The 56,473-nt window shown below is 46.3% G+C and carries 50 protein-coding genes; 24 read left to right on the plus strand and 26 right to left on the minus strand.

Features of this window, described 5'->3' with window-relative positions; all coding sequences use genetic code 11:
* Nucleotides 1–384: Fic/DOC family protein (locus G517_RS0110170; RefSeq protein WP_028304327.1), on the plus strand; the 384-nt coding region annotated here is incomplete at its 5' end.
* 293 nt (nt 385–677) lie between these two features.
* The gene (locus G517_RS0110175) at nt 678–1,244 is read left to right on the plus strand and encodes a hypothetical protein (RefSeq protein ID WP_028304328.1); all 567 of its coding nucleotides are present in this window, start codon (nt 678–680) and stop codon (nt 1,242–1,244) included.
* 144 nt (nt 1,245–1,388) lie between these two features.
* On the opposite strand, the gene G517_RS0110180 is transcribed toward G517_RS0110175, so the two are convergent.
* Together G517_RS0110180 and G517_RS0110185 are read right to left on the minus strand one after the other, a co-directional pair.
* Nucleotides 1,389–1,766 (minus strand): hypothetical protein, encoded by a 378-nt coding sequence (locus G517_RS0110180; RefSeq protein ID WP_028304329.1) that lies wholly within the window; start codon nt 1,764–1,766, stop codon nt 1,389–1,391.
* A 501-nt stretch (nt 1,767–2,267) separates the two neighbouring features.
* Nucleotides 2,268–3,167: a LysR family transcriptional regulator gene (locus G517_RS0110185; RefSeq protein ID WP_028304330.1), complete on the minus strand. Its 900-nt coding sequence runs from the start codon at nt 3,165–3,167 to the stop codon at nt 2,268–2,270.
* Between the two features lie 193 nt (nt 3,168–3,360).
* Between G517_RS0110185 and G517_RS0110190 the strand changes: the two genes are divergently transcribed.
* On the plus strand, nt 3,361–3,756 hold the full coding sequence (locus G517_RS0110190; protein WP_028304331.1) for a YybH family protein: 396 nt from the start codon (nt 3,361–3,363) through the stop codon (nt 3,754–3,756).
* Nucleotides 3,757–3,848: 92 nt separating this feature from the next.
* On the opposite strand, the gene G517_RS0110195 is transcribed toward G517_RS0110190, so the two are convergent.
* Nucleotides 3,849–5,780 (minus strand): PhoX family protein, encoded by a 1,932-nt coding sequence (locus G517_RS0110195; protein ID WP_036591160.1) that lies wholly within the window; start codon nt 5,778–5,780, stop codon nt 3,849–3,851.
* Between the two features lie 558 nt (nt 5,781–6,338).
* Between G517_RS0110195 and G517_RS0110200 the strand changes: the two genes are divergently transcribed.
* The 4 genes from G517_RS0110200 (at nt 6,339) to G517_RS0110215 (ending at nt 12,211) form a co-directional block, all read left to right on the plus strand.
* Complete coding sequence (locus G517_RS0110200) at nt 6,339–8,279, plus strand: sensor histidine kinase (RefSeq protein WP_028304333.1); 1,941 nt, start codon at nt 6,339–6,341, stop codon at nt 8,277–8,279.
* 69 nt (nt 8,280–8,348) lie between these two features.
* Nucleotides 8,349–8,969 carry a response regulator transcription factor gene (locus G517_RS0110205; RefSeq protein ID WP_028304334.1) on the plus strand — a complete coding sequence of 207 codons (621 nt, stop codon included), beginning with the start codon at nt 8,349–8,351 and terminating at the stop codon, nt 8,967–8,969.
* A gap of 4 nt (nt 8,970–8,973) precedes the next feature.
* Complete coding sequence (locus G517_RS0110210) at nt 8,974–10,164, plus strand: ABC transporter substrate-binding protein (RefSeq protein WP_084632158.1); 1,191 nt, start codon at nt 8,974–8,976, stop codon at nt 10,162–10,164.
* Between the two features lie 106 nt (nt 10,165–10,270).
* Nucleotides 10,271–12,211: a hypothetical protein gene (locus G517_RS0110215; RefSeq protein ID WP_028304336.1), complete on the plus strand. Its 1,941-nt coding sequence runs from the start codon at nt 10,271–10,273 to the stop codon at nt 12,209–12,211.
* A gap of 33 nt (nt 12,212–12,244) precedes the next feature.
* On the opposite strand, the gene moaA is transcribed toward G517_RS0110215, so the two are convergent.
* The 9 genes from moaA to G517_RS0110260 all read right to left on the minus strand — a co-directional run bounded on the left by moaA (nt 12,245) and on the right by G517_RS0110260 (nt 20,160).
* Entirely contained in the window at nt 12,245–13,318 is a 1,074-nt protein-coding gene (moaA, locus tag G517_RS0110220) for a GTP 3',8-cyclase MoaA (protein WP_036591163.1), read from the minus strand.
* Between the two features lie 5 nt (nt 13,319–13,323).
* Nucleotides 13,324–13,791 (minus strand): molybdopterin synthase catalytic subunit MoaE, encoded by a 468-nt coding sequence (moaE, locus tag G517_RS0110225; RefSeq protein WP_028304338.1) that lies wholly within the window; start codon nt 13,789–13,791, stop codon nt 13,324–13,326.
* A gap of 4 nt (nt 13,792–13,795) precedes the next feature.
* Nucleotides 13,796–14,650, minus strand: coding sequence for a cyclic pyranopterin monophosphate synthase MoaC (gene moaC / locus G517_RS21300; protein WP_084632159.1), 855 nt, complete (start codon nt 14,648–14,650; stop codon nt 13,796–13,798).
* Nucleotides 14,651–14,690: 40 nt separating this feature from the next.
* Nucleotides 14,691–16,103, minus strand: coding sequence for a molybdopterin molybdotransferase MoeA (gene moeA, locus G517_RS18650; RefSeq protein ID WP_051206283.1), 1,413 nt, complete (start codon nt 16,101–16,103; stop codon nt 14,691–14,693).
* A gap of 42 nt (nt 16,104–16,145) precedes the next feature.
* Complete coding sequence (mobB, locus tag G517_RS0110240) at nt 16,146–16,772, minus strand: molybdopterin-guanine dinucleotide biosynthesis protein B (protein WP_028304340.1); 627 nt, start codon at nt 16,770–16,772, stop codon at nt 16,146–16,148.
* 255 nt (nt 16,773–17,027) lie between these two features.
* On the minus strand, nt 17,028–17,645 hold the full coding sequence (gene mobA / locus G517_RS0110245; RefSeq protein ID WP_028304341.1) for a molybdenum cofactor guanylyltransferase MobA: 618 nt from the start codon (nt 17,643–17,645) through the stop codon (nt 17,028–17,030).
* Nucleotides 17,642–18,409, minus strand: a complete 768-nt coding sequence (locus G517_RS18655) for an ATP-binding cassette domain-containing protein (protein WP_051206284.1) — start codon at nt 18,407–18,409, stop codon at nt 17,642–17,644. Before G517_RS18655 ends, mobA begins: the two co-directional genes overlap by 4 nt.
* A 76-nt stretch (nt 18,410–18,485) precedes the next feature.
* Nucleotides 18,486–19,190: an ABC transporter permease gene (locus tag G517_RS0110255; protein ID WP_028304342.1), complete on the minus strand. Its 705-nt coding sequence runs from the start codon at nt 19,188–19,190 to the stop codon at nt 18,486–18,488.
* A gap of 145 nt (nt 19,191–19,335) precedes the next feature.
* Complete coding sequence (locus G517_RS0110260) at nt 19,336–20,160, minus strand: ABC transporter substrate-binding protein (protein ID WP_028304343.1); 825 nt, start codon at nt 20,158–20,160, stop codon at nt 19,336–19,338.
* 339 nt (nt 20,161–20,499) lie between these two features.
* Here G517_RS0110260 and G517_RS0110265 point away from each other — a divergent pair, with 339 nt between their 5' ends.
* The 4 genes from G517_RS0110265 (at nt 20,500) to G517_RS0110280 (ending at nt 25,194) form a co-directional block, all read left to right on the plus strand.
* Nucleotides 20,500–21,924: a sigma-54-dependent transcriptional regulator gene (locus G517_RS0110265; RefSeq protein WP_028304344.1), complete on the plus strand. Its 1,425-nt coding sequence runs from the start codon at nt 20,500–20,502 to the stop codon at nt 21,922–21,924.
* A gap of 38 nt (nt 21,925–21,962) precedes the next feature.
* Complete coding sequence (locus G517_RS0110270; RefSeq protein WP_169447909.1) at nt 21,963–24,047, plus strand: sensor histidine kinase; 2,085 nt, start codon at nt 21,963–21,965, stop codon at nt 24,045–24,047.
* Nucleotides 24,048–24,187: 140 nt separating this feature from the next.
* On the plus strand, nt 24,188–24,907 hold the full coding sequence (locus G517_RS0110275; RefSeq protein ID WP_028304346.1) for an AzlC family ABC transporter permease: 720 nt from the start codon (nt 24,188–24,190) through the stop codon (nt 24,905–24,907).
* Entirely contained in the window at nt 24,868–25,194 is a 327-nt protein-coding gene (locus tag G517_RS0110280; protein WP_028304347.1) for a branched-chain amino acid transporter permease, read from the plus strand. Before G517_RS0110275 ends, G517_RS0110280 begins: the two co-directional genes overlap by 40 nt.
* A 500-nt stretch (nt 25,195–25,694) precedes the next feature.
* Here G517_RS0110280 and G517_RS0110285 read toward each other — a convergent pair whose 3' ends face one another.
* From G517_RS0110285 to G517_RS0110310, 6 genes are all read right to left on the minus strand, one after another.
* Nucleotides 25,695–28,763 carry a DEAD/DEAH box helicase gene (locus G517_RS0110285; protein WP_028304348.1) on the minus strand — a complete coding sequence of 1,023 codons (3,069 nt, stop codon included), beginning with the start codon at nt 28,761–28,763 and terminating at the stop codon, nt 25,695–25,697.
* A 482-nt stretch (nt 28,764–29,245) separates the two neighbouring features.
* Complete coding sequence (locus G517_RS0110290) at nt 29,246–29,578, minus strand: YnfA family protein (protein WP_028304349.1); 333 nt, start codon at nt 29,576–29,578, stop codon at nt 29,246–29,248.
* Nucleotides 29,579–29,729: 151 nt separating this feature from the next.
* Complete coding sequence (locus G517_RS0110295) at nt 29,730–30,983, minus strand: YeeE/YedE family protein (protein ID WP_028304350.1); 1,254 nt, start codon at nt 30,981–30,983, stop codon at nt 29,730–29,732.
* A 184-nt stretch (nt 30,984–31,167) separates the two neighbouring features.
* On the minus strand, nt 31,168–32,076 hold the full coding sequence (locus G517_RS0110300; RefSeq protein ID WP_245543229.1) for a helix-turn-helix transcriptional regulator: 909 nt from the start codon (nt 32,074–32,076) through the stop codon (nt 31,168–31,170).
* 80 nt (nt 32,077–32,156) lie between these two features.
* Complete coding sequence (locus G517_RS0110305; protein WP_084632160.1) at nt 32,157–33,125, minus strand: formate dehydrogenase accessory sulfurtransferase FdhD; 969 nt, start codon at nt 33,123–33,125, stop codon at nt 32,157–32,159.
* 456 nt (nt 33,126–33,581) lie between these two features.
* Entirely contained in the window at nt 33,582–34,115 is a 534-nt protein-coding gene (locus G517_RS0110310) for a peroxiredoxin-like family protein (RefSeq protein ID WP_028304353.1), read from the minus strand.
* 179 nt (nt 34,116–34,294) lie between these two features.
* On the opposite strand from G517_RS0110310, the gene G517_RS20150 reads away from it, so the two are divergent.
* The gene (locus tag G517_RS20150) at nt 34,295–35,200 is read left to right on the plus strand and encodes an AraC family transcriptional regulator (RefSeq protein ID WP_051206286.1); all 906 of its coding nucleotides are present in this window, start codon (nt 34,295–34,297) and stop codon (nt 35,198–35,200) included.
* Nucleotides 35,201–35,282: 82 nt separating this feature from the next.
* Here the strand turns inward: G517_RS20150 and G517_RS0110320 are convergent, their stop codons facing one another.
* The gene (locus G517_RS0110320) at nt 35,283–36,218 is read right to left on the minus strand and encodes a LysR family transcriptional regulator (RefSeq protein WP_028304354.1); all 936 of its coding nucleotides are present in this window, start codon (nt 36,216–36,218) and stop codon (nt 35,283–35,285) included.
* An 890-nt stretch (nt 36,219–37,108) separates the two neighbouring features.
* On the opposite strand from G517_RS0110320, the gene G517_RS18665 reads away from it, so the two are divergent.
* The 9 genes from G517_RS18665 to G517_RS0110380 all read left to right on the plus strand — a co-directional run bounded on the left by G517_RS18665 (nt 37,109) and on the right by G517_RS0110380 (nt 48,438).
* On the plus strand, nt 37,109–37,606 hold the full coding sequence (locus tag G517_RS18665; protein WP_051206287.1) for a DUF3305 domain-containing protein: 498 nt from the start codon (nt 37,109–37,111) through the stop codon (nt 37,604–37,606).
* The gene (locus tag G517_RS20155) at nt 37,603–38,364 is read left to right on the plus strand and encodes a DUF3306 domain-containing protein (protein WP_051206288.1); all 762 of its coding nucleotides are present in this window, start codon (nt 37,603–37,605) and stop codon (nt 38,362–38,364) included. Before G517_RS18665 ends, G517_RS20155 begins: the two co-directional genes overlap by 4 nt.
* A 509-nt stretch (nt 38,365–38,873) precedes the next feature.
* Nucleotides 38,874–40,748 (plus strand): 4Fe-4S binding protein, encoded by a 1,875-nt coding sequence (locus G517_RS0110345; protein ID WP_028304355.1) that lies wholly within the window; start codon nt 38,874–38,876, stop codon nt 40,746–40,748.
* Nucleotides 40,749–40,761: 13 nt separating this feature from the next.
* Nucleotides 40,762–41,412, plus strand: coding sequence for a TorD/DmsD family molecular chaperone (locus G517_RS18675; protein WP_051206289.1), 651 nt, complete (start codon nt 40,762–40,764; stop codon nt 41,410–41,412).
* A gap of 231 nt (nt 41,413–41,643) precedes the next feature.
* A complete protein-coding gene (locus G517_RS18680) occupies nt 41,644–41,898 on the plus strand; it encodes a twin-arginine translocation signal domain-containing protein (protein WP_084632161.1) in 255 nt (84 codons plus the stop codon).
* Nucleotides 41,899–41,918: 20 nt separating this feature from the next.
* On the plus strand, nt 41,919–44,780 hold the full coding sequence (locus tag G517_RS0110360) for a formate dehydrogenase subunit alpha (RefSeq protein WP_028304356.1): 2,862 nt from the start codon (nt 41,919–41,921) through the stop codon (nt 44,778–44,780).
* A 146-nt stretch (nt 44,781–44,926) separates the two neighbouring features.
* A complete protein-coding gene (gene fdh3B, locus G517_RS0110365) occupies nt 44,927–45,580 on the plus strand; it encodes a formate dehydrogenase FDH3 subunit beta (protein WP_028304357.1) in 654 nt (217 codons plus the stop codon).
* A gap of 83 nt (nt 45,581–45,663) precedes the next feature.
* Entirely contained in the window at nt 45,664–46,707 is a 1,044-nt protein-coding gene (locus G517_RS0110370) for a formate dehydrogenase subunit gamma (RefSeq protein WP_084632162.1), read from the plus strand.
* A 456-nt stretch (nt 46,708–47,163) separates the two neighbouring features.
* Nucleotides 47,164–48,438, plus strand: a complete 1,275-nt coding sequence (locus G517_RS0110380) for a cyclic di-GMP phosphodiesterase (protein ID WP_028304359.1) — start codon at nt 47,164–47,166, stop codon at nt 48,436–48,438.
* 169 nt (nt 48,439–48,607) lie between these two features.
* Here the strand turns inward: G517_RS0110380 and G517_RS0110385 are convergent, their stop codons facing one another.
* Nucleotides 48,608–48,859, minus strand: a complete 252-nt coding sequence (locus G517_RS0110385; protein WP_028304360.1) for a TIGR03643 family protein — start codon at nt 48,857–48,859, stop codon at nt 48,608–48,610.
* A gap of 85 nt (nt 48,860–48,944) precedes the next feature.
* Nucleotides 48,945–49,403, minus strand: coding sequence for a hypothetical protein (locus G517_RS0110390; RefSeq protein WP_157833181.1), 459 nt, complete (start codon nt 49,401–49,403; stop codon nt 48,945–48,947).
* 436 nt (nt 49,404–49,839) lie between these two features.
* On the opposite strand from G517_RS0110390, the gene G517_RS18685 reads away from it, so the two are divergent.
* The gene (locus G517_RS18685; RefSeq protein WP_051206291.1) at nt 49,840–51,147 is read left to right on the plus strand and encodes a DEAD/DEAH box helicase; all 1,308 of its coding nucleotides are present in this window, start codon (nt 49,840–49,842) and stop codon (nt 51,145–51,147) included.
* A 59-nt stretch (nt 51,148–51,206) separates the two neighbouring features.
* Nucleotides 51,207–54,020 carry a DUF2339 domain-containing protein gene (locus G517_RS0110400; RefSeq protein ID WP_028304362.1) on the plus strand — a complete coding sequence of 938 codons (2,814 nt, stop codon included), beginning with the start codon at nt 51,207–51,209 and terminating at the stop codon, nt 54,018–54,020.
* Between the two features lie 111 nt (nt 54,021–54,131).
* Here the strand turns inward: G517_RS0110400 and G517_RS0110405 are convergent, their stop codons facing one another.
* From G517_RS0110405 to G517_RS0110425, 5 genes are all read right to left on the minus strand, one after another.
* The gene (locus G517_RS0110405; RefSeq protein ID WP_028304363.1) at nt 54,132–54,665 is read right to left on the minus strand and encodes a GNAT family N-acetyltransferase; all 534 of its coding nucleotides are present in this window, start codon (nt 54,663–54,665) and stop codon (nt 54,132–54,134) included.
* Complete coding sequence (locus tag G517_RS0110410) at nt 54,662–54,931, minus strand: type II toxin-antitoxin system TacA family antitoxin (protein WP_028304364.1); 270 nt, start codon at nt 54,929–54,931, stop codon at nt 54,662–54,664. Before G517_RS0110410 ends, G517_RS0110405 begins: the two co-directional genes overlap by 4 nt.
* A gap of 283 nt (nt 54,932–55,214) precedes the next feature.
* Nucleotides 55,215–55,616: a type II toxin-antitoxin system HicB family antitoxin gene (locus G517_RS0110415; protein ID WP_028304365.1), complete on the minus strand. Its 402-nt coding sequence runs from the start codon at nt 55,614–55,616 to the stop codon at nt 55,215–55,217.
* 1 nt (nt 55,617) lies between these two features.
* A complete protein-coding gene (locus tag G517_RS0110420) occupies nt 55,618–55,806 on the minus strand; it encodes a type II toxin-antitoxin system HicA family toxin (RefSeq protein WP_028304366.1) in 189 nt (62 codons plus the stop codon).
* A gap of 185 nt (nt 55,807–55,991) precedes the next feature.
* The gene (locus G517_RS0110425; RefSeq protein ID WP_028304367.1) at nt 55,992–56,186 is read right to left on the minus strand and encodes a hypothetical protein; all 195 of its coding nucleotides are present in this window, start codon (nt 56,184–56,186) and stop codon (nt 55,992–55,994) included.
* A gap of 35 nt (nt 56,187–56,221) precedes the next feature.
* Between G517_RS0110425 and G517_RS0110430 the strand changes: the two genes are divergently transcribed.
* Nucleotides 56,222–56,473 (plus strand): transposase (locus G517_RS0110430; protein ID WP_028304368.1); only part of this gene is annotated, 252 nt, incomplete at its 3' end.

Here is a 56,473-nt window from a genome sequence, read left to right on the forward strand (position 1 = left end):
TCAGATTTATACGAGTGGTCAGGAAAACTCAGAGAAGTTGATATTACGAAAGGGCATACTAGATTTTGTAATGTTTCATTTATCGAAAATGAAGCTTATAAGTTATTAAATAAGTTGTCACAAGATAACTATTTGGTGGGTCTAGAATACAGCGAGTTTATTACAAAGCTATCAGAATATTATTGTGATCTAAATATGATTCACCCTTTTAGGGAAGGTAATGGTCGTGCTCAGCGTATTTTTTTTGAGCACTTAGTTATTAATGCTGGATTTGAAATATCTTTCGATGCTGTAAGTGTTGACGATTGGATTGAGGCAAATATATTAGGTGTCCATTGTGATTTTTCAAAAATGAAAGCTGTTCTTAATATCTGTGTATCCTAGAAAGCTAACAAAGTCGTCAACGCGGACAAAAAACTTGTTGGCTGTTACGCTTCGCTACACATTTTAACCCGCTGTTTTAGTCCGATTAGTGCGGCTTCAGGCTGTAGAAAAACCTAACAGGTTCTGGTTGTTGAGAATTTATCACGCGCCTACGTTGATTTAAGATTATTTGGCGATGAAAACTGCCCTAGAATTCACGTAGAAGCGTCATTTTTAGTACAAAAAATGATCAATTTTTGAGTCTGAGGTTTTTCTACAGCCTCGTTAGGCACAAGCATTATTCGGGAGATAAGGTGGAAGCTAAACTTGAAGCGGTGAATGAGAGGGCAGTTGAACTGATTGCACTTGCTCAAGATTTGTTTGGTCCAATGTCCTCGGAGTGGACGTACGATGGTGTTGCATTCTACGACCATCAGCCGCACCTAAATTACTCGCCAGACACGGGAACAGTACAAATCTGGCTAAGTCTTCGAGCCCTTGATGATGAGTTTCAGCGTGATTTCCAGCTAGCTCATGAAGTCTGCCACCTTCTTTATCCATCAGTAGCGTTGGATCATCCGGTAGAACCAAAGGCAAATGTCGTTAACGAGGGTATTTCCACGTACTTTTCGGTTATTGCAGTTAACTTATACCATGGGGAGGACGCAGCAGAAGTTGCTCTACAAAGTCTTCAGTCGTTCTATCCACGATACTATTTTGCTTTTCTTCAAGTTTCGTCTCTTCTCAAAAAGGATCGTGACGCGGTGAAGAAGATAAGAAGTGTTCAGCCAATGGTTAATGATCTCACCTTTGATGATTTACGTGCTTGTGGTTTGTCGCTGACCGATAAGGAAATTGAGTCACTGATCGAACCTTTTTGAGAGGGTTGTTTGTTATTCTCAAGTTACTTCGCATGGGCTGGTAATGAAATGCGGGACACCCATAATTTAGCCAAACCAAAACTGGCTTGTCTCATCTCATGGGATTGTTCACCGAAATAATTAATGGGTGTTCCCGATACGTAATTAGGTTCTTTCAAGAACGAGTTCGCCCTCGACTTCTGTGCCATCTGGCAAGGTCACTTTACCTTTTGCCTTTATGCGGTAGTTTTTATATATCGCCCAGATCAATACAACACCAAGGCCTAAGGCGATAATTGCTAGAGCGAGACTTCCTCCTGTAAGAGCTGTAATAGCAGCGGCTCCCCAGCCCAGTGGGTTCCAGCTATTTGTCAAAGCAAGCGCCGATCCCCCGAGAACAGCTGTTAGCGCTGCTTTTGATGCTGTATTAACGGTTTGTACATGATCAGCAAGCTCCTGATTTTTAATCACTATATAGTCTGCTTCATTATCAAGAGCTCTTTCGAGCTGCTTTTTTGTTCTTACTATTTCTACATTTGCCATATAAATTCCCTCTTTTTTGATCTTTATATTTTAGCCTACTTTGTGTGTGGCTAATTTTAGGATGCGAGCTGTTAGCTGATCCAAGATAAGGCGGACACTTGAACTTGGACTGATGGGTGGCGTTCAAGTCCAAAGGAAAGCTGGGACACCCATAATTTAACCCTTCCAAAATCATCGAGTCTAAGCGAGATGTTTTGGCGGGCGATGGATAGCGCAACTTACAAAGCAAGTTTTCTTATCCTATTCTTATTGGGCTTCAAGATTGCTTGAGTCATTAGACTGTTTGGAGTATGAAAACCACACACAATAGACACATTATATCCTCCGTTTCTTGTCTGAGCTTATGGCTACGCGTTGTAAGCAATCCTAACCGTAAGACGGGAAAAACGAATCAGTTAGCCGCCCGTTTTGGCTAGGGCGACTAATGCCGTCGGGCATGGCCGCCTAGTCGTAGGAACCTCCCACTAGAGTCAGCTTATCTGATTTAGTGGAGGGAGGATGTCAACTAAGCCGCTTAGCTATAGCCTCTATCGCCATTTTTACGCCAATAGGTACCGCAGCTTGATAAGAGTGCAATGCATAGACATTGACCTTATCGAGTTGATGATCAGGAAATAGCTCCGCTAACGTCTGGCTATGCTTGGCAAAGATAAAGTCTGGAATTATACCAACACCAAACCCTTGCTCTAACATACTCAAACAGGTGGATAGGGTATTAGCCTTATGATGGTTTTTAAAATTAAGCTCAAAGGCTGGCGTGCCATTTTTATCACTGTGACTGTCTTTACGGCTAAAGCTGTGATGAATCGACTTTTCTTGCCAGTGATTAGCGACGTATCTGGTATTACCTACTTTTAATGCTTCAATATCACTCTGGCAGGCTTTAGCTGTTTGCAGTGAGCCACAAAGCACATCTCTAAAATCACCAATACGCTTTTGTTTCAGATTACTTATTTTTGATTCGCCAACCCGTATCGCAATATCAATACCTTCTTGCATCAAGTCTAATTGCCCATCATGACTAATCAGCTCTAATTCGACCTCGGGATAGGCATAAAACACATCGTGCAGAGCGGGTAATACCAGGTGCTCCATTAATGCATGCGGAGCGGTTATCTTGATTAGCCCTTTAGGCGTAAGTTGTAATTGCTGGGCGTCTTGCCAAGCTTGTTCTGCGAGTTCATGCAGGGTGCAACACTGTTGATAGAAATGTTCACCTGCAGGTGTCAGGCTTTGTTTACGTGTGGTGCGTTTAAGCAAAGTGACCGCAAGCTCTGTTTCCAGTTGCTTAAGATGCTGACTGATAACCGACTTCGAGACGTCGAGTTTTTCCGCTGCACGGGTTATCGAACCGAGTTTAACGACGTACATAAATACCGTCATTTGTTTAAGTTTACTCATTATTTATGCTTACCTGGTATCGTCTCGCGTAGATTGCTGCTGGTCGTCGGTTATGACTATTGTTCTGTTTATCTTAACAGTGTTTTCTGATTGGTCTGTTTTTGTTTGTTAGTGATGGCGCTAAAGTGCAGCCATACACCTAGACAGCCGTCACAGCGTTATAAATTAGCCAGACACTTATCGGAGAAAGACAATGACACAAGAACAAACTCTATTAGCCTGTAAAGCCGGTATCGCAGCATGGCAGGCGGCCTTTAACAATCAAGATGCAGCCGGTTGCGCAGCGCAATATGAAGAAGATAGCGTCATGCACGCCCGTCCATTTGGCACATTCATTGGTCGTGAAGCGATCCAAACATTTTGGCAAGGTATCATTGATCAAGGTTTTAGCGATGTCGATTACACCGATATTGAATGGGTAACAATGAACGATGATAGCTGTGTATTAACCGATGATAGCTGTGTATTAACTGCTAAATGGACAATGAACAAAGCCTTCGGCGTCGTTCATCATGAACAATGGCGTATTCAAGCAGACGGCAGTGCACTGTTAGCTGCAGATGATTTTGAAGTGAAAGGCGAACGCTAAATTTATGGATGTCCCAAATAATCTATCCGTTTGAACTGAAATGAGCCTCAGTGTTGAGGCTCAATGGTTTTTATGGCGTTGAAAATATAAGCCTAGCTGCCCACTATGCCGCCGTCTTTTTTCGTAATCACCATGAGTGACGGTCTTGGGGGCATATCCGGTTTGAAATCAGGCCAGCGGGTAACGGGGTCGCTAAAGGTTGATTCCCTTGCAAAGGGCGGGTAATCTTTTGCGCCATCGGAGCCTGGGTGCTGTACTGAGACAAATAGGGTTTTATCATCGGGGGTGAAAGCAGGGCTGGCCATCTCCGCACCCACGGGCACGCGGAAAAACATACGCGCCGCGCCGCGTTTTTTACCGTGCGTTTCCACCGCCCAGATACCATCCGTAGAGCCGGTTTTACCCCAATCGTCCCCTTGATCGGTTGTTACCCATAACCGCCCCCGTCCATCTACCGCAAAGTTATCTGGGGCGATAAACCAATTATCATCGGCTTTACCCTCTTTAGGCGTGCTGGCATGTAGCATGATGTCCCAGCTGTAATGCTCTGAGGCATGATCGCCCAACGGTGGGGTAAGCTGTAATATCTGTCCCTCTTGAGGTGTTTTATCGCTATCAGGGCTGTCGCCTAGCAGCATCAGATAGACGGTATTGGTTTTAGGGTTAACGGTTACATCTTCTGGCCGGTTAAGGGGGGTCGCCCCAAGAGTATCAGCGGCTAGTCTGGCATCAATCACAACGTCTGCTTGGCTATCAAAGCCATTGTTCTTGGTTAAAGGGCCGTAACCGTAACGTAAAGGTAGCCAGTTAAGTGTGCTGCCCTCTTCAAAACGAGCCACATAAAGGGTGCCTTCATCCAGTAAGTCAAAGTTCGCTCGACGGCTGTGGGGGTCGTAACGTCCGTGGGTGACAAACTTATACAGATACTCGCCTGCCTGATCATCTGCGGAATAAACCACCACGCGGCCATCATCATTGACGACAACGGCGGCACCTTCATGCTTAAAGCGCCCTAGGGCGGTACGCTTAATGGGGCGGGCGTGGGGGTCGTAGGGGTCAAGCTCTACAATCCAGCCAAAGCGATTGATTTCGTTGGGTTCTTGCTCAATATCAAAACGGGCGTGATGTTTACCCCAGTCAAACCATTTGCCGGGTATGCCGTAGCGCTTCAGCTTCTCTTTTTCGGGATGATGTTTCTTTTTACCGCAAAAGTAACCGTTAAAATTCTCTTCTGCGGTTAACAGGGTTCCCCAGGGGGTCATGCCGCCTGCACAGTTATTGAGTGTGCCAATGACATGGCGACCCTTGGGGTCATACTCTGTTTTTAGTCGCTCATGTCCTGCTGCGGGGCCGGAAAGATCCAGTACATCTTTGAGGGGACTAATTCTTCGGTTGTAAGGGCTAAAACGGACACACTGCCAACGTCCTTTGCGATCTTTTTCAATTTCGATAACACTTAAACCGTGGGCGGCCATCTCAATTTCGCACAGTTGGCGCTCGTGTTCTTGTTTATTCTTTGCAGACTTCCCCAGTTTTTTAGCATCTGTATCATTTTTAGCCCCCGCTTCTTTTGGCTGCTCAGGAAACATCAGTTTGCGAGTGGTGTATTCATGATTAACGGCCAGCAAACCACGGTCGGGGTTATAAGAGCCACGGGGCAGAGGGAAAAAACCGACAAAATCATTGTTGTAGCCAAACTGGCGCGCTTGGGCCTGAGGTGTTTGTCCCATTGGATCAAATTCTGGCGCATCGCCGGTAACAGGATCACCCCAACGAATCAGAATATCCGCACGATAACCTTCTGCTACGTGGTGGGTGCTATCCACACCATAGGGTAAGCTTGAGAAAGAGAAGTCCTGCGTATCATCGGCTTTTTTCTTGGGCTTTTTTTTCTTAGCGGTAACAAGTTCTGCGTTTAAGGCCGTTGTTTCTGCTGAACATAGGGGTATTAACTGGCTAAGGTCGGGCTGTTTTTCTGGGCTGATACGCATATCTTCATCAGCATCCCACTGCTTGGTTATCATCGCAATTGTCCTTATAGAAGATTTAGGCAAGTCGTACAAAATCTCTAGGCTCTATGCTGCGGGTGCGAAGTGACAATTACGTTAAATGCGATGAAGAAGATGTTCGGAATATAGAGAGAGGAATATGGATTCGGAAGTAAAAGATAAAAATGGGGACATCCGCTTTCCCCTAAGAGCAACAGCCTTTCGGCCTGCATTCACACCGTTATCGCTATAAAGTACTCGTTAAGAGACTTTTGGCTTTGCTGGAGAATTCGAGCAAACGCGATGAATTTGATTGGAACCTTGATAGCTTATCTCTTCAGTAACAAAAAGCGGCTGTATTAGCGGTATCCATTATGGCGGTCGCATCACTGGATCATACGTCCCATCCGTAGATTTCTTGCCTTTGGAGTCTTGGGGATCCCTTTTGATACGATGTCTCGATAAAGGATAGTTTGAACTAAAAATAATCGGAGCAATACTCGGTTCACTACTGTTTTGTTTCAGGGTTTTCCCTAGGGTATTATCTTTCGCTGACAGGTATACTAAATTGAATCTGCAGACGGGATACCTCTAATGGCTTCAAAAAAATTATTTTCTCTTTCAAATCAATTGATTCGCCTTGTTATCCTGCCTCTGCTTGTTGCTGTTGTCTTACTTTCATCGATTCAAATCTATCTGTTTTACCAGTCAAGCTTAGCGTCATCGCGTCAACAACTGGACCATCGAATTGACCAGATACTTCCGCTATTATCTAAGGCTATGTACGATGCGGATTTAGAAACCATCAACCTGATTGGTGATAGCCTTTTCCAAGACAGTAATGTTAATTACATGATGGTCTCTGACCAATTCTCCCGGATCTACCTGCGCAGTCGAGATAACAATAATGGTATACGACTTGACCCTATCGTTATTAGCAAGCCTTTGAGTTACACCAATAATCGCGGCCAGCGCCTGCTGTTGGGTAATCTTAATATTCGCTTTAATCACCAAGGTTTTTTAACCAGCTTAGCTCATACAGGGCTGATTGTTATTGCCTTAGGCATTTTGAAATTTATGTTGCCTTTGTTTGCACTTATTTTCTTTCTTAATCGCAAAGTACAACAACGCTTAAATTTCTTGATTGCCGAAATATCCCGCTCTCGCCCTGATGGACTGTCTCCTGTGTGCCAGAAGAAGAATGACCCCAAGGAGATTCAAGAATTAATCAATGCGTACAATCAATTACAAGAGAATAACCACCGCTACCTTACGCGTCAGCAGGAAGCTCACTCTAAGTTGATAGAGCGCACGCAAGAGGTAGCAGAAGGCCGAGAGTCTGCTCGCCAGTTAACCAGCATGTTGCAAAATAGCCAGAAGCGCTATCGGGCCTTGTTCCACCGAAATGTGGATGCGCTTTTAATTGTGGAAAGTTTTCGTCTGGAAGATGAAGAGCGTTACCGCATTATTGATGCGAATCAGGCGGCTATTGATATTTTGGCTCAACCTTTAGAGCAGCTGATCAAACAAGACTTTGAAGTTATGTTTGGTGCTAAACCTTTAGAGCATGGTTACTACCCGTTAGATAAGGCATCACTGCCGCGTAGCTTGCAGCAGTCAAATATTCAAATAGAGTTGCATTTTAATATGATGCTTTATGAGAAGCAGGGGTTGTATTACGTTACCCTACGGGATGTGAGTGATAAAATTCGAGCTGAGAAATTAGAAATTGAAGCCAGTGAATTAATGAATTTTCGTCAAAACCAAATGGCTATTGCAGAAATGGCAACCACCATCGCCCATGAGGTCAACCAGCCCTTAGCCGCGATTCAAAACTATGCTTTCTCAGCCATTAATTTTAGCCAAGCTGATGATTTCAATGGCAAGAAGCTGCACGAAAGCTTAGAGAAACTGATACTTCAAGCCGATATCGCCTCTGATATTGTGCAGCAAGCTAGGGGGCAGCTGGGACGTAATGATTATCCCCAACAAAAACTCGACCTTGTTGAAGCAGTACAAAAGAGCCTAGATCTTAGTCAGCTACGGGCTCAAAAGAGCGATATTAGCCTGAATTTTGATTATGAGCTGCCTAAAGCGCCCGTTATTGCCAATGAAGTTCAGATCAAGCAATTAATGATCAACTTGATATCTAACGCCATAGAAGAGTTGTCAGAGCTGACCGACCACCGTGGAAGAATCGATATTTATATCAGTGAAAAAAGTCATTACTTTGAGATTAGCGTGCGGGATAACGGTTTAGGTATTGAGAATATTCCTCAGGTTTTTACCACCCATTACAGCACCAAAGAAAATGGCTTAGGTATGGGGCTTGCTATTTGTCGAAGTATTATTGAGATGCACCACGGCACGATCCTCGCCCGTAATTTAGATAATGGTGGGGCAGAGTTTATCGTCCGGCTGCCTAGTAATATTGATCAAGGCCAGCCGCTCGACCAAGACCAGCAAGACCCGTCGCTCGACCAAAACCAACTGATAGCAGAACCCATCAAGCGCCGTAAAAATCCAGATGAATGATGAATAGCGATATCAATATTGATAGACAATGTGACTCAATAGAGAACGATTTATGTAGGGAGAAAAACATTGCCAAATTTTCCACAAAAAATTCATATCATTGATGATACCGAGTCGGTGGCCGCCTCACTAAAAATGCTTTTAGAATCGCACGGCTACAGCACAACATCTCATTCATCGGGGGAAGACTTTATTGAGGCGATGCATAATAGAGACTCGGAGCCTAGCTGTATTCTCCTAGATGTTCGTATGCAAGGTATGAGTGGTATCGAGCTGTTTCAACAGCTGAGTTCTTTGAAAGTTATCGCCCCTGTTATTTTTATTACCGGCCATGCAACCGTGCCGATGGCTGTGCGTGCGATTCAACTGGGTGCTTTTGATTTTCTTGAGAAACCGATCGACCACCATCAACTGGTGTTTAAAGTAGAGGCGGCACTTAAACAGTACCGTAAAACTAAGAGTGCCCTAGAAATTGAACAGCAGAGCCATCAAGCCTTAGAATCCTTAACTAAACGAGAATGCCAGATTCTAGAGCTCTTGGTCACAGGTTTGCCTAATAAAGATATTGGCCGAGAGCTTAATATCACCGTGAAAACCGTTGAGTACCACCGCAGCAATATTATGCGTAAAACTCAGGTTAACTCATTGGCTGAATTGGTTCGCCTTCATCTATCACAACAGCAGCGTTAACAACATGCTTCGTACATTTCCCTCTGTTATTTTGCAGATAAGGCCGCCCTTAAGGCTAGCTGTTTTCCTGCGCTTTTTTGTGGGTGCGCTGCTTTTTGTCTCCTATGGATTGAGCGCACCGCCAGCACTAGGTGATGAGCGGTCTTTAATGGTGGCCACAACCCCACCCCTTGAACTCAATGGTATTAATCGACCGCTGCATGTTGTACTGATGATTAATGAGCCACTCAATGACTTTTGGCGACTGTCTAAACAGGCGGCGCAGCAAGCGGCAAAAGAACTGAACATTGTGTTAAACGTTATTGAGCTTAACAATAACCCGCTCTATCCTATTCGAGCCCTATCTGCCTTAGTAAATTCGAGTCAAAAACCTGATGCGGTTCTTTTTTCAAATATGAAGAATACGGGGAAAGCGGTTCTTGATCTTTTGGAAAAACACCATATCCATAGCATCATTTATGACAACGGTTTTTCACCTAAAGAGGGTATTGGACAGCCGGGGGAGCGATATAATTATTGGCTCGGCCAGATTACCGTGAATAATTATAATGCTAGCCAGCGCCTTACCTATGAGTTAATCGAAAAAGCCTTAGATCTGTATCCTGATCAGCAGCCTATTTCCATGATCGCGCTGGATGGTGATGCTATCTCTCAAACTAATGCTCAACGGTTACTGGGGATGTTTGATGCATTAGTTGATCAATCGGGGCGAGTCGATCTTAAGCAGATTTTTAATACCCGCTACAATCCCAAGCATGCGTACAATGCTTTATTAATCGCCAAACAGCGCTATCCTGAATTACGCCTTATTTGGGCTGCTAATGATGATATGGCCCTGGCTGCCATTGAGGCGGCCAAATCCATTGGTTTAGAACCCGGTAAAGATATTTTGATTATCGGCTTTGACCTAACGCCCAAGGCGCAAGCTGGCATAAAACAAGGTGAGCTATTTAATAGCTACGGCGGGCATTATTTGGCAGCCTCTTGGGCTTTGGTTTACCTTAAAGATGTGATGGAAGGTGTAACACCACGCTATCGAACACTGCATATTCCTCTTTTTTCCGGTTTAGGTGAACTTAAAGATAGAGATCAACAGCTACAGCGTGATTTCCGTTTTTCTGAGCTGATGTTTAAAAGTTTCTCTAAAGCCCCTAATCAAACTCATTATCGGTTTGAATCACCAAACTTACCCTGATTTTCCCTTGAATACACCAAAGGGATTGCAGATGAACCCTAGGGTTTGCGTTCCATGATTATGCCCCTTAGACTGTGGTTTTTGCGGTAAAAACGGAATAGAAATCATGGGTTTGTTCAGTCGTAACAGTACAGATAGCGCAACAACCAGAGTCTCTATTCAGCGGGAAGGTTTTACCCATATCCGCCAGATTAGCGAAGCGGTCACCACGATGCCTTGGGGGTTATCTTTACTGTCTCTGGCATGGACCGCAGGCCCGGTTACACTGATTGCCGCCCAGCTAAGCTATATTTTGGGTTACAACAAAGCACCGACCCAAGAAAACCTGATGTTCTTTATTATCTATACCGTTATCACAGGTGTTGCCGGTATTGTCGCACAGGTGGTTTATCGCCTAACCCGCGTACCTAAAATTGAAGAGCAGCAACGCCGTGTATCCCTTGTTTTAGAGCAATTACCAGAGTTACGTTGGCAAGTGCTAGATCTGCACACACACCACCATGACCCCGAACAGCGCCAACGTTATGTGGCAAAGCTGTTGCTACAAAAAGCGGACCTTGACCCCGAGTCATTAAAGCAGGCGATATTTGACCTGACTCATAATAAAACCTTTGCGCGCCTGATTAGCCAGATTGAGATCTATCGACAAGTTGGCATGGATCGCCGTATTAATGACTTGGTTGAAAACCAGCGCTTTCTTATCCGCCATGTTCTTATTCAGCTTGAAAATGTCGAGCCTGATGCCCTGCCCATTATTCGTACCCGTTTACAGGGGGATAGCCCCGATCAAAAAGTGGGAATGCCTCGCCAAGAAAACTTTATTGAACGTATTTTTGCGGCGATAGAGGAAGAGAATGACCTTTTAATGTCCGACGAAGACGTTGAAGAGATGATCGTTCTGGCCTTTGAGCTAATCTGTGGCCGAAAAATCCCGATGCTAACCTTCACCTACAAAGGCCGCTGGGAGCTGGCAACAGCCCTTGACCGAATGGAGCGTAACCGTAGTGAATACCGCATCGCCCAAGCCACCGGTTTGAGTCGTATTCGAGCCTTGGCAAGCTTTATCAATCAGCAAAATATTTTACAGCGTACCGATGAAGAGGAAGATGCTGAACACCTCCAGATCAACCAATCGGCGGATTCTCTGGTAGAAAGTGCTGAAGCTTATATGGATGAGTGTGCGGCTAGCCTATCGGAGTATTGCCTTAGAACCCGTCGCAAGCGCGATAAAGCTGATAAAGACTGGATTCGCGAACAGGCCAAACAGCTGGCGGATGCCCTTAATCTGTGGAAAGAGATTCGACGTGCCTACGAGCGAATTGGTCGTATGCATGTACAGTTACTAAAGGCTTCTGACCGCTGGGAGAAATTTGTTGATACCTTTTCCGTTAGTGACTCTAAACTCCAAATCGGTAGCGGACACCGTGGTTTAACCGTCACTGAAAAATCTGTCTATCTTGATGAAGAGGCGATTAGTGAAGTTTGTACTCGTCTTTTTGATTTTCTTACTAAGCACAAGCTAACACCGGAAGATCAAAACTTAGCTCGAAATAAAGCATTGCGGGGTCGTGTGGAGCGTAACTTGCTGCCAGAAGACCATATCACGCCGGAGATTGCTAAACAGTTCGCCATCGAAATAGCCCTAGCCCTTGAGCCTCATATCTTTTTAAGTCGCCCAGAAATTCAGCGGGCGATTTACAGCACCAATGCTATTTATATGAACGATATCGAACCGGGTATGAGCGCCGCAACCAAGGCCTCAATGGGTAGCGCCATGGCGAAGGAGAAGCGCCATGATTTGTCCGTTGCCGCAGAACGGTTGGCTTTAGCCTTGGTTAAGCACTATCAGGTAGAGTTAGGCGATGATGCGATCACCTTTCTGCGTGATAACTACCACGCCCGTGAAACACGCTTAAATATGTTGAACCAGTTTGCCAAGCCCCGTGAACGAAAAGTCAGCTATCTGAACTTACGCCCGCCAGTGGTCGTTGCCCCTAAAAGGGATTGGTATAAAGCCTTAATCGCCGCACGACGATTTATGGCTTAGGGTCATGCCTGAAGCCTGTTATAGATTGAGTTACTAGCCCCCGGTCATATTCATAAAGCGTAAAATCTGTACATCGCCGTTAGCATTCAATTCATCCGTGCCGAACTCGCTGGTACTGGATTCATTAAAACCACCAAGACTAAAATGATGCCGTTCTGGCTTAATGGCCATGCTGTCCCGAATGGCTTGTTTTACCGGCTCTAGTGATCCGGGGTTTGCCCGTATAACCGCCCGTAAATCAACGGAGTGCTCGTTACCCAAACACAGTAGCAAGCGCCCCTCTGCGGTGACTCTTACTCGGTTACAGCTGCCGCAGAAGTTATGACTGTGGGGCGAGATAAAGCCTATTTTGGTCTTCACCCCAGGGATTCTAAAATAGCGAGATGGGCCATCCGTTTTGTCCGTGCTGGACGTTAGCAGGGGATAACCCTGGCGGATAATCTCTCTAACCTCATCGCTGGAGCAGTAGGTTGCCTCTCGGTCGTGCTCTGATATTTCCCCAAGGGGCATCTCTTCGATAAAGCTAATATCGATTTGGCGATCAATAGCAAACTCTAATAGGGGTAATATCTCATCATCATTTCGCCCTTTTAAGATCACTGCGTTTAGCTTAATACCGGTAAAACCCTCGGCAACGGCGGCATCAATACCGTTAATAACCTGCTGTAGATCACCTTTACGGGTCAGCTGCCGGAAACGATCAGGGTCTAAAGAATCCAAGGAGATATTTAACCGCTTAAGCCCAGCGGCCTTAAGATCAGATGCCATACGCGTCAGTTGAGAACCGTTTGAGGTCATCGCAAAGTCCGTAATCTCAGGTAAGCCGCCAATATGTTGGATCAATTGCATCACATTCTGGCGTACTAAAGGCTCACCGCCGGTTAAACGGATTTTGTTAACCCCTAGCTGGGCAAAGGCTTCGGCTAATAGTCCGATCTCTTCTAAAGACAGCACCTTTTCCCGGGGCAGAAAGGTCATCTCCTCGGCCATGCAGTACACACAACGAAAATCACAGCGATCCGTTACCGATAGCCGAACGTAAGTGACCTGACGGCCAAAACCATCGATTAACTGTTCTTTCTCAACGCGATTAGTCGGCGCTATCATCGTGATCAACCTTTATGCCAACGCTGGGCGGCATCCTCGTCTGATGTGCGAGCGGATACCCAGTAATCTCCTTCACGGGTATTTTCTTTTTTCCAAAATGGGGCACGGGTTTTTAAAAAATCCATAATAAAGGCGCAGCTATCAAAGGCCGCTTGTCGATGGGCCGAGGCCACCGCCACCAATACAATAGGGTCACCAGGGGTTAAGTGCCCAACACGATGAATCACCGATACAGCCTGCAGCGACCAGCGTTCCGATGCTTCTTCGGCGATCTGCTGTAACGCTTGCTCTGTCATACCGGGATAGTGTTCTAGGGTTAGCCCCTGTACGTCTGGTTTCTCATTAAAATCACGAACCAAACCAGAAAAGGTGACAACAGCACCAATATCCGTGCGGCCTTCCGTCATCCCACGGTTGACTACCGCCAGATCAAAGGGGGCTTCTTGTACTTTGATATAAATGCGACAGCTCATCATCTTAGCCCCCCGTCACCGGTGGAAAGAAAGCAACCTCATCACCGGCTTGCACGGTGGTGGTCGCTTTCGCCATCTGCTGATTAACCGACATCAGCACGTTACTGGCCGATAGGGCGCTTTCCCATTCAGGGTGGATGCTAATCAAGTGTGCTTTTACTTCACCAAGGCTTGTATCCTCACCAAGACTTGTATCCAGCGCGATTAACGCAAGCTCCATGTGCTCGCAGTTAAGGGATTCCCGTAGCCCCGCAAAAAAGCGAAGAGACAGATAACCGTCCTTTTTCTGAGTGCTTGGAGCGTCAGAATGAGTGCTTGACTCCGCATCCTGATGGGAATCACTGGGTAGTTGCCAGTGACCAGATTTTCCGCCTTTTTTCTCAAGCACTTTAATGCCTGAGACCACCATAGTTTTATCTACTGCTTTACACATATCGTACAGGGTTAGTGCCGCAACAGAGGCCGCTGTTAGTGCCTCCATCTCAACGCCGGTTTGCCCTGCCAGCTTACACAGTGTCTCAATACGAATACGGTTTTGGCTTGGTTCTGGGATTAGCTCAACTTTCACCTTGGTCAGCATTAACGGATGACACAGGGGGATCAAATCACTGGTTTTTTTGGCCGCTTGAATTCCGGCAATACGAGCTACGGCCAGTACATCGCCTTTTTTATGCTCACCGGAGATGATCATGCGTAATGTTTCAGGCTGCATCTCAACGTAGGCTTCCGCCACGGCTTCGCGGGCGGTGACGGCTTTTTCGGTGACATCCACCATGCTCGCCTCACCCTTAGCGTCGATATGGGTAAAGCCTTCAGGGTGCAAATTTGAGGTATCTGTAGCAGACGTTGGCTGATTCATTATTATTTATTCTCTCTTTATAACGCTTAGCTTTTGACGCTTAAAGTAAATCTGCAAAGGGATAGATACGTACCATCTCACCCTCGGTCACGCGGGCTTGGGCATCCGGTATCTCTATCAAGCAGTTAGCTTCGGTCATTGAACGCAAAATCCCTGAACCTTGAGTACCGGTTGTTCGCACCTGCAATTGCCCTTGGGGCGATAAGCTGTAAATACCACGATGGAAATCGGTACGACCTTCTCGGCTACGCATCGCCTCGCTGGCCTGTGCGGGAAACGCGGTTAATGCTCCCCCTGTACTACCTTCTAGCCCGTGCTTGTCTGACCGTAGCGGTTCGCCCTGTAACGCTCTTAACGCGGGTTGGGCCAGTTGCATAAAGGTCACCATCACTGCAACGGGGTTTCCGGGTAAACCAAAGAACCAAGCGCTTTTTTCCGATTTTTCTGGTTCCGTCGGCGCGTTATCAATTTGCTCCCCATTAATCGGCCCGATACGACCAAAGGCAAGCGGTCTACCGGGACGAATGTTGATCCGCCAAAAGCCGATCTCCCCCACTTGAGTAAGGGCTGTTTTAATATAATCCGCGACCCCAACAGATACCCCGCCAGAGGAGATCACGACATCGGCTTGAGCCGCCGCTGAAGCCAGTGTTGATGCAAGCACCGTTTCTTGATCCGGTAAAATACCTAGATCGATCACTTGGCAATGCAGTTTTTTTAACAAACCGATCAGGGTATAGCGATTGGTATCGTAAATACTATGGGGAGGTAAAGGCTGGCCTTGGGCAACCACTTCATCTCCGGTAGAAAATACCGCCACCACAAGGGGTTTAAAAACCGCCACTTGGGTTAGGCCTAGGGAGGCGATAAGACCTTGGTGGGCCGCACCTAGGCGTGTGCCTGCGGACAAGGCGATTTGGCCTTGCTGAAGATCTTCTCCGGCCTGTCGAATATTGTCGTTTAGCCGTAGGCTTTCTGGTTTTTGGATGATAACCGTGTCGGTATTATCGGTATCTAATTGACAGATCTCACGCATCACAACGGTATTTGCACCGGCAGGAACAGGAGCTCCGGTGGTAATGGTGACCGCTTCGCCGGTGCGAAGGGTTCCGTCAAAGCCGTGGCCCGCCAAAGAGTGGCCCACTAAAATATAATGGGCCTCATAGTTGGCCTCAGGAGACTGGTGATGATCCTCTGGCAAGGCTAAAGCAAAGCCGTCCATCGCGGCATTGGTTTGCGCCGGTACATTGATTGGCGAAATAACATCTTCTGCTAGCACATGCCCGACCAGTTGGCTTAGCTCACAGGCGATGACTTTGGGGCTGTTTGCCGTGGACATCGCATCCAGCAGAGCTTGTCGGCCTTGCTCAACACTTAATTGCCCCGGTTGATCAAAACAGCTGACGTCGGTATGACCTGTATTACTGGCTGTCGATTTCAATGTGTATGACATCCGTTATCCCTTCTATTTTGTCTTTGTCCGCTATTTTGACTGCTACTTTTTCAGCTTTTGGGTCTGTAAGCGGATCTGCTCAATTACAAAATCAGCCACGGTTTCACAATGATTAAGGTCGAGGATTTTTAGCGCAGAATCTTGTGGGATCTGGCTATTAGCATCCGCAATATTTGTATCTGCCATTGCCTCTGCAACATCAGCCATTTTGTTAGTCACAACGGTAGGCTCGTCCGTGGCAATGGCAATAATATTCGCGTCGCTTTGAGCCATCAGAGGCTTACCCGTCGCGGGACGATAAACCTCTATTTTGGGAAAGTGTTCCGCCTTAAATCCTTCGACTAAAACCGCATCTAAACGGTGTTGCGGTAAAAAGTCGATCATTTCGGCCAAATCAGGCTCTTTAGGAAAACTAGGCTCTTGAGGAAAATCTAACATCATCGCCATACGATTTGCTGAGGCAATTAACATCGGTGCCGCCCCAGCTTTACGCAGCTCGTAGCTATCTTTACCGGGATGATCAACTTCAAACGCGTGATGAGCATGTTTTACCACGGCCACGCGCAGTCCTCGTTCAACCAAAACCGGCAACAGCTTTTTCAGCAAGGTGGTTTTACCCGAGCCACTAAATGCAGCAAAACCTAAAACGGGCAGAGGAAACTTTAACATGGCGCGTCCTAATTTATTCTATCAGTGAAAGATAACCAGCAAGTAGCATTCCACCGTTCAGCGGAATACGGTCAAGAATGCTCCAAAATGTTCCATTTGAGATATCCCATGACCATTGGCATACCTTCTGAGGCAGGCATAAAAAAACAGCACCGAAGCACTGTTTTATTGTTGTTTTATTGTTTTATTGCCCGATGCTATTCGATTAGGGCGTATTTAAGGGCCGTACACGCTCGAATTCTTTTGACCACAGGCTTAAGGTTTTTTGGGTCGTAGGCGTTCAAGGTTTTGGATGTCTTCCTGAGTGTTCAAATTGACGAACACTTCTGACAAGGTATCAAACGTTACCACTACCATGGCATGTTGCATGTACCAGCGGTCAATTTTGCGTTTACCGTCACTCAGCCATGTTTGCAAGCTCGGTAGCAGGCTGCGTTTAACCATTGAGATTACCGGCTGTAAGCGTTCGCCATCATGGGCCACCGCGATAACAGCGCCTTCGGCTTGAGTTGCCGCATACAGTTTCTCTACCATATCCTTTGGCAATAAAGGGGTGTCGCAGGGGGTAAATAGCACCCAGTCGGTTTTTGCATGGGTTAACCCTGTTAGCATGCCCATTAACGGCCCATGAAAACCCTGCTCTAGGTCTTCAATCACGCTATAGCCCAACGCTTGATACGCGTCGATACTTCGGTTGGCATTGATTAAAACCGTGTCTACCTGTGGTGCGATATGTTCCAAAACATGGTGAATCATTGGACGGCCATCAAAATAAACCCATCCTTTATCCACCCCACCCATTCTCTGGCCTTGGCCGCCGGCTAATACCACCGCGGTAACGGCTTGTTGCACGTGAGACTCTTGTTCGCTCATACCGTATCTCTCTTCTGGCTAGGGCTGTTGTTCTGGCTAGCGCAATGATCTTGATGCTGAGTGATTTCTGATCTGGTTAATGAGCCGCCATGAATCGTCCAGCAGGTATTGCAAAGATCCGTTAGCTGATTGGTTTGGTGAGAACTGACCATAATAACGCAGCCTTTTGCGATCAGATCGGTGACTAGGCGATACATGAGTTCGATAGAATCATCATCAAGATTCGCGGCTGGTTCGTCTAACAGCAGCAAGTCAGGCTGTAGTAGCCATGCTCTTAACAGGGCAAGGCGCTGGCGCTCTCCGCCTGACAAGGTTACCGCACTTTGCTGTCTCAGGGCTGTCAATTTTGCCAGCTCAAGCCCGTGATCTAACGCCTCTTTAGCGCCAAGGCGTTCATCGCCTTTTAAAGAGCGGATAACAAACATCAGATTTCGCTCAACACTGCCCGCAAAAAGATAAGGCGTTTGATGAAGATAGCAGATACGCCCATGGGCCGAGCGAATAGAGCCTTTTTGCACAGGTTCCAAGTGAGACAGCAAGCGCATCAAGGTTGTCTTCCCAGAGCCATTAGCTCCCTGTAGCCAGATATGCTCGCCAGATTGCCAATGCATCTGTTCGATATCAAATAATGACTGGGAATGCTCCAGCCAACGGTGCTCCAAATGATCAAGGGTTAATAAGGCACAAGCGGGCGCTTGTTTTAACCTTTGTTCTAATCTGGGGTTCGGCTCTTGTTTCAAGGCTTTCAACTCTTGTTCCAACATGGGCTAGTTTCAATATGAGCTATAGGCTTCTAGCATCTGTTTGATTTTAATAAAAAGAGAGGCTTATCAAGGACGCTTAACGACTGGCCAGTTGTCCTTTGCCTCTTAGCAGCCCCATGCCCACATTTAACAACATGGCTAATAGGAATAAGACCAAGCCTAACGCAACTCCCTGAGCATACTCACCTTTTAGTGTTTCAAGGGCGATAGCGGTTGTAATACTGCGGGTATAATTAAGGATATTGCCACCAACCATCATGGCGCAGCCAACTTCTGCGATAATACGAGCAAAGGCGGCAATAAAGCTGGAATATAGTGCGTAGCGCACTTCTATCATCAGTACCCATAAACAGCGAATAGGGCTGGCACCTAACATTTTAGCCGTTTCCCAAGCGCGTTTGTCCGCCCCTTGAAAGGCGCTATGGGTCATGGAAACCAGTAACGGCAGGCATAATAAAAACTGACCAACAACCATCGCATTTTGGGTGAACAATAATCGCCAGTCCCCTAAAGGCCCGGCCCGTGACAGTAACATAAATAGGATTAACCCAACCACCACGGTAGGCACCGCCATTAAAGTGTGAGTCAAAGAGAGTAGCAGCCAGCGCCCAGGGAAACGCCAATAAGCTAAAGCAAATCCAATAAGTGTTGCCGGAACGATCGCCAGTATCAATGCTGTAAATGAGACATTAAATGAAACGGCAATAATGGTCCACAGGGCTTTATCACCGGAAACCAATAACTCCACCGCTGCAACAAAAGTCTCAGTTAAAGACGCCATAGATGCCTGTGCCTTATTGTTATTGTCTAGGGGGTATTGTTAATTACGTACTTAAGACATTTTGTGCAAAACAAAGCCCACAAGCCGGTAAAGAGACTTGCAGGCTTTGGTCTTGATTAGGCCATCTAAATGACCTTAACGCAGATTACTTGGCCGCGTTCGCAATAAACAGACGCTCGCCGTGTAAACGGAAATCGTTGATACGTTTTTGCGTTGCATCAGAAACCAACCAATCACTAAATGCTTGAGCGCCGGTGGTGTTCAAACCGTCATATTTAGTAGGGTTAACTAGAATTACTTGGTATGGGTTAAATAGACGCTTGTCACCTTCAGATGCGATAGCCAGATCAACTTTAGATTTATAAGCTAACCATGTACCACGATCTGTTAGGGTGTAAGCCTGTAGTTCAGAGCTGATTTGCAGCACTTTACCCATGCCTTGGCCCACTTCACGGTAGCCTTCAAACGGCAGTTTAGTGTGAGCGGATTTCCATAGGCCTAGCTCTTTCTTATGAGTACCGGAATCATCGCCACGGGAGATAAACAGGGCAGAATGACTGGCAATTTTAGTCAGTGCTGCTTCAATGCTATCGGCGGATTTAACACCGGCTGGATCATTTTTGGGGCCGACAAGAACAAAGTCGTTGTACATAATCGCCCGTGGCTGAATGCCGTGGCCTTCGCTAACAAATTTAGCTTCAGCTTGTGGTGCGTGGGTCATAACCACATCAACATCGCCATCACGGCCCATGCGCAGTGCTTTACCTGTACCAACGGCAATCACTTGGATCGTTGCGCCATTGGCTTTTTCAAATTCTGGTAGTAAGTAATCTAACAGACCTGAATTATAGGTACTGGTCGTTGTTGCCAAACGGATAATGCCAAGATCTTCCGCGTAGGCCTGCACCGAAGCAGTGGCCGCTACAACGGCCAGCACAGCAGAGCGGATAAAGGTATTTAGTATTCTCATGGTCGTCCTTTAAATGCCTCATCGGGCAATATTTGTTATGATCAAAGTCCCATTAGAGCAAGATGAATGCCAGTCTAGGCAAGGCCGCCTCAGCCCTGACTTTTAAGTCATGCAGGGTCGAACGGGGTCACAATAAAAACGATAATGACAAAAAAATAGGGTCATAATGTCGCAGGCAAGCTATGGCAGGGTCGATTTGATACAGGTGTTTTGTAATAGACTTAACCTTGTTCACCGCTATGGCCTAATTTTTCTTCAAACTTGCATAAACTTTTCTTCAAAATTGCATAAAAAAACAATCATAAGATTTTCTGCTACCCGAGCATAAGAAAGAATACGATGACCTCTATCGAAAAAAGTACACGCACACGAATGGATTTAAACAACCCGTTAACGCCTGCCATATCGGTTCTTATTGTCGATGATGAACCCGGTATGCGCAATTTTCTGATTAAGGCTTTAAGTAAGCGTTTTGCTTTGGTCGAGTCAGCAGACAGCATAGAAACCGCCGAAGAGATTCGCAAGCGCTGCCATTTCGATCTTATTGTTTGCGATATAAAGTTACCTGGGCGTTCAGGGATCGAATGGCACGAGGCGATTACCGACGAGACCCGTCGTAGCGACATCATTTTTATGACCGCCTACGCTGATTTGGAAACGGCCATTGAAGCCCTTCGAGCTGGCGCTAGCGACTTTATTCTTAAGCCTTTCCGGCTAGAGCAGATGATGGCGGCCATTGACCGCTGTATTGAACGCCGCCTGCTGGCCCGAGAAAACTTTGTCCTTAAGCGTGAACTCAATACGGTCTTTAGCTCTAGCAGTGCCATGCTGGGTGAAAGCCAAGTGATCAAAGATGTAGATAGTATTATCCGGCGAGTAGCGCCCACGCCATCCGCCGTATTAATTGAAGGCGAGTCCGGTACTGGTAAAGAGCTTGCCGCCCGTGCGCTACATGAAAACAGTGGCCGTAGCGGTGCCTTTGTCCCAGTTAACTGCGGAGCGATCGCTGCAGATATTTTAGAAAGTGAGTTATTTGGTCATACCAAAGGCGCTTTTACCGGCGCACAAAAAGCCCGAGAAGGCCTGTTCACCTTCGCCAGCGGTGGCACCTTATTCCTTGATGAGATAGGCGAAATGCCGCTTGCGATGCAGGCAAAAATGCTGCGAGTCTTAGAGTTAAAAGCGGTACGCCCTGTCGGAGGAGAGCAAGAGATCAGTATTGATGTTCGTATTGTTGCTGCGACCAATCGCAATTTAGAAAAGGAAGTTAAAGAAGGTCGTTTCCGCGAAGACCTTTACTACCGTCTTAACGTACTCACGTTAACCTTACCTCCGCTTCGGGATCGCCCTGAAGATATACCGACCTTGGTACACAGTTTTTCCCGCCGATTATCCCAGGAGCTGGGTTTACCGCCGGTACCTCTTGCCCATGAAGATATGGCCGCGATTACACGCTACAGTTGGCCGGGCAATGTACGTGAGCTAAAAAACTTCGTCGAGCGCTGTATCCTTTTGGGACGCTTACCCCTTGAAAGCTTTAGCAAGGGGGACAGTCTGTCCCAAAGTGCCACGGGAACCCGCACCGAAAGCCGAGGCTATCCTTGTGATTGGCCGATGGATGTTGTTGAGAAACACCATATCCTGCAAGTGTTGAGCGAATTTAAAGGCAATAAATCAGCAGCGGCACGACAGTTGGGCATTTCTCGAAAAACACTGGATCGAAAATTGCAGGCCTGGGATGAAAGTCAGGGTAATACGCCCTAATGTCACCTCACCGGCAACAGCTAAAGCGGCGTTGGTTCATGCGATCCTCTATTCGTTTAAAGATTTTGGGGTTAAGTATCACCCCTTTGATTTTAACCTTAGTTACCCTTCTTGGGATGACAAGCTACTGGGCCAGTACGTATTCTGCCGATCAGCTCGACCGTAAAGTTCGTGCTGATCTTTCTGTGGCGGAGGGGTTTCTTAAAATCTTAGAGCAACAGGATCTTAGCAATCTCAAACAACTGAGCTTAAACCAGCAGTTGCGAGAAAGTGTTGAACGCCAACAGCCCTCCAGCATTAGCCAGCAACTCTATAGCTTTAAAGCACTGCACCGCTTAGATTTTGTTCGTTTGATTCCGGCTAACAACCTCAGTCATCGGGTTCTTCAGGAACCAAGCCTGGGCCAAATAGCGTCTCGCGTGTTGGCGGCGAATGCCAGCGCAGGACTACAACTGATTTCACCAGAGGAGCTTGGGGTGATCGACCCTGAGCTTATCGACCGAGTGTCTATCACCTTGCACTCCACGCCTCGCGCATTGCCGACCAGCCGTGATACCGAGCGTCGAGGGATGTTTATTCGCGCCCTTCACCCAGTGACTAACGACGAAGGGGTTATGATTGCTCTCCTCGATAGCGGGCGCTTACTCAACCGTAATAATCAATTTGTCGATAGTATCCGAGATCTTGTTTACCGACCTGGAACCCTGCCAGACGGCGGCATTGGCACCGTCACACTGTTTCTTGATGATGTTCGTATTAGCACCAATGTGCCCAACCGCCAGCCAAATGCTGACTTAAACGATACCCATCGCGCATTGGGAACCCGTGTATCCCAGGATGTGAATAAACGCGTTTTGCAAAGTGGCGAAAGCTGGGTTGATCGTGCCTTTGTCGTCAACGATTGGTATATCTCCGCCTATAACCCGATTGAAGATCTGGCGGGTAAACGTATTGGTATGCTCTACACGGGCTTTTTAGAGCAGCCTTATAGGGATATACACCGAAAAACCTTGATCGAACTTCTTTGCGCTTTTGCCATTGTCGCGATTATCTCCATTCTGTTAATTCTGCGAAGCACAGGGCTGATAACCCATCCCATTCGGCGAATCCATAATGTAGTACAGGCGGTAAAAGTAGGTCGGCGACAGAGAATCGGTATGATGGATACTAACGATGAGTTTAGTGAATTGGCGGAACAGTTCGACACCATGCTGGATCTTTTAGAAGATCGTAATCGCCAAATTCAGCAAGCAGCGGATGTATTGGAGCACAAGGTTCAGTCTCGCACGCAGTCGCTACAGGATAAAACCCGAGAGCTTGAAGAGCATATTCGTTTACTACAGGCCACCCGCGCTCAATTAGTCACTAAAGAAAAGCTAGCAGCACTGGGTGAGCTAACGGCGGGTATCGCCCATGAGATTAATAACCCTGCGGCGGTTATTCTGGGCAATATGGATCTACTACAAGACACGTTAGGCGACAATGCCGCCGAAGTAGAAGAAGAAATAGAGATTATTATTCAGCAGGTCTACCGAATTAGAGCCTTGGTTAATAATCTGCTGCAATACAGCCGACCCGGTGAATACAGCCAGTCTCTTTCCCCGCTGAATATCAATCAGGTGCTTGATGATACCTTGCTGTTGGTGCGTCACACTTTGGAAAAGCAGAGCCTTCAAGTCAAACTTAACCTACAGGCCACGTGTTCCGCAGAAGGTAATGTACAGCAGTTGCAACAGGTGTTTGTTAATCTTGTGATTAACGCCGCCAATGCGACACAGGGCGCGGGTGATATTTTAATCCGCAGCCATGACTGGTATGACAACCATGAACTAAAAGGGGTCGTCGTCGACGTTGAAGATTACGGACGCGGTATTGCAGAGGGTATTTTACCCCATATTTTTGACCCGTTTTTTACCACCCGAGATAATGGCACGGGTTTAGGTTTGTCGGTTAGCTATGGCATTATTCGCCGCTATGGCGGTGATATTCAGGTGCAATCGGAGCAGGGGCAGGGCAGTATTTTTAGTGTCTATCTGTTGCAACAAGCCCGCTATAACGACAATGATCAAGCCACCGCTGAACAACTACTGGCAACCCTTTCTGAAGCACAGCGTAAATGGTGATCGGCGCTTTATTAATTCTTTGTCATACTGCTTTAGTATGATGGTCTAAAAAATTAACGATTAAACGTTTGGTTTTTCCAAAAAAGACTTCTAATATAGCCGATCACACTAAAACCTCTTCATCAATCAGAAAATTCACTATGTCTTTAGAGCACTCTACCAACCGCTTTGTCTTCCAGGCATCGCTGCCGGTTATGTTTGGCTATATTCCGTTGGGAATGGCCTTCGGCGTTCTTTTTAGCGATCTGGGTTATCACTGGATTTATGCCACCTTAATGGGGATATTTATCTTTGCAGGGGCTGCGCAGTTTTTGGCGGTAGGTTTGCTGGCAAACAGTGCCGGTTTAATGGAGATGTTTATCACCATCTTTTTGCTTAACTCTCGGCATATGTTTTACGGTATCTCATTGGTGGGCAAAATCCCCAATAAAGGCGCACGCCGTTTGTATCAGATTTTTGGTTTAACGGATGAAACCTATTCGCTGCTCACCTCCTCTCGATTACCGGACTGGATCTCTCCTGCGGAGTTTCAATTTAAAGTCACGTTATTTAATCAGGTTTACTGGGTGATCGGCTGTACTTTAGGGGCTTGGCTGGGAGGGCAGATTAGCTTTTCTACCGCAGGTATTGAGTTTGTTCTACCGGCACTCTTTATGGTGCTAGCGATAGAGCAGTATAAAAGCCTGCAAAAACCAGCGCCTTTTATTCTGGCACTTTTGATCGGGATTGCGACACTGCTCTTTATCAGCCGTGACCAAATGCTTTTAATCTCAATTTTGCTCAGTATGAGCGTTCTGTTAATGATACACGCAGGTAAACGATGGAATACGCAGGCTACCTCTTCACCGTCATCGCAGTAATGACCGCCGCTACTTTTTTAACCCGTGTACTGCCTTTTGTACTGCTCTATAAAGTAGCCGATCATCATGTTTTAGTGTTTCTAGGCCGTTATCTACCGCCGGTTATGATGGTCTTGCTGGTGGTCTACACCTTCAAGAACGAAGATCTGGCCAGTACCGGTTTTCTGCCAGAGCTGGGGTGTTTAGCGCTGACCGCAGCACTGCATCTGCTGTTTAAGCATCCGCTGGTAAGTATTCTAGGGGGAACTGGGGCTTATATGGCGCTGGTGCAGATGGGCATGAGTTAAGACCGACCAAGCGCTACAATTTTTATCTGGCTCCCGCGCTCCGCGTGGAGCCTTAGTCACGAATAATGATCAGGGATTTGAAGCGACAGATGGCGCATATTCCCGCACAAAGCCCCTCTCGTCGTAGGTTGGATAAGCGCCCAACACCCCACCAACAAACAACCTGAAGCCCGATTGGCGCGTCATCCGACAGCTTGTTGCGCATCAGATAGAAAAGGCCAGCTGCTGTTTATTAACAGGTATCAGTTGATGGTTAATTTATGGGTGTCCTGGTTTTACTAGGTTTCAGATAACTTCTCGTATATCAAAGCCAAATGCGGATCAGTCCTCGGTGCAAATCAGGGAGTGAAGTGGATTATCTTTGGGTGCAATTTCATTCTTTTACTACAGCTAAAACCAAACGCCCCTTACCTAGAATCTGTCCATTAAATTTATATTTTGTAAAATCTCTAGGCAATTTGACCACCTCTCATCATCTATTCCTTAGCTCTAGCCTCAAATTATGGTGAAACAAAAACTTTCAACTCAACATCATTATCATGAGCTGTTGCTAACCAGCTATTTAATAATTGAAAAGCTTGCAAGGTTTCGCCATTTGCCTCTGATCCTAACTTTAATTGCTGCTCAAAATGTTTGGCAGAAAAGCTATTGGCAGCAGCAATCCAAATCTCTTTTTTAACAGCAGTAGAACGCCGTCTTGTTGCAACTGTATCCCATAGCTCATTTAGTTTTTCTTTTCTTTCCTGCTCATTTTGAGCACTAAACTTTTCACCTTGAAAAACTCTAATTCTTTCAACAATATTTTGTGCGGCATCAGAATCTGGCCAAGCTGTATGAAGCCTATTCCAATTAAAAGGCTTCAGTTCAATATTTCCACTAATAAGCATGTCAATGTTTTTTATGGCTTGGGAGCCAACCTCTGCTAGTGCACCAGCCGACGATTTTGGCATTTTTGTAGCTTTGCCACATTTAACGTGAACAAAAGCCAATTTATTTTTTGACGAAACTATGAAGTCAGCAGGCTCAGTTCCCATATCCGTGTTAATTAACAAATCAGCTTCGGGTATATAAGGAGCAAATGGACCTAATTCGTTTTTAGTTGGGTTATCTAACCCGTTAGCTTTTAATTGATCCACTAAATAAAAAACAGAATGCGGACTAAAGCCATCATCCACTATTTGATGAAAACCCTTTTTATCCTTTTTCTCTTTTTGCCATCCCTTCTCATCTAAATCTTCACCAATAAGTGGTTTAAGCCCAATAACAACATTGGCAAGATTTGAAGCACCTAGTACGAAACTATCAGCCAGAGGAAGTGTTAATTGATAGAACTTACCGTTTGAAAAGCTTATCCCGTTAGCCAAAAGAGCTTTATGTAAGTGCTCGTTGAGAAAGTCAGTTATGTCTTGTTGTTCCCCACCTTCAAGTGAATATAGTATTTCCACTTCTGGTGTAATTTCTAGATAAGGTTCTTCTTTATTAAAGTTGACTAAAATTTTACTTTCCTCAACACCATCAACAAGTAAAGCACCGTTATCATAAATTAAATACAAAAACGAATTATCGAATTTATATTGTTCCTCAGCTATAAAAATACTAATCGGAGACTCATACTCTGTTAAATCAAAAATCAAACTGTGAGCTTCAAAGTTTTCATCAACAGATATTGGCTTTGCATATGAATGTATTAAGGCGTTCTTTATATTAATATTTGCAGATATGACGCTATCAATATCTGTAAGCCAATCATTAAGATCACCCAAAGTAAACGATGACTCTTTTTGATCTGAGATTCTCCCAGAATCTGCGCCTACATAATAGCTACCTTTCTTTTTATTGAATTGGTCATAGGTATCACAACGCATTGTGGCTAACCGATATGAAGCATTGGCTTGCATGTCAGCCATTTGCTCTAAATCTTTTCCTTTTACCGCGATGCTTTCGGGACGTTTTCTAGCAGAGCTAATCGATTTACTACTCGCTTCTTTCGTTGAGGCTGATTCACCTAATGACATTACCTTAAGCAGTTTATCTAGAGATACCGCAGAGCCGAGTTTTAAATCTTTCTCACCATTAAATCTGCGACCTCGGCTATCATAAATTGCAACAACGTTGTTCGAGAGCTGTTTATACAATGTTATTTCAAATGAAGGCTCAAAGAAAAACTGGTCTGTTAAAAACCGAGACTTATTGAATGCGATTGATATAACACCATGAATACCAGTTTCTGTAGCAAATATTCTCGCGAGTTCACCAGCATTATTACATCGCCAATATAGATGATCAGATAAAAGCTGAACGCTGAATCCCTGCGATTGGTTCAAAAAACAAATTGATGCTGTTGGGATATTAAGAGAACTTTCCGGCTCGAAGGTATTAAAGTCAAACTTACTTACAAAGCGGTTTCCGTAATAACTCACATCAGGAAATGCTTCTAGGTAACGGTCAATCAACTTATTACTGTCTAATGATGCTATGAATTTTTTAACTGAATCTGCACTATCTAGTGAACGATCAAATTTTCTGTAGTTTTGCCACATTTGGCTATTTGCATCGCTTTCAATCTCCAAAATTTTAGGTTCAATATCACCGTACAGACGAACTACTCTTCCGATGGTTTGAACTAGTTCCCGACCACTATTAACTGCATAGGCCAAAACCAAAAACTTCGCCTCGGGAATATCGACCCCTTCATCCAGTTTCCGCTGGTGAATTATGACTTGATAATCAGAACCTTTAAGGTTCGATGGCACGGAAACTTTTACATTACCTCGTTCATCTTTGGTAAATTGTTCATGTATTGCTAATACCGAAAAATCATCGTTTAACAAATCGTAAAAGCGATTAATATCTTCGAACTTTTCACATTTGATAATGCACTTTGTGTCATCATTGGCCTCTAATAATTCGGTGATTTTCCCGCTTAATTCAGCTAAAGCAATTGACTCAAAAGTTGGTTCTTTTAAAACACCATCTGCAAGTGCTCTTTCAAAGGTATAAATATAACTAGCGTCTTCGGTAACGTCGAATTGGTACAAGTCATTCCTGTATGGAGTAGCAGTTATAACGACTTTATGAGCATCAATACCACGTACCAAGGTACTCCATACTGGAGAAGGTTCGGCGTGCCCCTCATCAATAATAATAAGATCAATATCTTTCTTTAACTGCTCAAGCTGAGCACTATTGAAAGTTTGTAGTTTCTGGAAGGTTGAAACATAAACGCCATTTTTAGAGGTATCGCTCACATCACTATAAACAGCCTTGCGCTTGATAACCTTACCTTCAACACGATCACTGAAGAACTTTCCATCTATTTCTTTAAAAAGTTGATCACACACAGCACGTCGATGACATAAAACCAGCACCCGCTTTTGAGTTGCTTTTTGGCATACAATACTTATTACACCGGACTTACCTGCACCTGTTGGCAAACTGATCAGGCAAGAGTTCGCGTTTTCATTTAACGGCTTTTTTAAGTAACTTAACGCCGTTTTAATACTTTCTTGCTGGCAGTGTCTCAGACTTTGCCACAAATCTTCATTAACAATGAAACCACCTACATTCATTTAAACGTCCCTGTTATTATTGATTTGAGGCAAGAGCTAAAGTTCGCCAGCAAAAGCTTAAAAAAAATAATTACTTTACAGTTAACACTTAACTCTAGGGAATCCCCAGATAATTTCTCATACAATCAATATGTAGACACGCATAGTGCTGTTTGATCTAATCAATTTGCTAGAAAAATACTAGAACAACACCATGCGCAACACTACCATACTGCATCAATCTATGGGTTCGCAATTCACAAATAACTTCTTATGACCCTGATGGTTGTAACTAAGTCAAACGCCACTGATTTTTCCCACTTTAGCATTACTAAAACTAACTATGTTGTCTGGCATCTCAAACTGAAGCGATATACCGCATGCTGGTTGGGGTATTCATTACAACGCGGAGCGTTGGAACGAGTTGGCGGAGTGACGTTCAGCATGGAAGGCATTGCCACGCGGAGCATGGCAATCAGATAAGCGTTTTTTGAGTGAGCCGTTTACGAGCTGCGGGGGGCAAACATGATAATCGCCATGCCTAGCAGAGCTACGGCGGTGCCAACCAGATCCCAGATCGTTGGGCGGATGCCATCTACGGCCCAGAGCCAGATTATCGCCATAAAAATATAAACGCCCCCATAGGCGGCATACACCCTGCCCGATGCGGTTGGGTGCAGGGTTAGCAACCATGCAAAGGCGGCAAGACTCAGCGCTGCGGGCACCAGTAGCCAGATTGTTTTCCCTTCCCGAAGCCAAAGATAGGGCAAATAACAACCCACAATCTCGGCTAAAGCGGTAACGAGAAATAAGCCAATCGTTTTTAACTCAGTCACAGACATCGACCTTTTTCAGCGAAACAGAGAGTGCTCCTATCCCGCTCGGATATGGAACAGTGTTAAGTTATGGCCGTTTATTCACCGACAGCCAAAAACGCCCCGGCGCTTTTCAGCGGCGGGGCGTTTAGCAAGGCGGTTCAAACATCAATCAGGCATTTTTCATCTGCTTACTAAGCCAGTTGCCAAGGATACCACCAAGCACCATAACCACTAGGAAAACCCAGCCAGATAGGGAGAAGTTAGCAATGGGTGTGAAAAGCGCACCGACATTACAGCCGTTAGCTAGGCGAGTACCAAAGCCCATGGCTAGACCGGCGACAACCAGCATAGCGGCTTCGCTACCACCGAGGCGCATACGACTTATGCCGTTAAAGAAGCGTCCTGCTAGCAGCAGTGATACCACAGAGCCTAGAATAATCCCTACATTTTGCACGCTTACCGAATGACTAAAAAACGGCATGGTAAAGGCGGCCTCTGGGCGCAGTGTAAATGCCGCAATAGCTGCAGGCTCTACGCCTACGGCAATAAGCAAACGACCAAACCATAAACCAAAGGGGGTTGATGCGCCCCACCCTGAACCCGTCACGCCCATTAGTAGCGTAAAGAGCACAACGATGACCGCAACGCCTGTGGTCATCGACCAGCGTTTAATAAACAGTGCTTCGTAAGTTTCGGCGCTAAAGAACGGATGCTCACCCAAGTTACTAGGCTTGCTTTCTAGTTGCTCTTTTTCTGCGGCAACACCAATAAACGTATCCTTTTGACGACGGCTGTGCTCATAACGATGTGCTAACCAGATCACGATGGCCGCAAATAGAACCGTTAACAGGATCGCGCCAAAGTAGCCGTCCATAGGGCCGCCAGCAAACAGGTCTGGCAGATAAACACCTTTACCCTCATAGGTTGTGGTTGAGAACCAGCTGTCACGAATCCAGCTTTCTTCCGCCTGTAGAGGGAAACCTAAAAACACGCCCAAGCCAAAACTAAATAAGATAATAGCGGGTCGAGTTAAGCTGCTAGAAAAGTAAGTTAAAACGCCAGAGGCACAGCAGCTAGCAAACGACATACCAAAGCCAAACATCAACCCGCCGAGTAAAAGCCCCGCATTAATTGGGTTGATCCAAAGTCCCAATTCCAAGGGGTTGTTATTATATAAAAAGGCAACCGATGCAATGGCGGTCGCCACAAACATTAACATCAGCGCTCGCATAAGACGGGTGGAACCTGCACGATAAGCGCGATTAACACTACCGGCAAAACCAAGAGATGAACGGGTTAGGGCGTAACCTAAGCCTAAACCAATAAGCAAACGGAAGAAGATAGCAGGTTCAAGGGCAAAGCTGCCAAGAATAACGGCTGCGCCAAGCAGTGCAAAACCACTCAGATTTTCTTTAACATTCATGGGAGATTGATTCCGACTGTATAAACAAAGAAGCGCCGGGAAAGGTCGCTATATAAAGCAGTGAATTCTAATTCAAAAAAGTTATATATCAACCTGTTATTAATATCGTTAAAGAATAAGATAATAGCTTTTCTACTGTAAAATATGGCCAAAAATAGAGAAGAGCAGGCGAATCAAGCTGTGGTTAGCTTTCTGCGCCATTCCAAACCATTTTTCCGCAATCACTCAGGTCATATCCTCCAAGGCTTTTTGCCAAATCTCGGCCTTCTTGGCTTTGCATATAGGTAAACAGTTGCTGAAACAGGCCACGGAAATAAACACTACGGGGCACGACCAGATCAAAGGCTTCCTCGCAGACCGGAATAAATTTCAGGCCATATTCTTGCGCCGCACTCATGCTGCCGGGGCCAATATCCGCATCACCTCGACAGATCATCGAAGCCATTTCCCGTTCACTAAAGGCTTGGGCAGAGATATTTAGCTCAGACTCCAATATCTGCTGGCTGGACAGCCATTCCTGTAGAAAACGCTGAGACCCAGCGCCTTCTTGACGAATAGCCCAACGAAGACGATGCATTGGTAAGGCCGCAGGGTCATTGACCGCAAATTCTGGACTGACAATCAATCCCTGCGTGCGATTAAAGGCATGAACCAAAACCCACTGGCGATAATGGGAGAATTGTCGCACTAGGCCTGGATGGCGCAGATGGCTCTCTTCCGCTCGCCCCCAATGAATCGCCGCAACATCCGCATGACCCTGAGACAGTAAACTTAGCCCCATGCGTGTCCCTGTGACGCTGTAGCTGTACAGTGCTTTATTCCCCACCACACTGGGTAGCCGTAACATCATGGCCTGTAAAAAAGGGTCATCACTGCCGGTAAGTAATAGGCGATCTGCCATTAAGCCGCTGTGACAAGACTCTAACAGCCAGCGGTCAACCAACTTCTTTGGAAATAACCACTTTCCTGTCACCTTGGTTGCAGGAATTTGGCCTTCGCTGGCAAGGGCGTACACCTTTTTTTCGTTAAGGTGTAGATATTCCGCTACCTGTTTAACATTCATAAACAGGATGTCGGCAATCATTTCACTCATGGTTTTCTCACTCTTATGATCAATCGTTGACCCGTGATCAATGGGGTCTTTTTCATCTATTCAGGTGTTTTTGTAAGAACTTATCGCTTTTTCTGGCTCGATTGAGGCCGCGCAGGTGGCGGGGCATCCCAGTCAAAACGCTCCGCACCTTGATAAAGCAAGAAATGCTGCCCCTTGGCCCTGGCGATTAGCATAATCCCCAGTTGTTTCGCTAATGCTAAGCCCATAGCGGTTACGCCAGAGCGTGATAAGAGTACAGAGATCCCCATTCTTGCGACTTTAATGACCATTTCCGAGGTTAAGCGTCCAGTGGTGTAAAACACCATCTGCTCTCGGTGCATGGTATTCGTCTCTGATGATGGATCAAGGGAGGCCAGCCATTGTTTACCGGCTAGGGTATCCACGGCATTATGCCGACCAACATCTTCGGAAAAAGCGAGCACTTCAGCCCGGGCGCTCTGCGTTTCAACAGGATTAACAGCGCACAGCGCACAGCCATGTACGGCTCCGGCGGAGCGATAAGTATCGTTATAATCGTTTAAGGCTTGCAACAGCTGGTAAATATCGCTCTGCTTCACGGAAAAAGCCGGTAGCTGAATCGATTCGATGTCATCCATCAGCGCACCATACTGAGTGCCTTGACCGCAGCCTGTCGTTACGGTTTTGTGGGCCAGCTTTTCTTCTAGCTCATCGCCAATATTATCCGCGACCACCACCGCCGCAGAGACATCCCAATCAACCTGTATGGCTTGAATCTGCGCCAATGAACTCAGCATTCCTTGATTGCGCAAATACCCTAATACCAAGGCTTCAGGTTCTGCCCCTAATGTCATTAGGGTGACAATCTCACGTTTGTTGAGATAAAGCGTTAGCGGGCGCTCACCTGCAATGGCGACTTCGCGCGCCGCGCCATACTCATCAAATACCGACGCAGGTTGTGTTAATGCCGCATGGGCTTGGCTAATAACGGGGGCTTGTTGAGTGGAAAGAATGTCTTGAGATGGCTGATTACTTGAACGCTGCGTCTTATTTTGATGGATCGTCGACATCAATATTCCCCTGCTTTCTCTGAAGCGTGATCGCTATAAATGACTACAAAATGATAACCAGAGCAGCAAGTATCGTTCCTTATCATGCCCTTAAAGTGAACAAAGGCCAAAACACTAATCTGTTGGAAGAATACAAGAGTAAACTGGAGGCTTTTGGGATAGTAAAGAGGCAGTAAAGAGATAATAAAAGGAAGTTAAGGGGTAGAGGAGGAGCAAAAATAACGCTACAAAAGACAGGGTGGGTCTAAATAGGGCGGACAAAAATACCCATACAGGACAAAATAGCTCAATAATGGATTGTAGTAGACCGCGTTTGCCCTAAAAAATCCCTGAGGCAAGAGCCCCAGGGTCTTGTAAATATAGGTGCAAGATAGGTACAAGATAAAATGCTACACAATTAAATAGCTACAAGGCATTGAGTAAAAAGTGATCAAAAAAGAAACTTAAAACAAACGGTTAAACAAGTTCGCCACGGGCTGGATAATTATTCTTAATCACAAAATCCAACGCACCCATCATCTCTTTGAAGTGAGGGCGAGCAAAAGGCATGGTACTCACATTACCCCAGTACAGCGTGCCATCAGGACGAACCAGATAAACCGCAGGCTCACTGAATTCTGCAGGTTCTTCAATACCGATAGAAGTTACGCCCTTACCCGCAGAGCGGTACAAACCCCAATCTTTAGCCTGCTGTGCAGTTAAACCATAACCCAAGGTTACGTTGTACAGTTCCCAATCCATTTTTGCACTTTGCGCGCGTTCTTCACTATCGCTAGACAGAGCCAGAATCGAAACTCCTTTTTCAGCAAAATCCGCAGCCAACCGATTAAGTTCTGACAAGTATGTTTTGCAGATAGGGCAATGCAAGCCGCGATAGAAAACAACCATGGTGAAGTTTTCTGGTGCTTGATCGGCTAGCGACCAAGGCGTACCTGAGGTGGTTGAAACTTCAAGAGCAGGAACCGCTTGACGAGGAATAAGAGCATTCATAGGTAGGTACCTTTAATTATCAATTAGGGTGTTGATCAGAATATGAAGCCAGTCTAGCGGTAAGCGGTGTACGATTGATACGCAAAATAGCTATATTTGCTAGCAGTTCGTACAATGTGCGATATAATACAGCACAGAATAATACAACACAGATAACCGCCAGACATCGGAGTAATAATATGGATCGGCTTAGTGCACTACTGAATCTCTTTCAGCCTGAGACGCAAAGTGTGAGTCAAATGTGTTTGACAGAGCAAACTCCTCTTTCCTATCCCGATACAGGACAAGGTTGCTTATACCTGATTCAATCAGGGGCTCTGATATTGACCAGTGATTCCCTAGCCATTCACCAGCGGCACCAATCCGGTGATCTGCTTTGGCTGCCACGGGGAAGCGCTCATCATCTAGCAGCTGATGGCTTAGGAAGCGATGACCTAGAAACAGATGACCTAGAAAAAGAATGTGTCGTCACCCGTATCGTGATTCACTTTTTAAACCAAGAGCTTAATCTTCTGCAAAACACCCTTCCTGGTCTGCTAAACCTGCCAACCGAAGATAGCCAAGCCGCCAGCTTAAAGCCTCTAGTTCAATTAATGTGCCAAGAGGCCGGACAGCAGCGTTGTGGCCATACGACTGTTGTTAACCGGCTGGCCGAGGTGCTCTTGGTGACATTGTTACGTTACTTAATGGCTGAAAGAAAAGTCGATACCGGCATACTAGGTGGATTAAGTGATATTCGACTGGCTAAGGCGCTAACCGGCATTCATGACAACCCTGGGCAGTCTTGGAATCTGGAACAGCTAGCGCAAACCGCTGGTATGTCCCGTACCTCTTTTAGTCAACAGTTTAGAGCGACCGTAGGCTTCACTCCCGCTGATTACCTGGCTCAATGGCGCATGAGCCTTGCCTGCAAAAAAATCAGAAGAGGGCAAACCAGTATCGCCACTCTAGCGGATGAACTAGGCTACCAAAGTGAAACCGCCTTTCGGCGCGCGTTTCGAAAAATCACAGGACACCCACCAGGATTCTTTAAGCACCCCGCCAATGATGCCCAAATGCTAGAAGCTGAAAAGATGGAGATATAGAAAGATAGGTGTACGTGGATAAGATGGGCGCACGTAAAAGATAGGCACGTGGAAAAGATAGACCTTTGGGCAGAATAGAAGGTTACTGCAAGACAGTGCTTGGGAGGGTTCCTTGTTTGACCAGTGCCTGTAAAACCTCTCGGGTTTTTTCTTGAAAGTGATCACGTAAAAGCCGCATGGCGGGGGTGATTGAATGGCGGCTAGGACACACCAGCCAAAGCTCTGAAACACGGGGTTGGAATTCTGTCATAACAGCGCGCACCCGATGCTCCAGAAGATCACGGGACATATCAAGACAGGATTTAACCGCAATACCTTGCCCCGAAACACACCACCGTCGTACCAGGTCACCATCATTAGACGCGCGGTTACCTGTCATTTTTATACGATAGGTTTGATTGTCTTGGGTAAACGTCCAAACGTTATGCAGAATATTATGCAGTTGATAAAACAAGCCGTTATGGGCCGATAGATCCTGAGGGTGTTTGGGTTCGCCGTAGATCTGTAAATAGGGTTCTGTTGCGCATAATACTCCCGGTACATTACAGATTTTAAAGCCATAAAGGTTGATTTCTGTCGGAGAGCCATAGCGTAGCGCCATATCAACCTCATCCCGGTAGAAGTCGATATTATTGTCTCCGATATTAATTCTGAGTCTAACTTGAGGGTGGTCTTGGATAAAGTCATCAAGCCAGGGCATGACAAGGTTCCGTCCTAGGTCTGAGGAGACGGATAATCGTATCTCGCCATCAAGCTGCTCACTGTCATGTCGGATATTTTGACGAGCTTGCTCTAGCATCTCTAGGGCTTGCTCGCACTGGGGTAGGTAACGCTCGCCGGCACTGGATAAGCGTAACTGTCGCGTTGTACGTACAAAAAGCTCTGAGCCTAAGGCCTTTTCTACCCTTTTTACCGCAGCACTGGCGGTAGCGACACGTATATCTAAACTGGTTGCTGCGGCAGTAATACTGCGGAACTCGGCTACTTTAAGAATGATCTGTAAATCTTCAGTTTGCATGATTATCAAATATTTTTTGAATATGTTTATCTGATTATGCTGTTTTTAGTTATTTATTCAATCTGTAATAAGTTCAACCCTTGCTCTGAATACAAACATCGGTTCTTGGTTCTAAACGCGTCACTAGGACAAACTCAGTGCCCCAAGTTGACCCTAACCCCTTAAAACACATACTTTTACTAAGTGATTTAAGGAATCAGGCTGTCTTATGTTCGTATTAAGGTTGGCATTTTCATTGCAGAATAAAAGATAGATTATTCGGCCTTAACGGAATCACCCTGCACTGGTGTAAGCCAGTTTCGTTAACTGCCATGTGCCGAATAATTTTGGGGTTGTTCTGCGCCGAGTCTTCATATTTTTAATGTGAAGGCTATTTCGGAATTCCGATACGGCGCTTTTTCTAGACTAGTGTGTTGCCCAAAAACTGCTAGCCACTAGCCGCAACTGCCAAGCCCAATCGTTTTACGCTTTTTTACACACATCGTACTATGGAGTCTTACTTAAGGCTTTAATGGACGGTATATCCAGGCTTTTTCTGGAGTAGCAGTACTCTTTGCCTTTCTGTTTGGCGGAGTGCTGCTTTTTTTTGTTTATCGGTTATCACTTTTTGTTTATCGATTGTCACTGGTGTTTTTCCTCCTTCTTTTCCCTTTTGTTACCTACTGGTGCTGGCTCACTCCTTGCGTTATCTATTTTCGAGCCTTTTTTACTCGCCATTATCATTCTAGACGATCTACCCTGAGTAGTAGCGGGGCACACTTGAGCAGTAGTGAATCACTTGACCCATAGTAAATCATATTTGAACAGCACGAGCCGTGCTTCATCAGTATGACTATAGATTGTGCAGGCTTAATAATGACGTTCATACAGTAACCGAAAGGGATATTTCTATGACTGAGCAACTCTCAAATCAACAGACAAACACCAAAGATACTCGCTTTCTGGGTATTGAGCTGACGCCGCTAGAGCTTCGGTCTGGGCGTTGGGTGCTACAGGAGTGGCAGATACAACAACTTTGGCCAGAAAGCAGCTCACCGGACGCGGCATCTCAAGAGAACCCGATTACTTGGCTGCCGCTTGAGCTTTATAAAGATGAGAGAAGCGCCTATCGCTTTAATCTTGATTCTGTCGTACCTCATCTGTTCGTCCTTTGTGATGACTCTGATGAAAATGTATGGCTGCCGATTCAAATGACCGCCTGCCAAGACCTTGCGGCCTCTTGGCTTGATGGTGAACAAAAGGTACTCGAATACCCTATGCCGGAAGCGCTTCAATGCTGGATGGAAGCCTTTATTACCGAGCATGGTGAGCTGATCGAAGGCAAGCGTAAAAAGCGTTATGCCGGTGAAGGAAAAGGAAAAGTAAGACAAAAAGGAGACCTATTATGACCGAAGGGGGTTTTCTTTCACGCTGGTCCCAGCGTAAACAGCAAAATCAAAATATGGATCTGCAAGATATACCGGCTGTTGATGTACCGGATAATCTATCTGATCCGCTAGACCATCTACAGAACCCAATAGATCAATCTCTAGGCTTAGACGAATCTCTAAACATCGACAGCTCTACAGATAGCCCCAATACCCAAGCCGATACCGTTTATGAGCCGGAGCACAGGCTCACCGATGAAGATATGCCCGATATTGCCAGTATTGACGGCAACAGCGATATCAGTGCTTTTTTTAGCGAAGGTGTGAGCGAGCAGCTACGAAAACAAGCCTTAAAGGCGATGTTTATCAAGCCAGAATTTAATTTAAGAGATGGCATGGATGATTACGATATGGATTATACCAAGGTAAAAACCCTGTCATCCGAAGTCGCCTCAGGCCTGCGTCAATGGTTTAAAGAAAAAGAGCCGATTGATCCAGAGCTTCTTGAGTCCAGCGCGCCTAAGGCTGACTTGCTTGAGGCTGTTGAGTCAAAGCAAGAGCCTTTAGAGCAAGAGGCCATTGAATCAGAGCTATCGGAGTCAGAGCCGATTGAACCAGAACTGATTGAACCAGAGACCTTAGACGCAGATCATCCTCCTGAAGTAGGAAATACGGATCAGGCCGATCCCGACAAAAGTGAGCTAGATCAAATTCAAATGAACCTAGCGTCAGATAAGGCGACAGTAGCAGATTTAAATTCCGTGCTTAAGGAGGGTTGAGGCTTTCTCTCAAGGCTGTCAGCTTTACGTTGGCGTAAGGTTGCCTAATTAAACCTAAAAGCAGGATGTAAAAAGAAGGTTATAAGCGATAAAGAATAGAAAGAGAGAAATAAGAGAAGGATAGAAAGCAAGGCATAGAGCGCTTCAAAAATAGAATGATAACGTGTACGTCAAGAAGCGGCGGTCCATAGCAAGCAATAATAAACAACCAGCAGAAAGCCCGACAATAAAAAGGGTCAAAATGGGACGGTGTCCAAAAAAACCTGAATTAATTGGACAAAATGTCCCGGCGATCACAAAAAACTAACAGCCAAACAGAGCAAAGCAGAACCAGACACTTTTTGTTTTCGGCAACACCGGCCTAGCACTTGCTGAAATAAGAGATAGCACAAAACCTGACGCTGATTGCAATACTCGTCAATCAAGAACAATAAAAAATAATAGCAACAGCCTGACCGTGTCTTCGCTTTGCTCTGTTCTGTAGAAAATACAGCAGATGAGGAAACACCATGACAGCTCCGTTCATTGAACTGCAGCGAGAACAACAGAACACCAATTACCAAGCACGACTTAGTGCGCTGGAGGCTTTGTCGCGTCCGCAAAATCTTGCTGCACCCTCTATCAGTTATCAAGCGGGTGGCCACCTACTGATTATTGGTGCTGATGACTTAACCCGTCTCGCGGCCTGTGAGCTTATGTCTCAGGTGGAGGGTGGTTTAAAGGATGATTTAGCGCAAATTAAGGCTGACTCAGGGGTGAAATCAATCAGCCTATTGATTACCGATGCGGTACAAAACCCGTCGAATCCTGCGCTGGAACAAGCGTTAATCACAACCGACCAACTGCCCATCGCTTACGGGGAACTCAGCACGCTAAGCGGCTTTTTGGGCGAGTATCAAGCGATTATTAAACCGACTACGACGGGTAGTACGACAGATAGTACGATGGATAACAATAGAGCCGATGATTCTTTTGAGTCGGTGGATCTAGCCTCGGCGTTGATTCAACGCACCCATTTTGATCTGGTATTAGATCTAGGCCGAGAACCTGCTTTACCGCAGGAGCTATCACCACCGGGTTATTTTGCGGTTGGCCAAGATATAATCAATACAGCGGGTCAAAATGATCCAGTGTTATCGCTCGCAACGGTGCTATCACAGCTGCCAGATCTAGAAGGCGAGTTTGAGAAGCCGCTTTACTTCCGTATTAACAATGATATTTGCGCCCATGCGGGTCGTGGTAAAACGGGCTGTACCCGCTGCTTAGATGTTTGCCCTGCGGATGCGATTAGCAGTATTAATATTAGTAATATGAACAAGCAGATCGACATTGATGGCTACCTTTGCCACGGTGCCGGTAGCTGCTCTACCGCCTGTCCCACCGGAGCTATTAGCTACGGCATGCCTAAAGCTGAGATGATGGCTGATTATCTCAGCCGTCTTTTAGATAAATATCGTCAGCTGGGCGGATTGAACCCTGTACTGGTTTTTCATGCCGATGAGCAAAGCGTTGTTCCAGAACAACTGGCCGCCAACCTGATTCCTGTTGCCTTAGAAGAGATCGCCAGTATCGGCATGGAACTATGGCTGCACGCACTTAATGAAGGTGCATCCGGCCTGATTTTCCTAAGTAACGCCGATACTCCAGCGAGCTTGATTCAGCTACTGGAGCGCGAAATCAAACTGGGTCATCAGATTCTGTCGGCAATGGGCTATTCCACCACTGTATTAAGTCTGTGCCGTGATCTTGCGTCGCTTGAAGCCGAGGGTATTGTTTTTACACCGTCATCTATACCTTTTGTACCTTTATCACAGAAGGCCAATAACGAAGGGCGTTTTCAGGAGGCTCCCGGCAAGCGCCAGCGGTTGATTGCTAATATCAACCATTTAGCTGAGAACGCTCCCGATAATACGGTTATACCGGAACAGATTACCCTTAGTGCCAGCGCCCCTTTTGGTCAAGTTCTTATTAAGGACGAGGCCTGCACGCTGTGCTTCTCCTGCGCCAATATTTGTCCCACTGCAGCACTTCAAACAGGGAAAGAAACCCCTGCGATATTATTCACCGAGATGGATTGCGTTCAGTGTGGCCTTTGCGAAAGCGCCTGCCCTGAAAATGCGATCACCCGTGAGCAACGGTTTATTTTCAATGCTGAAGTACGGGATAACCCCCGTACGCTCTATGAAGACGAAGCCTTCTGCTGTCTCGATTGCAGTAAGCCATTTGCCCCGACCAGCACAGTGAACAAGATGAAAGAGAAGCTAAAAGATCACGCGATGTTTGCCGGTAGCGCCCTACGCCGCTTGGAGCTGTGTGAAGACTGTCGCGTGAAGGATATTTACCGTGGTCTAGCCGCTAACCCTCAAGCTCAGCTCGATATTTAATAGGAGGTAAAACATGACCGTTCATCAGCATACAGCCTCCCCATCATCCGCTCCTGCTCAACCTGAAATCAGTGAGCAGGACAGCCTAAGAGCCGATATTTACAGCTTACTGGCTGCTTTACTTCGGGATACACCATCAGAAGCGTTAATGCACTGGCTAACGCAGCTTGATACGAATGAACATGACGGCTCCGATATGGGTAAAGCTTGGAGTGGCTTACAGCTAGCCGCTCGCCACGTTCGGCAAGAGCAGCTTTCTGACGAGTACCAACAACTTTTTATCGGCTTAGGCCGAGGTGAGTTAGTGCCCTACGGCTCTTGGTATCTCACTGGTTCATTAATGGAAACGCCGCTGGCTATTTTGCGCCAAGATCTGAAACGACTGGGTTTTGAGAGGCAAGAACAGGTTAAAGAGCCAGAGGATCATGCGGCAGCATTATTTGAGGTGATCGCTTATCTCATTATGAGCGGTGCTGGCGCGACGGTTCAAAAAGCATTTTATGAACGTCATTTAGCACAATGGATTGGTCGGTTTTTCCGAGATCTACAGCAGGCAGATTCTGCGGTGTTTTACAGCAGTGTTGCCACACTGGGTCGAGCCTTTACCGATTTTGAAACCGATGCGATGGCAGCCATAAAAGAACAGGCGCTGCATCTATCTTAAGACCCTTACGCTAAAGCCTTACGTTAAAACCACGGCGTTAAAACGCCAAGGCTTTAGCCAAGACGATAAACAGAAGTACTGAAACAGTAAAACAGAAGTACGACAACAGTAAAAAATAGACGCTTACAAGATACCCCTATAGGGGTGCGCAGAGCCGCCTATAGCTAAGACCTATCCGGCAAAAAAAGGAAGGGTCGGTGGACTCTGTAACAAGGCAACGAGGAGAGCACGATGAGTGACAATAATAATAAGGTTTCGTCACCTAGCCCTGAGCTAAGTGAAAAGGATAGAGGTTTAGAACATGCAGGTCGCCGTGCTTTTCTTAAAAAGCTAACGGCAGGGGGTGCCCTAGCGGGTATCGCTGCTGTAACGGCTTCTCAAGCAATAGCTGCGAGTCCAGAACCGGCGAGCAATCCGCAACCGGAAGAAAAAAGCGGCTACCGCGAAACCGATCATATCCGCACCTTTTACGACACCCTGCGTTAATCAGACCGGAGAAATAGCTGATGAAACTCACTAAGAAAAAATATGCAAGCTCCGGCAAGGCTGACAGCAAGGGCTTAGGCCTAAGCCGTCGTTCCTTTCTGAAGAACACGGGTATTACCACCGGTGGTCTAGCCGCTGCAGGCTTTATGGGCAATAGCATGATTCGTCAGGCGGAGGCAAAGACAGCCCTGTCGCCGGACGTGCCGAAAGAAGTAAAACGTACTATCTGCTCCCACTGCTCTGTGGGCTGTGGTGTTTACGCCGAAGTGCAAAATGGCGTATGGACGCATCAAGAGCCAGCCTTTGACCATCCGTTTAACCGTGGTGCCCATTGCGCCAAGGGTGCTTCTTTACGTGAGCACGGCCACGGTGAACGCCGCCTGAAATACCCGATGAAACTGGTTAATGGCAAATGGCAAAAGGTTAGCTGGGAAACGGCCATCGATGAGATCGGCGATAAAATGCAGCAGATTCGCCAAGAATCTGGGCCAGATTCGGTTTACTGGTTAGGTTCCGCAAAACACAGTAACGAACAGGCTTATCTATTCCGCAAGTTCGCCTCACTGTGGGGTACTAACAACGTCGACCACCAAGCTCGTATCTGTCACTCCACCACGGTATCCGGTGTGGCTAATACTTGGGGTTACGGTGCGATGACCAACTCGTTCAACGATATGCATAACTGTAAATCGGTGATCTTGATTGGCTCTAACCCTTCAGAGGCTCACCCTGTTGCCATGCAGCATATTTTGCTGGCTAAAGAGCGCAACAAAGCCAAGATCATTGTTGTTGATCCGCGTTTTACCCGTACCGCCGCTAAAGCGAACGAGTATGTACGTATTCGCCCGGGCACCGATGTTGCCTACGTTTGGGGGCTACTATGGCATATCTTTGAAAACGGTTGGGAAGACAAAGAGTTTATCCGTCAGCGGGTTTACGGTATGGATGAAGTGCGTACCGAAGTCGCTAAATGGGTGCCGTCTGAAGTCGAAAACGTTACCGGTGTTGGCGAAGCACAGATGCGCAAAGTGGCTAAAATGCTGGCTACTAATCGCCCCGGTTCTATTGTTTGGTGTATGGGAGGGACTCAGCATACCACCGGTAGTAACAATACCCGCGCTTACTGCATTCTAATGCTGGCCCTTGGCAACATGGGCGTTAGCGGCGGTGGTGCTAATATTTTCCGTGGTCACGATAACGTGCAAGGTGCAACAGACCTTGGCGTACTGTCTCATACTCTGCCGGGCTACTACGGTCTGTCTGCCGGTGCTTGGAAGCACTGGGCTAGCGTTTGGGATCTAGACTATGAGTGGATCAAAGGACGTTTTGATCAAGGTAAATATCGGGGCAAGCAACCCATGAACAATAACGGTATTCCGGTATCCCGTTGGGTTGACGGTGTACTGGAAAATAAAGACCGTATTGAACAAAAAGATAATCTCCGCGCCATGGTTTACTGGGGGCACGCTGTGAACTCGCAAACCCGTGGTGTTGAGATGAAAAAGGCGATGGAAAAACTGGAGATGATGGTCATTGTTGACCCGTATCCAACCCACGCCGCGGTTATGCATGACCGTACCGATGGGGTTTATCTGCTCCCAGCCTGTACTCAGTTTGAATCCTATGGCTCGGTAACGGCGTCTAACCGCTCTATTCAATGGCGAGACAAGGTTATTGAACCGTTATTTGAATCGAAAACTGATCACGAGATCATGTACCGTTTCGCTAAGAAGTTGGGCTTTGCCGATCAACTGCTGAAAAATATTAAAGTGGTTAATAATGAGCCTGTGATTGAAGATATCACTCGTGAATTTAACCGAGGCATGTGGACGATTGGTTATACCGCTCAAAGTCCTGAACGCCTGAAAGAGCATCAGAAAAACTGGCACACCTTCGATTTTGAAACCTTGAAAGCGGAAGGTGGTGCAGCGGACGGTGACTTCTACGGCATGCCGTGGCCGTGTTGGGGCACGCCTGAAATGAAGCACCCCGGTACACCTCTGTTATACGATACCAGTAAACCTGTTGCTGAAGGGGGCTTGAACTTTCGTGCTCGCTTTGGTGTCGAGCGTGACGGTGTTAGCTTGCTGTCGGAAGACTCGTTCCCTGTTGGAGCTGAGATTCAGGATGGCCACCCAGAATTTAGCGATAAGCTGCTTAAACAGCTGGGCTGGTGGAATGACCTAACACCGGCAGAGAAAACCTCCGCTGAAGGCAAAAACTGGAAAACGGATCTTTCCGGCGGTATCCAGCGTGTTGCGATCAAACATGGTTGTGCGCCCTTTGGTAATGCTAAAGCCCGCGCTATTGTTTGGACATTCCCTGATAAAGTGCCACGGCACCGAGAGCCTCTGTACACGCCACGCCGTGACTTGCTCGACAAATACGCCACATGGAAAGACTCCGAATCCATGTACCGTTTGCCGACCCTTTATGAATCGATCCAGAAACAGGATTTCTCCAAAGAGTATCCGATTATTCTGACCTCAGGCCGTTTGGTGGAGTATGAGGGTGGTGGTGAAGAAACCCGCTCGAACCCTTGGTTGGCAGAGCTTCAGCAAGAGATGTTTGCTGAAATTAATCCTTACGATGCCAACAACCTAAACGTACGTGATGAGGCTGATATTTGGGTTGAAGGTGCAGAGGGTGGACGTATCAAGGTGAAAGCGATGGTGACGCGCCGTGTTGATCGCGGTGTTGTATTTATACCGTTCCACTTCGGCGGCAAATTCCAGGGTAAAGACCTAACCGATAAATATCCTCAGGGGTCTGCGCCATACGTAGTGGGTGAAGCGGCTAATACCGCCACCACTTACGGTTATGACAGCGTGACACAGATGCAGGAAACGAAAGTAACCCTGTGCAAAGTGACACCGGCTTAAATAACGTAGATTAGCCCGTGTAAAGGGTTAATCACTGTACCTGTTAGCAGTACAGCAGAGCGAGTGTTGATTGTTTGCAATTATCGCGAACAGAGGTGCTCTGCTGGAACCACCTGAGAGGCTCGACCTCTGTAAGGAAAAAGATCATGGCTAGAATGAAATTCCTATGTGACTCCGAACGCTGCATTGAGTGCAACGGTTGTGTTACCGCCTGTAAAAACGCAAATGAAACCGAATGGGGTATTCAACGTCGTCGTGTTGTCACCATTGATGATGGCGAACCCAATGAAACCTCCATCTCCGTGGCCTGTATGCACTGTACGGATGCGCCTTGTATGGCGGTTTGTCCAACAGATTGTTTCTATCAAACCGATGATGGCATTGTGCTGCACGATAAGGATTTGTGTATCGGTTGTGGTTATTGCTTATTTGCTTGCCCGTTTGGCGCACCTCAGTTCCCTCAAGAAGAGGCTTTTGGTGAACGTGGCAAGATGGACAAATGTACCTTCTGTGCCGGTGGCCCTGAAGAAGATCCTGTTCGTCAAAAAGAGCTATACGGCGCTAACCGTATCGCTGAAGGCAAGCTACCGCTGTGTGCTGAAATGTGTTCCACCAAAGCCTTGTTAGCGGGTGACGCTCAGGTTGTTTCTGATATTTTCCGCGAACGCGTGGTGTATCGGGGACACAAAGATGGCGCGTGGTCAGCGGTCACTCCGGGTGAAATGAGCGAAGAAGAGATGGCGGTAAGAGCGGAAGCATTCGCTACGGATGCCAGCAGCCCGGTTATCGCTAAAGCTTAATCGTTTATTGCGTCAACCCAGCCGACCGGCTTGTCCGGTCGGTTTGTTGTTTCAGAGTGAAAACCTGTTTTAGAGTAAAACCTATGAAAACACATTCGACACACACAGGCGCTAATATCACGGGCAATAGCTCTGTGCAGTACCTTAAAGTGGTTGTCGCCAGTTTGCTCACGCTTTTATGCCTAACCTTGAGCAGCCCGCTTTGGGCTGACTCCGCGGCAGAAAAAGTGCAGGGTAATTTTGCAGGGGCGGACTACTGGCGAGAAGTTTCTGGTGGTACTGAAGGCTATACTACGTCAAAAGGGCGTGAGCATGGCCAGCTAATCAATGTTAGCGGCGAAACATGGCGACAATGGCGTAACCGCTGGGTTAGTCCTGGGGGCTTAATGGCTATTGGCGGTAGTTTTTCTGTACTTGCTCTGGCCTATCTTTTGCTGGGGCCTATGCGTTTAGATAAGCCTCGTACCGGTAGAAAAATTGAGCGCTGGAACCCGACCGATCGCGCGCTGCATTGGTTTGTTGCCCTTACCTTTTTGGCGTTGGCGTTTAGTGGCATTCTCATTATGTACGGTAAGCACTTTATTCCCGACCTATTCGGTTATAGCTTCTGGAAAGGAACGATCGCCCTCTGCAAACTGGTGCATAACTATATCGGCCCTATTTTCTCTGTCGGTTTGATTGTGATGTTACTTCGGTGGCTGAAAAACAACTTTTTCACTAAAACCGATATTATCTGGTTTCTGCAAGGCGGTGGCCTAATTGGCAATAAGCACCCTAGCGCAGGCTTTATGAATGGCGGTGAAAAAGGCTGGTATTGGGCATTGGTCTTTATCGGATTAACGGTTGTTGGTAGTGGCTTTGTGCTCGACTTCCCAATATTTGGTCAAGTGCGTGACACCATGCAATGGGCTAATCTGATTCATGGCGGAACGTCTTTGCTTCTGTTTGCAATCTCACTGGGGCATATTTATATCGGCACCGTAGGCGCTGAGGGTGCTTTAGAGGGTATGAAAACCGGCTATGTGGATGAAACCTGGGCCAAACAGCACCATGATCTTTGGTATGAAGAGGTTAAAGATCAGCTGATTGACGAGCCGCTCGATGAAAAAGAAAAACCAAAGAAATAATTCCGTTTCAGGTGTTATTTGATTAAAAAGAGGAGCCTAGTGCTCCTCTTTTTTTTGTGAAAAATTGCATGAAAATAAGAAAATAAAAACCATTTAATAGGTAGCCAAATCAAATTAGACAGTAATAATCCAACTAAAATTTCTTGTAAATAAAAAAAATATGTGTAATTTAGGCTATAGAAATAAAAAATCCATATCATAGCAACGATGCATAAATCACCATAAACACTGTAATAAACTCAATGGATTCAGTGGAACAATGGAACTGTGGGAAAGAATCAAAGGACTGGCAAAGACTGCACCGCCATATAAACCCCCTTCTTCTTTTTTCCTCGTTATCAACAAACTGTTACCTAAAATCCATAATAAAAAAATTAAGCAGAATCTGAAGTAGTCATCACGTACCAAATAGTTAATCAAACAGACATATCAGGGAAGGCTGCGGCTAATTTTCTTATGCAAAAACAAATATCAGTGGAACAGGCTCGCATTGGCATGCGAATTGTTGAATTGGATATCCGTTGGCTGGACTCCCCGTTCTGGCGGCGTGGATTTACAATAAAAAATCAGAATGAACTGCAAAAATTAAAAAACTGTGTCAACAAGATAACGATTGATGTAGAGGCTTCAACCCCCGAATCATTAGCCCACCTGAAAAGGCAGCGGCCTGCTCAACTGAAAGAAAATTCGAAGGCAATAGCAGAAGCCAAAGAACCAAAGGATATTCCTCTTAAAGACCGGAAAGGCTTAATTGCGGCACCGGAGTTGCTCAGTCGAAAAGAGCTACAAAAGATTGAAAGCCATATCGGGATTTGTGTTGACGAAGTCAAAGATCTATTTACCCGTGTTAGCGAAGGTAATCGTGTTAACTGCCAAAAACTGACGGATGCGGTATCGCGACTAACCGATGATGCTTTAAATGATGCGGCATCTCTTTTGTTGCTTTCTCGTTTAAAAGAGAAAGAACAATCATTGGCAGAAAAATCGGTCAATGTTTGTATTCTCACCATCGCTTTTGCCCAATACCTAGAGTTAGACAAGCATAATATGCATGTACTCGGCTTGGGAGCGCTGTTGCATGATATTGGTATGCTGAAAGTGCCTGAATATTTGCTTAGCTATACAGGGGCTATGAATAAAGCTCAGAAGCAAGCTATTGAGTACCATGTTATCGACGGTATTAGCTTTGTTGGCCTGCACAATGAGTTATCTAGCATTAGAGAGCTAAGGGATATTATCGGCAGCCACCATGAACGCTACGATGGTTCAGGTTATCCCAAGGGGCTAAAAGGCGACAAAATACCTTACCTTGCTAGGATTTTAGGGATTACCAGTACTTATGAAGCGATGACGCGGGAACGCTTCTATAGCGATGCTTCTAGCCCAACTCAAGCGCTGTCTAAAATGTACAGTTGGCGCTCTAAACTGTTTGATGCAAAGCTGGTTAATCAGTTTATTAAAGCCCTTGGTGTTTATCCGCCAGGTAGCATGGTTAAGTTAGAGGGTGGGCAGGTGGCGATTGTGATTATGATCAACCCAGAAAACCGAACGCGCCCTGTTATACGCATTCTGAACAAGAATTTGCAGGTTGATGATGGTCATATCAACGAGATTGATTTACTGGCCCCTGAAATGGCTCATATTAAGATTGCAAGTACGCTGGATGACCGCGAACTAGCAAAAATTAATGAAAAAATAACCAATGGCAATGAAACAGCGGTTTTTCCTTGAGTGCAGACAGTGTTTTAAAAGTCGTAGTATTTTACATGGCATATTTTTGAATGGCGACGCCTCTAGTAAAGAGTCAGATATTAAACCTTATATAAAAATATAATAAAAAGCGGTGAAGGATCTTTAATCCGGCACCGCTTTTTATTTTTTTATATCATTTTAATTCAAATTAGTGGGGCTTATACTGTGTAGGACAGTATCCACGACTCACCTCAGGGCTACGTAATTTAAGATGTTTTGTCGCGCGTCCACTCACTCTTTTACGCCATGACTTAAAGCTTTTTTGCTTCAAGCGACTGCGCATTATTTTGATCACTAGAGACTCATTTAATCCGAATTGAAGCTTGATAGCTTCAAAAGGGGTTCTGTCTTCCCAGGCCATCTCCACAATCCTTGATTCTTCACCGCTTGATAATCCCATGATTATTCACCTATATATTCAAAAAGTAGGCTAATCAATACGCAAAAATGGGTCAAAAGGATCTTGCTTTCATCCCTGGATGATTTCAATCTAATGTCGCTAGTTTAAGCATCAGGTTCGCTGCTATTTTTAGTTGCTCTAGCTCTTGATCAGAAGGCGCTGCTTTTTGAGCGCAGGCATCTATTGCCGCAGCATAATCCGTAAACAGTCGTTTTTGCGGGTAACGGTTTTCAAGCGCGTTAACTAAGCTATGCTTATAAGCGTTAACTTGTTTTTGATAATCCCCTGCTTGGCTTTCATTACCGCCAGACGCTTTCAAGAGTTCAGGGGTGATAATCTCTTGTTGAATAAACTGGTTATAGACTTGAAGTCCTTGACGTATCTTTTCTATATCGCCTTTGTCATATTGAGATGGCGAGGAGGTAAGTTTACCATCAACAAAATCGATCCATGCTTGGCAGGGCTGCATATCATTGACTAAACTCGCGGCCATTGATAGCGGAGAGCCTATGAATAGTAAGGCCAGTATCATTATTTTTTTCAATGCCATAATCCTTTAAGTTTAAAAAAAAGGAATACAAACAATAATGGCTGTTAAAATCAATAGGGTAGATAGTATTGGTTGATTTATATCAGTTTGTTATTGGTGTTTATTTTCTATCGACCATCTTGGGTCGTTTTATATGGTTTGTATGGCTGTTTAGATTTATATTTACTCTATTGTTTTTTTATTGGATGGTAGTTGTTTGCTGATTATAAAAGATATATAAAATAATCTTGTATATATAGGTCTGCTAGGCCAATAATTTTCAGTCTTACTAGAACGATATCGCTAGCCTTACAAATAATGCGCCCTCGTCCTATTCTCGTCCTGTTCTATTCTCGCTCTGTAGAGCCGTAAAGTTATTAAAGCAATAAGCCTTCGGCACTAAAACCTGTTAAAATCCCCGTCTTTATTTTCACTCGGTATCCAGCAATTTATGTCTTTTATTTCCCTTGGCCTGTCGGGCTTTTTCCAGCGTGCGTTAGATGAGCAGGGTTATGAAGCCCCTACAGCGATTCAAGCACAGGCAATTCCAGCGGTTATTTCTGGCCGTGATCTTTTGGCAGCAGCGGAGACAGGCTCTGGTAAAACGGCGGCTTACGTGCTGCCTTTATTAGAGATTTTACAATCACAGGATGCCCCAGCCAGTAACTGTGCGGCGGTGTTGGTGTTAGTGCCTACTCGCGAGCTAGCGCTTCAGGTAGAAACCTCGATTAAAAGTTACAGTCGTTATATGCCGCGCCGTGTAACGTCTTTGGCGGTCTATGGTGGTGTGTCGATTAATACTCAGATGCAGGCCTTACGGGGTGGCTGTGATCTGGTGATTGCGACTCCGGGGCGCTTACTGGATTTGGTGGAGAAGAACGCGGTTAAGCTGAATCAAGTACGGCATCTAATTTTGGATGAAGCCGACCGTATGCTGGATCTGGGCTTCGCAGAAGAGCTGCAAAAGGTACTCAGCCTGTTACCACCCCAGCGGCAAAACCTACTGTTTTCGGCGACCTTTCCTGAAGAAGTGGATGCCCTGATTGATAAGCTGTTGTTTAATCCGGTTACTATCGAGATTGAGCGCAAAAACAAGCTGCCAGAATCACTCACCCAGCGGGCCATTGAGGTTGATACCGAGCAGCGCACCTCTTTGCTACGTTATCTGCTTTCTCAACATTCTGGCGATCAGTTCTTAGTCTTTGTTGCCAGTAAGCGTGCGGCCAATAATGTGGCGATTAAGCTTAATAAAGCAGGCTTTAATGCGGATACCCTCCACGGGGATATGAGCCAAATCGACCGTAATGGCGCGTTGCAAAGCTTTAAGGCGGGGCAAACCCAAGTATTAATCGCCACCGATCTGGCCGCCCGTGGTATTGATATTCCTCTGCTACCTTTTGTGGTGAACTATGACCTACCTCGTTCACCGGCAGATTATATCCACCGTATTGGCCGTACGGCTCGGGCTGGTGAAGCAGGAACCGCTTTTTCTTTTATTGATCATAGCAGCGATGCCCATTTTGAACTGATTGTAAAACGTAATCAGCTCACAATTGATCGCGAACAGATCCCAGGTTTTGAACGCAACAGCACACCTCCGCCAGAAGCTCTTCAGCCAACAAAAGGCCCGCAACCGATTAAAGGAAAGCGCAAAAGTAAAAAAGATAAACTAAGGGAAGCCGCTGAACGCAGTAAAGCCTATGAAGGGAGACAGGGGAGTAGTATCTGGTCAACGGCTAAGCTTAAGTCTGAAGACTGAAAATCAAAAAACAGACAGCCCTTAACAACCCTTAGCCTTATTAATGGAGCACCCTCATTATGGATGACGAGCTACTGTTTGCCCTATTGATTTTAGCCCCGCTGGCCGTGCTTATTATGTCAGCGCTGGGGTTAGCTGCCTTTATACGAACCCGTTCACAGCAAGATGAAATTTATCATCTGCGAGAAGCGTTAAAAGAACACCGCGTTCAACTCGATCAACTTGATGCCCAGTTTAAGGGTGTGGTGGGCATCGCTCCGGTGTCAGAAGAAGTTGCCGCTCAAACCGCTAAGGCTTCTTCTGATATTCAAAGCCATAACGAACCTTATAACCATAGTAATAATCCTTCTACCGATAGCGATAACAAGCCGTCCAGCGAAGTCCGTATATCTAATAGATTCTCTCGCTTAAAAGACAATATCCGTCATAACTGGATGGTTTGGTTAGGCGGTACCTGTGTCGGTTTAGCGGGTGTTTTTATGGTGGCGTATTCCATCGAGCAAGGGTTGCTAGGCCCTGAAGCCCGAGTGGTTTTATCGTTGCTGGCAGGTCTTGGTTTACACGGTCTTGCGGAGCGCTTACAGCGCACAAAGGGCCAGAGCAGTGTCTTTGCCGCTCTAGCCGGTGGTGCCAGTATTATTCTTTACGCGGCGCTGTTTGCCAGTTTTAAGCTGTTCCCCAGTATTTCTCCTTTGATAATCTTTATCGCCATGGCACTGGTTTCCTTTGGGACGATGGTGCTGGCCCTGCGCCAAGGTCCAATATTAGCGGCCCTTGGTATTTTGGGCGGTTATGTTGTCCCTATATTGGTTCATACCGGCTCTGGTGATGTTGAGTTGGTATTGGTATATAGCGCAATACTGACGCTGTTTAGCCTATGGTTAATTTCCTATATTGAGCGGCGCTGGCTCTGGATTGGCGTTATTGCCGGCAGTCTTTTTTGGTGGCTGGCATCTCTTTTGGCGGATCCTATGGATGGTGCACGCGCCTTCTATTTGTTGATTATTGCCTATCTGTTTTTGGCGATACCTCGCTTTGACTGGGCACTGCAGCAGATCGACTGGCGGGTTGGTGAGAAGCATCAGCATAACCTAAAAGATTTGGTGGGCTGGTTTAAGAACTTAAAAAATGCCTCCCTTCGCCATGATCAGGTTAAGCAGCTTAGACAAAGTGCGGGTTGGTTCCAGGGGATATTACTGCTGCTTGTTATTATGGCTCACAGCTATAGTCTGTTGCTTGAAGGCGTCGCCGATGCAAGCCCTATCACTTTATTATTGCTGCCTGCGCTGCTGATTTTGGTTGCCAGCCGAAGACCTGTGTTGCTTCTGTTGCCGGTGATAGCCTTACTGCTGTCGGTTGTCGCTGCCATTGTACCGTTACTGCAGGAACAGGATCATCAGGTGTTGCTTGGGGCAGCGGTAGAGTCGGTTCAGTACGGTTTGATTGTTCGCTTTATCCTGCTGGCGCTGCTTTTCTCTGGTACGGGTATCTGGCTGATTTATCAGCGTTACCCGCTACCCGCCTTTTGGGCGGCCTTGGCGGCACTGACCCCTATTGGCCTGTTAACCACCGCTTACTATACGCTCAATAGTTTTGCTTTAGAGTGGACTTGGGGTTCAATTGCCGTGGCGATGAGCCTTGGCTATCTGTTTTTAATGTATGACAAAGCTTTAGAATATAAGTCTTCAGAATACGCTGGTACGCGCTATTTTAGTGATGCTTTTAAGGTGGTGATCATCGCCAGCACACACCTTAGTATGGCTCTTGTTGCCGTAATCTGGTTAGCAGAGGCATCTCTTACGGTAGCGTTGGCCGCTCAGTTGGTTAGTTTGTCATGGCTGCAACGTCGTTATACGCTAGCGTTTATGCCGTGGGTTATCCGCGGGGTGCTGACCCTTGTTGTGGTTCGGCTAACGTTAAATCCGTGGCTATTAACCTACGGGGCCGATAGCGATAGCACCAGTCACTGGTCTCTCTGGACTTACGGCGGGGCAACAGTGTGTACGGGGATTGCCGCTTGGTTAATGCACTCGGATATGAAAATGCGGGCTTGGTTGCAGGGGGCTACGGCTCATCTGTTAATCTTGACCATTGCGGCAGAGCTGCGCTATTGGCTCTATGATGGTGATATTTTTGCAACCCAGTACAGCTTTCTTGAGGCTAGTTTAAATACCTTTATTTGGGGTGGCGCTGCGGTGATTTATCTCTATCGCTCCCGCCTTAGCCAACATTTGGTGCGTTTCTATCAGATTCTAACCGCTGTTCACTTGGGGGCAGCAACCATCAACTATGTGGTCTTTGTTCTGTTGTATGGTAATCCTCTTTGGAGTGATTCGTCGTTGGGAGACTCACCTTCGATCGCGTCAACACCAATCTGGAATCTGTTACTACTCAGCTATGGCGCACCTATTCTTATCGCGTTGGCGTTATGGCGCTTATTACCGGCTAGATTTGCTCGCTTTGCAGCGATGGCCGCAGGGGCTAACCTGTTGCTGTTTGTATCCCTAGAGATTCGCCATCTATGGCAAGGCGGTCAGATGACTCTAAGCTTACCTACATCCAATGGCGAGCTATACACTTATTCGGCGGTTTGGTTGCTTATGGCCTCGGCGGCGCTCCTGCTAGGCAGTGGATTACAGATAGGTGGTGGGCTACAGGTCGATAGGGGGCTACAGGTCGATAGAGGGCTAAAGCGCGCATCCGTCTATAAAGCAGGTATGGGCTTGTTATTGGTTGTGGTCGCTAAGCTATTTTTAGTTGATATGTCTGATCTTACCGGCCTGTGGCGTGTAACCTCTTTTATGGGATTAGGTTTAGTCTTACTGGTGTTAGCATGGCTGCATCAGCGACTAAACCAGCAGAAGAACCGCTGAATATCGTGGTTCTTACCGTAGCGCCTTTGTATAAGGAACATCTGTTCCGTTTCCGCTCCGCGTGGGTTGCGGGTGACCTGTATTTCAAACGGACAATTGAGCTTCGGGCACTCAGCTTCCGAACAACTCACCGACTGTTTTCATCGGCAAAAACAGTCGGATACGGCCATTGTGTACACATAAAACCTCAAAACCGTATTTTGCATAAAAAGCCTGCGCCGAATCGGTTAAACAGTCCACAACAATGGCGTAAGCCCGCATATGCTGATTAACCTGCCAAAGGTATTTCAACGCACATATCAGGCTGATTTTACCAAGGCCGGAACCATGAAATTCCTGATGAACGGCCAACTGTGCTAGCAGGAAAATAGGAACAGGATATTTAGGGAGTTTCTTGGCTAATGTTACCGGTAGCGTTTCCCGACTGATTGAACTGGGTGCCACACTGTAAAAAGCACAAATGCCATACTTCTGGTTTAACAGCGGTTCAGCGCTTGGTAGCACCATTGTCCGGCTGATACCTGCCTGCATATGTTTGGCGGCCTGAGTTCTGATAAATGTATTAAGCTCAGGCTCGCCACAATCAAAGGATTCCCGATCATGCTCGGTCTTATTAAGCTCGACAAAAGTGTCCGTCCAGCTCACCGGATACCACTCTCTTCAGCAAACTTAGCCGCACTCCGCAGCGCCTGATTCGGTGCTTCAGCCTGTTCACAAGCCACCATAAACTCATCAAACAGGCTGTCTTTAACGGTAATGCTTTCGTGCTGCTCGATGACCTGAGTGGCATCCTCATCCATCAAACGCACCACATACTCGGTCAGACTTTTCAACCCCAAAAGTGCCGAGGCTTTTTCTGCTCTTACTTTGATTTCTTCATCCAGACGGATATCTAAACGTGTTGTCGCCATACTGCCTCCTCGTACGGAAAGTTTCCGTACTTTTAAGCAAGTATAGAGCAGACTGGGAATAGCAGCAATGTACGGAAATCGTACGGATAAATTGAGTGGTCTCAATATAGGGAAAATGATGGATGGGTGTCCCGTATTTATTGAAAATGTAGGTCGGCATAAACGCCAGAATCCGCACTCAAAAACTGCACGGGACGCTATTGGCGCGCCATCCGACACTACCGCAAATTGCATGATGTGAAACTTGTACCCACGCTCCGCGTGGTTACATCAATATTTCAACCTACTGATGAGAAGCCATATATTCAGTTACCGCATGCGCCAGCAAGCCGGAACGAGTCTCACCATGTTTTTTCGCGTACTGGTCTACAGCATTTAGCAGACGCTCAGGAATGGTGATATTCACCCGTTTGGACTTCACCGACAATTTGGATAGATCGATATCCACCAACGCCCAGATACCATTGGCGTAATCTTTGTTTTTCTGGTGAGCTTCCATAGCGGCAGGAACAGGAATCGCTTCGCCATCCATCAGCATTCCTTCCAGATGACATTCAATCGCTTCCCGTGCCATATCGATGGCTTCTTCAAGGGTTTCACCGGCAGAGAAACAACCCTCCACATCCGGCACGGTCACGCCAAAATCCGAGTCGCTGTCTTTGTGAATAACGATGGGGTATCTCATATTATCTCCACTCCCAGCCCGCCTGACGGTAGATACTGCGAACAGTGCCGATGGGTAAGTCTTTTTTGGGATGAGGAACAGTCACCTTGGTTGCACGTTCCGGATGCTTAAACTGGTGATGATCACCTTTTACATGGTGAAGCACCCAGCCCTCGGCCTTGAGACGCTTGATTATCTCCTTACTGTTCATCGATACACATTATACACACCTCCTTGTGCGTACTCCAAAGTTTGCGATGCAGCTTACAGTCTCAACGGCCTGACCGTTTCACGGATAAATTATAGGTGTCGCGGTACGAATTACGCGATGGTTTCACTATTCTTGATGAAACGCCCTGTGCGGAGCCGCATGCAGGGTGTTGTGGGGGCTGGAGGCTAGATACCTCCGGCTACCCGATTATAAGTAAAGTAGAATTTATCTGCGCTACCCTTACCAAAGTACTTTTCATACTCCTGAGCTGCATATAAATCCATCATGCCTGAGATGTAGTCAGTAACTAAGCGAGTTTTACAGTCATTAATTGCACGCAATTCTGGTGGTAGTAGGTAGTGTTCAAAAGTCTGTGTCACCCCTATAGTTAACCCTCTACAGGGAGTGACACATTATGTCCGATAAATACGAAATCGACATTCAGGCCTTCGCTAAGGCTCTTCAGTCCGGTCAGGGACTTAATGGTAAAGATGGCCTTCTGACACCACTGATTAAACAGATTACCGAAGCGGCCTTGGGCGCAGAACTCGATGAGCATATGGCTCAGGATGACCAGCCCAACCGTAAAAACGGTACCTCCCGTAAAACAGTTAAAACAGCCTCTGGCTCGTTTGAGCTGGACACACCCCGTGACCGTAATGGCTCG

Origin of the sequence: Oceanospirillum maris DSM 6286 (genome assembly GCF_000422865.1) — a bacterium.
Taxonomy (GTDB): domain Bacteria; phylum Pseudomonadota; class Gammaproteobacteria; order Pseudomonadales; family Halomonadaceae; genus Oceanospirillum; species Oceanospirillum maris.

What these genes read in the sequence shown, in the direction of transcription:
- G517_RS0110180 (WP_028304329.1), bottom strand. Translation starts at nt 1,766, where the DNA reads ATGGCAAATGTAGAAATAGTAAGAACAAAAAAGCAGCTCGAAAGAGCT.
- G517_RS0110185 (WP_028304330.1), bottom strand. Translation starts at nt 3,167, where the DNA reads ATGAGTAAACTTAAACAAATGACGGTATTTATGTACGTCGTTAAACTC.
- G517_RS0110190 (WP_028304331.1), top strand. Translation starts at nt 3,361, where the DNA reads ATGACACAAGAACAAACTCTATTAGCCTGTAAAGCCGGTATCGCAGCA.
- G517_RS0110195 (WP_036591160.1), bottom strand. Translation starts at nt 5,780, where the DNA reads ATGATAACCAAGCAGTGGGATGCTGATGAAGATATGCGTATCAGCCCA.
- G517_RS0110200 (WP_028304333.1), top strand. Translation starts at nt 6,339, where the DNA reads ATGGCTTCAAAAAAATTATTTTCTCTTTCAAATCAATTGATTCGCCTT.
- G517_RS0110210 (WP_084632158.1), top strand. Translation starts at nt 8,974, where the DNA reads ATGCTTCGTACATTTCCCTCTGTTATTTTGCAGATAAGGCCGCCCTTA.
- G517_RS0110215 (WP_028304336.1), top strand. Translation starts at nt 10,271, where the DNA reads ATGGGTTTGTTCAGTCGTAACAGTACAGATAGCGCAACAACCAGAGTC.
- moaA (WP_036591163.1), bottom strand. Translation starts at nt 13,318, where the DNA reads ATGATAGCGCCGACTAATCGCGTTGAGAAAGAACAGTTAATCGATGGT.
- moaE (WP_028304338.1), bottom strand. Translation starts at nt 13,791, where the DNA reads ATGAGCTGTCGCATTTATATCAAAGTACAAGAAGCCCCCTTTGATCTG.
- moaC (WP_084632159.1), bottom strand. Translation starts at nt 14,650, where the DNA reads ATGAATCAGCCAACGTCTGCTACAGATACCTCAAATTTGCACCCTGAA.
- moeA (WP_051206283.1), bottom strand. Translation starts at nt 16,103, where the DNA reads ATGTCATACACATTGAAATCGACAGCCAGTAATACAGGTCATACCGAC.
- mobB (WP_028304340.1), bottom strand. Translation starts at nt 16,772, where the DNA reads ATGTTAAAGTTTCCTCTGCCCGTTTTAGGTTTTGCTGCATTTAGTGGC.
- mobA (WP_028304341.1), bottom strand. Translation starts at nt 17,645, where the DNA reads ATGAGCGAACAAGAGTCTCACGTGCAACAAGCCGTTACCGCGGTGGTA.
- G517_RS18655 (WP_051206284.1), bottom strand. Translation starts at nt 18,409, where the DNA reads ATGTTGGAACAAGAGTTGAAAGCCTTGAAACAAGAGCCGAACCCCAGA.
- G517_RS0110255 (WP_028304342.1), bottom strand. Translation starts at nt 19,190, where the DNA reads ATGGCGTCTTTAACTGAGACTTTTGTTGCAGCGGTGGAGTTATTGGTT.
- G517_RS0110260 (WP_028304343.1), bottom strand. Translation starts at nt 20,160, where the DNA reads ATGAGAATACTAAATACCTTTATCCGCTCTGCTGTGCTGGCCGTTGTA.
- G517_RS0110265 (WP_028304344.1), top strand. Translation starts at nt 20,500, where the DNA reads ATGACCTCTATCGAAAAAAGTACACGCACACGAATGGATTTAAACAAC.
- G517_RS0110270 (WP_169447909.1), top strand. Translation starts at nt 21,963, where the DNA reads ATGCGATCCTCTATTCGTTTAAAGATTTTGGGGTTAAGTATCACCCCT.
- G517_RS0110275 (WP_028304346.1), top strand. Translation starts at nt 24,188, where the DNA reads ATGTCTTTAGAGCACTCTACCAACCGCTTTGTCTTCCAGGCATCGCTG.
- G517_RS0110280 (WP_028304347.1), top strand. Translation starts at nt 24,868, where the DNA reads ATGGAATACGCAGGCTACCTCTTCACCGTCATCGCAGTAATGACCGCC.
- G517_RS0110285 (WP_028304348.1), bottom strand. Translation starts at nt 28,763, where the DNA reads ATGAATGTAGGTGGTTTCATTGTTAATGAAGATTTGTGGCAAAGTCTG.
- G517_RS0110295 (WP_028304350.1), bottom strand. Translation starts at nt 30,983, where the DNA reads ATGAATGTTAAAGAAAATCTGAGTGGTTTTGCACTGCTTGGCGCAGCC.
- G517_RS0110300 (WP_245543229.1), bottom strand. Translation starts at nt 32,076, where the DNA reads ATGAGTGAAATGATTGCCGACATCCTGTTTATGAATGTTAAACAGGTA.
- G517_RS0110305 (WP_084632160.1), bottom strand. Translation starts at nt 33,125, where the DNA reads ATGTCGACGATCCATCAAAATAAGACGCAGCGTTCAAGTAATCAGCCA.
- G517_RS0110310 (WP_028304353.1), bottom strand. Translation starts at nt 34,115, where the DNA reads ATGAATGCTCTTATTCCTCGTCAAGCGGTTCCTGCTCTTGAAGTTTCA.
- G517_RS20150 (WP_051206286.1), top strand. Translation starts at nt 34,295, where the DNA reads ATGGATCGGCTTAGTGCACTACTGAATCTCTTTCAGCCTGAGACGCAA.
- G517_RS0110320 (WP_028304354.1), bottom strand. Translation starts at nt 36,218, where the DNA reads ATGCAAACTGAAGATTTACAGATCATTCTTAAAGTAGCCGAGTTCCGC.
- G517_RS18665 (WP_051206287.1), top strand. Translation starts at nt 37,109, where the DNA reads ATGACTGAGCAACTCTCAAATCAACAGACAAACACCAAAGATACTCGC.
- G517_RS20155 (WP_051206288.1), top strand. Translation starts at nt 37,603, where the DNA reads ATGACCGAAGGGGGTTTTCTTTCACGCTGGTCCCAGCGTAAACAGCAA.
- G517_RS0110345 (WP_028304355.1), top strand. Translation starts at nt 38,874, where the DNA reads ATGACAGCTCCGTTCATTGAACTGCAGCGAGAACAACAGAACACCAAT.
- G517_RS18675 (WP_051206289.1), top strand. Translation starts at nt 40,762, where the DNA reads ATGACCGTTCATCAGCATACAGCCTCCCCATCATCCGCTCCTGCTCAA.
- G517_RS18680 (WP_084632161.1), top strand. Translation starts at nt 41,644, where the DNA reads ATGAGTGACAATAATAATAAGGTTTCGTCACCTAGCCCTGAGCTAAGT.
- G517_RS0110360 (WP_028304356.1), top strand. Translation starts at nt 41,919, where the DNA reads ATGAAACTCACTAAGAAAAAATATGCAAGCTCCGGCAAGGCTGACAGC.
- fdh3B (WP_028304357.1), top strand. Translation starts at nt 44,927, where the DNA reads ATGGCTAGAATGAAATTCCTATGTGACTCCGAACGCTGCATTGAGTGC.
- G517_RS0110370 (WP_084632162.1), top strand. Translation starts at nt 45,664, where the DNA reads ATGAAAACACATTCGACACACACAGGCGCTAATATCACGGGCAATAGC.
- G517_RS0110380 (WP_028304359.1), top strand. Translation starts at nt 47,164, where the DNA reads ATGCAAAAACAAATATCAGTGGAACAGGCTCGCATTGGCATGCGAATT.
- G517_RS0110385 (WP_028304360.1), bottom strand. Translation starts at nt 48,859, where the DNA reads ATGGGATTATCAAGCGGTGAAGAATCAAGGATTGTGGAGATGGCCTGG.
- G517_RS18685 (WP_051206291.1), top strand. Translation starts at nt 49,840, where the DNA reads ATGTCTTTTATTTCCCTTGGCCTGTCGGGCTTTTTCCAGCGTGCGTTA.
- G517_RS0110400 (WP_028304362.1), top strand. Translation starts at nt 51,207, where the DNA reads ATGGATGACGAGCTACTGTTTGCCCTATTGATTTTAGCCCCGCTGGCC.
- G517_RS0110410 (WP_028304364.1), bottom strand. Translation starts at nt 54,931, where the DNA reads ATGGCGACAACACGTTTAGATATCCGTCTGGATGAAGAAATCAAAGTA.
- G517_RS0110415 (WP_028304365.1), bottom strand. Translation starts at nt 55,616, where the DNA reads ATGAGATACCCCATCGTTATTCACAAAGACAGCGACTCGGATTTTGGC.
- G517_RS0110420 (WP_028304366.1), bottom strand. Translation starts at nt 55,806, where the DNA reads ATGAACAGTAAGGAGATAATCAAGCGTCTCAAGGCCGAGGGCTGGGTG.